Annotated in this window: 49 protein-coding genes and 1 riboswitch (1 of these 50 running past the window's edge); of the genes, 29 read left to right on the forward strand and 20 right to left on the reverse strand. The window is 45.9% G+C overall.

Annotated features, from left to right (window positions below; translation table 11 throughout):
* Positions 1-164 precede the first annotated feature (164 nt).
* Positions 165-299, reverse strand: a complete 135-nt coding sequence (locus Y697_RS14935; protein ID WP_259462338.1) for a hypothetical protein — start codon at positions 297-299, stop codon at positions 165-167.
* An 811-nt stretch (positions 300-1,110) separates the two neighbouring features.
* Between Y697_RS14935 and Y697_RS05935 the strand changes: the two genes are divergently transcribed.
* The 12 genes from Y697_RS05935 to Y697_RS05990 are packed head-to-tail and all read left to right on the forward strand — an operon-like array spanning position 1,111 to position 15,821.
* Positions 1,111-1,932, forward strand: a complete 822-nt coding sequence (locus tag Y697_RS05935; RefSeq protein ID WP_121550737.1) for a hypothetical protein — start codon at positions 1,111-1,113, stop codon at positions 1,930-1,932.
* Positions 1,933-1,974: 42 nt separating this feature from the next.
* Positions 1,975-3,153, forward strand: a complete 1,179-nt coding sequence (locus tag Y697_RS05940; protein ID WP_183083731.1) for an ROK family transcriptional regulator — start codon at positions 1,975-1,977, stop codon at positions 3,151-3,153.
* A gap of 12 nt (positions 3,154-3,165) precedes the next feature.
* Positions 3,166-4,410, forward strand: a complete 1,245-nt coding sequence (locus tag Y697_RS05945; protein ID WP_121550739.1) for an ABC transporter substrate-binding protein — start codon at positions 3,166-3,168, stop codon at positions 4,408-4,410.
* Positions 4,411-4,455: 45 nt separating this feature from the next.
* Complete coding sequence (locus tag Y697_RS05950; protein WP_121550740.1) at positions 4,456-5,706, forward strand: carbohydrate ABC transporter permease; 1,251 nt, start codon at positions 4,456-4,458, stop codon at positions 5,704-5,706.
* 2 nt (positions 5,707-5,708) lie between these two features.
* Positions 5,709-6,545: a carbohydrate ABC transporter permease gene (locus Y697_RS05955; RefSeq protein WP_183083732.1), complete on the forward strand. Its 837-nt coding sequence runs from the start codon at positions 5,709-5,711 to the stop codon at positions 6,543-6,545.
* Between the two features lie 14 nt (positions 6,546-6,559).
* Positions 6,560-7,660, forward strand: coding sequence for an alkaline phosphatase (locus Y697_RS05960; RefSeq protein WP_121550742.1), 1,101 nt, complete (start codon positions 6,560-6,562; stop codon positions 7,658-7,660).
* The gene (locus tag Y697_RS05965; RefSeq protein WP_121550743.1) at positions 7,648-8,415 is read left to right on the forward strand and encodes an endonuclease/exonuclease/phosphatase family protein; all 768 of its coding nucleotides are present in this window, start codon (positions 7,648-7,650) and stop codon (positions 8,413-8,415) included. The genes Y697_RS05960 and Y697_RS05965 overlap by 13 nt, the downstream gene beginning before the upstream one ends.
* Positions 8,412-9,521 (forward strand): alkaline phosphatase family protein, encoded by a 1,110-nt coding sequence (locus tag Y697_RS05970; RefSeq protein WP_121550744.1) that lies wholly within the window; start codon positions 8,412-8,414, stop codon positions 9,519-9,521. Before Y697_RS05965 ends, Y697_RS05970 begins: the two co-directional genes overlap by 4 nt.
* 10 nt (positions 9,522-9,531) lie before the next feature.
* Positions 9,532-10,296, forward strand: a complete 765-nt coding sequence (locus Y697_RS05975) for a PHP domain-containing protein (RefSeq protein WP_121550745.1) — start codon at positions 9,532-9,534, stop codon at positions 10,294-10,296.
* 21 nt (positions 10,297-10,317) lie between these two features.
* A complete protein-coding gene (locus Y697_RS05980; RefSeq protein ID WP_121550746.1) occupies positions 10,318-11,328 on the forward strand; it encodes a Gfo/Idh/MocA family protein in 1,011 nt (336 codons plus the stop codon).
* Entirely contained in the window at positions 11,329-12,306 is a 978-nt protein-coding gene (locus Y697_RS05985) for a Gfo/Idh/MocA family protein (RefSeq protein ID WP_121550747.1), read from the forward strand. It begins immediately after the preceding gene.
* 41 nt (positions 12,307-12,347) lie between these two features.
* Complete coding sequence (locus Y697_RS05990; RefSeq protein ID WP_121550748.1) at positions 12,348-15,821, forward strand: metallophosphoesterase; 3,474 nt, start codon at positions 12,348-12,350, stop codon at positions 15,819-15,821.
* 277 nt (positions 15,822-16,098) lie between these two features.
* Here the strand turns inward: Y697_RS05990 and Y697_RS14940 are convergent, their stop codons facing one another.
* Positions 16,099-16,233 (reverse strand): hypothetical protein, encoded by a 135-nt coding sequence (locus tag Y697_RS14940; protein WP_259462339.1) that lies wholly within the window; start codon positions 16,231-16,233, stop codon positions 16,099-16,101.
* 75 nt (positions 16,234-16,308) lie between these two features.
* On the opposite strand from Y697_RS14940, the gene Y697_RS14600 reads away from it, so the two are divergent.
* Positions 16,309-16,605: a hypothetical protein gene (locus tag Y697_RS14600; RefSeq protein WP_183083733.1), complete on the forward strand. Its 297-nt coding sequence runs from the start codon at positions 16,309-16,311 to the stop codon at positions 16,603-16,605.
* 790 nt (positions 16,606-17,395) lie between these two features.
* Here the strand turns inward: Y697_RS14600 and Y697_RS06000 are convergent.
* The 3 genes from Y697_RS06000 to Y697_RS06010 all read right to left on the reverse strand — a co-directional run bounded on the left by Y697_RS06000 (position 17,396) and on the right by Y697_RS06010 (position 20,680).
* A complete protein-coding gene (locus Y697_RS06000) occupies positions 17,396-18,685 on the reverse strand; it encodes a metallophosphoesterase (RefSeq protein WP_183083734.1) in 1,290 nt (429 codons plus the stop codon).
* A gap of 496 nt (positions 18,686-19,181) precedes the next feature.
* Positions 19,182-20,198, reverse strand: a complete 1,017-nt coding sequence (locus tag Y697_RS06005; RefSeq protein ID WP_121550751.1) for an NAD-dependent epimerase/dehydratase family protein — start codon at positions 20,196-20,198, stop codon at positions 19,182-19,184.
* 11 nt (positions 20,199-20,209) lie between these two features.
* Positions 20,210-20,680: a MarR family winged helix-turn-helix transcriptional regulator gene (locus tag Y697_RS06010; RefSeq protein WP_121550752.1), complete on the reverse strand. Its 471-nt coding sequence runs from the start codon at positions 20,678-20,680 to the stop codon at positions 20,210-20,212.
* Between the two features lie 121 nt (positions 20,681-20,801).
* Between Y697_RS06010 and Y697_RS06015 the strand changes: the two genes are divergently transcribed.
* Positions 20,802-22,889 (forward strand): RND family transporter, encoded by a 2,088-nt coding sequence (locus Y697_RS06015; protein ID WP_121550753.1) that lies wholly within the window; start codon positions 20,802-20,804, stop codon positions 22,887-22,889.
* A 1,052-nt stretch (positions 22,890-23,941) separates the two neighbouring features.
* Here Y697_RS06015 and Y697_RS14605 read toward each other — a convergent pair.
* The gene (locus Y697_RS14605; RefSeq protein WP_183083735.1) at positions 23,942-24,187 is read right to left on the reverse strand and encodes a hypothetical protein; all 246 of its coding nucleotides are present in this window, start codon (positions 24,185-24,187) and stop codon (positions 23,942-23,944) included.
* A gap of 761 nt (positions 24,188-24,948) precedes the next feature.
* On the reverse strand, positions 24,949-25,254 hold the full coding sequence (locus Y697_RS06025; RefSeq protein ID WP_183083736.1) for an endonuclease domain-containing protein: 306 nt from the start codon (positions 25,252-25,254) through the stop codon (positions 24,949-24,951).
* A 374-nt stretch (positions 25,255-25,628) separates the two neighbouring features.
* Here Y697_RS06025 and Y697_RS06030 point away from each other — a divergent pair, with 374 nt between their 5' ends.
* The 6 genes from Y697_RS06030 to Y697_RS06055 all read left to right on the forward strand — a co-directional run bounded on the left by Y697_RS06030 (position 25,629) and on the right by Y697_RS06055 (position 30,428).
* Entirely contained in the window at positions 25,629-25,931 is a 303-nt protein-coding gene (locus tag Y697_RS06030; RefSeq protein WP_121550755.1) for an AbrB/MazE/SpoVT family DNA-binding domain-containing protein, read from the forward strand.
* The gene (locus Y697_RS06035) at positions 25,928-26,668 is read left to right on the forward strand and encodes an ABC transporter ATP-binding protein (protein ID WP_121550756.1); all 741 of its coding nucleotides are present in this window, start codon (positions 25,928-25,930) and stop codon (positions 26,666-26,668) included. The genes Y697_RS06030 and Y697_RS06035 overlap by 4 nt, the downstream gene beginning before the upstream one ends.
* Entirely contained in the window at positions 26,655-27,392 is a 738-nt protein-coding gene (locus Y697_RS06040) for an ABC transporter permease (RefSeq protein WP_121550757.1), read from the forward strand. Before Y697_RS06035 ends, Y697_RS06040 begins: the two co-directional genes overlap by 14 nt.
* A 655-nt stretch (positions 27,393-28,047) precedes the next feature.
* Positions 28,048-28,644, forward strand: a complete 597-nt coding sequence (locus Y697_RS06045) for a cysteine hydrolase family protein (protein ID WP_220665732.1) — start codon at positions 28,048-28,050, stop codon at positions 28,642-28,644.
* On the forward strand, positions 28,641-29,435 hold the full coding sequence (locus Y697_RS06050; protein ID WP_121550758.1) for an NAD(P)/FAD-dependent oxidoreductase: 795 nt from the start codon (positions 28,641-28,643) through the stop codon (positions 29,433-29,435). The genes Y697_RS06045 and Y697_RS06050 overlap by 4 nt, the downstream gene beginning before the upstream one ends.
* A 3-nt stretch (positions 29,436-29,438) precedes the next feature.
* Entirely contained in the window at positions 29,439-30,428 is a 990-nt protein-coding gene (locus Y697_RS06055; protein WP_121550759.1) for a radical SAM protein, read from the forward strand.
* A 444-nt stretch (positions 30,429-30,872) separates the two neighbouring features.
* Here Y697_RS06055 and Y697_RS06060 read toward each other — a convergent pair whose 3' ends face one another.
* The 3 genes from Y697_RS06060 to Y697_RS06070 all read right to left on the reverse strand — a co-directional run bounded on the left by Y697_RS06060 (position 30,873) and on the right by Y697_RS06070 (position 34,498).
* Entirely contained in the window at positions 30,873-31,121 is a 249-nt protein-coding gene (locus Y697_RS06060; RefSeq protein ID WP_121550760.1) for a hypothetical protein, read from the reverse strand.
* Positions 31,122-31,614: 493 nt separating this feature from the next.
* Positions 31,615-32,718, reverse strand: coding sequence for an iron-containing alcohol dehydrogenase family protein (locus Y697_RS06065; protein ID WP_121550761.1), 1,104 nt, complete (start codon positions 32,716-32,718; stop codon positions 31,615-31,617).
* A 646-nt stretch (positions 32,719-33,364) separates the two neighbouring features.
* Positions 33,365-34,498: an MrcB family domain-containing protein gene (locus tag Y697_RS06070; RefSeq protein WP_121550762.1), complete on the reverse strand. Its 1,134-nt coding sequence runs from the start codon at positions 34,496-34,498 to the stop codon at positions 33,365-33,367.
* Positions 34,499-34,778: 280 nt separating this feature from the next.
* On the opposite strand from Y697_RS06070, the gene Y697_RS14945 reads away from it, so the two are divergent.
* Together Y697_RS14945 and Y697_RS06080 are read left to right on the forward strand one after the other, a co-directional pair.
* Positions 34,779-35,693, forward strand: coding sequence for a transposase (locus Y697_RS14945; protein WP_259462340.1), 915 nt, complete (start codon positions 34,779-34,781; stop codon positions 35,691-35,693).
* A 207-nt stretch (positions 35,694-35,900) separates the two neighbouring features.
* Complete coding sequence (locus tag Y697_RS06080; RefSeq protein ID WP_121550763.1) at positions 35,901-36,578, forward strand: molybdopterin-dependent oxidoreductase; 678 nt, start codon at positions 35,901-35,903, stop codon at positions 36,576-36,578.
* A gap of 242 nt (positions 36,579-36,820) precedes the next feature.
* Here the strand turns inward: Y697_RS06080 and Y697_RS06085 are convergent, their stop codons facing one another.
* Entirely contained in the window at positions 36,821-37,189 is a 369-nt protein-coding gene (locus tag Y697_RS06085) for a DUF4180 domain-containing protein (protein ID WP_121550764.1), read from the reverse strand.
* A gap of 252 nt (positions 37,190-37,441) precedes the next feature.
* Here Y697_RS06085 and Y697_RS06090 point away from each other — a divergent pair, with 252 nt between their 5' ends.
* The 6 genes from Y697_RS06090 to Y697_RS14610 all read left to right on the forward strand — a co-directional run bounded on the left by Y697_RS06090 (position 37,442) and on the right by Y697_RS14610 (position 47,444).
* A complete protein-coding gene (locus Y697_RS06090; RefSeq protein ID WP_121550843.1) occupies positions 37,442-37,993 on the forward strand; it encodes a hypothetical protein in 552 nt (183 codons plus the stop codon).
* A gap of 542 nt (positions 37,994-38,535) precedes the next feature.
* Positions 38,536-39,099, forward strand: a complete 564-nt coding sequence (locus Y697_RS06095) for a hypothetical protein (RefSeq protein ID WP_121550765.1) — start codon at positions 38,536-38,538, stop codon at positions 39,097-39,099.
* A gap of 59 nt (positions 39,100-39,158) precedes the next feature.
* Positions 39,159-39,512: a VOC family protein gene (locus tag Y697_RS06100; RefSeq protein WP_121550766.1), complete on the forward strand. Its 354-nt coding sequence runs from the start codon at positions 39,159-39,161 to the stop codon at positions 39,510-39,512.
* A gap of 2,191 nt (positions 39,513-41,703) precedes the next feature.
* Complete coding sequence (locus Y697_RS06115; protein ID WP_121550769.1) at positions 41,704-45,618, forward strand: hypothetical protein; 3,915 nt, start codon at positions 41,704-41,706, stop codon at positions 45,616-45,618.
* Positions 45,619-45,993: 375 nt separating this feature from the next.
* The gene (locus Y697_RS06120) at positions 45,994-46,989 is read left to right on the forward strand and encodes an alpha/beta fold hydrolase (protein WP_259462345.1); all 996 of its coding nucleotides are present in this window, start codon (positions 45,994-45,996) and stop codon (positions 46,987-46,989) included.
* Positions 46,990-47,267: 278 nt separating this feature from the next.
* Positions 47,268-47,444: a hypothetical protein gene (locus Y697_RS14610; protein ID WP_183083737.1), complete on the forward strand. Its 177-nt coding sequence runs from the start codon at positions 47,268-47,270 to the stop codon at positions 47,442-47,444.
* Between the two features lie 215 nt (positions 47,445-47,659).
* Here Y697_RS14610 and lysA read toward each other — a convergent pair whose 3' ends face one another.
* The 9 genes from lysA to Y697_RS06165 form a co-directional block, all read right to left on the reverse strand.
* On the reverse strand, positions 47,660-48,787 hold the full coding sequence (lysA, locus tag Y697_RS06125) for a diaminopimelate decarboxylase (RefSeq protein ID WP_121550771.1): 1,128 nt from the start codon (positions 48,785-48,787) through the stop codon (positions 47,660-47,662).
* Position 48,788: 1 nt separating this feature from the next.
* Entirely contained in the window at positions 48,789-49,886 is a 1,098-nt protein-coding gene (locus tag Y697_RS06130) for an aspartate aminotransferase family protein (protein ID WP_121550844.1), read from the reverse strand.
* Positions 49,887-49,896: 10 nt separating this feature from the next.
* Positions 49,897-51,096 carry an aspartate kinase gene (locus Y697_RS06135; RefSeq protein WP_121550772.1) on the reverse strand — a complete coding sequence of 400 codons (1,200 nt, stop codon included), beginning with the start codon at positions 51,094-51,096 and terminating at the stop codon, positions 49,897-49,899.
* The gene (gene dapD, locus Y697_RS06140) at positions 51,097-51,804 is read right to left on the reverse strand and encodes a 2,3,4,5-tetrahydropyridine-2,6-dicarboxylate N-acetyltransferase (protein WP_121550773.1); all 708 of its coding nucleotides are present in this window, start codon (positions 51,802-51,804) and stop codon (positions 51,097-51,099) included.
* Positions 51,789-52,436, reverse strand: a complete 648-nt coding sequence (locus Y697_RS06145; RefSeq protein ID WP_121550774.1) for a 4-hydroxy-tetrahydrodipicolinate reductase — start codon at positions 52,434-52,436, stop codon at positions 51,789-51,791. The genes dapD and Y697_RS06145 overlap by 16 nt, the downstream gene beginning before the upstream one ends.
* A complete protein-coding gene (dapA, locus tag Y697_RS06150; RefSeq protein ID WP_121550775.1) occupies positions 52,433-53,314 on the reverse strand; it encodes a 4-hydroxy-tetrahydrodipicolinate synthase in 882 nt (293 codons plus the stop codon). The genes Y697_RS06145 and dapA overlap by 4 nt, the downstream gene beginning before the upstream one ends.
* Positions 53,284-53,997 carry a diaminopimelate epimerase gene (dapF, locus tag Y697_RS06155; protein ID WP_121550776.1) on the reverse strand — a complete coding sequence of 238 codons (714 nt, stop codon included), beginning with the start codon at positions 53,995-53,997 and terminating at the stop codon, positions 53,284-53,286. The genes dapA and dapF overlap by 31 nt, the downstream gene beginning before the upstream one ends.
* 1 nt (position 53,998) lies before the next feature.
* Complete coding sequence (locus tag Y697_RS06160; protein ID WP_121550777.1) at positions 53,999-54,964, reverse strand: aspartate-semialdehyde dehydrogenase; 966 nt, start codon at positions 54,962-54,964, stop codon at positions 53,999-54,001.
* Positions 54,965-55,045: 81 nt separating this feature from the next.
* Positions 55,046-55,212, reverse strand: a riboswitch (Lysine riboswitch).
* 144 nt (positions 55,213-55,356) lie between these two features.
* Entirely contained in the window at positions 55,357-57,162 is a 1,806-nt protein-coding gene (locus Y697_RS06165; RefSeq protein WP_121550778.1) for a DUF2207 domain-containing protein, read from the reverse strand.
* A gap of 180 nt (positions 57,163-57,342) precedes the next feature.
* Between Y697_RS06165 and Y697_RS06170 the strand changes: the two genes are divergently transcribed.
* Positions 57,343-57,671, forward strand: partial view of a radical SAM protein gene (locus tag Y697_RS06170; RefSeq protein ID WP_121550779.1) — the start only. Its footprint extends 1,117 nt past the window's final position; 329 of the gene's 1,446 nt are visible here — the first part of the coding sequence; it begins with the start codon at positions 57,343-57,345; its stop codon lies beyond the right edge, outside the window.

Raw genomic sequence — 57,671 nt, forward strand, 5'->3', positions numbered from 1 at the left:
CCCGAAAAAGGTCCTGGTTGTACGCGAAAAATGGGACAGACCTCAGGAGAAATCGCAAGGCGCCGAAGATCGTCGGCGGACGCAAGGCCGGGAAGTACATCCCGGGACGCAGGGCTGGCAAAAATCATGCCAGGACGCAAGGCCCGCTTCGCGGGGAAAGATCCTCACTGCCAGTCTGCTAACGCAGGCCAGTCAGGCTCCGCCTGGCCAGTCTCGCCTTCGGCGAGGCCAGTTCCGACTTCGTCGGGCAAACAAAGACCATTGAGAAAGAGCGTTGTGGAGAGGTTCGCTGCGCTCACGAGAGAATTGAGAGAGAAGAAACCAGATTGGCGATGAAACTTACCCCGTCACATGCATCTCTTTCATCTCACCTTGTGACCAACGAAGAACAGATCCTTCCTCTGGAACAAATAGCAATTTTTTTCCTCATTGACGTCTGCTCTTTTCGGAGAACGGTGGACCGTTGACGGATAACGTTGTCTTCACAGCGATCAGCGAAAAGCGGTTCTTAGGTGTGAGATCCCGTGTAGGCCCATCACGGGATGACAGAAGAGGCGTTGAGCAAGTCAGCCTCTACGGTATGACAATTTCAGACGATTATGCAATTCTTTTGTAGGGGCGAATGGCCGTTCGCCCGAAAAAGGTCCTGGTTGGAATCTCTGCCTTTTACGCGAAAAAGGGACATACTATAGGAGCCGGTCGGTCCCTATTTTCGCTCTCGTCCTCTCGTGAGCGCAACGAACGTCTCGATACGCTTTTTCTAGGCTGTTCAAAGAGTGCAGGCGATCTTTCACTTGTGAAAGGAGCTCATCAGTTCTTCTTACATTAAGCCAAAATGCACCCTTCTGAACAATCAGCGATATTAAGTTTCATAATGGAACAAAATATAGTCGTTTCTTTACTGCAAACCAGTCGCTTATTCATGGATATTTGGACTTCCGGTTTATTCTCTACGGCTTATTCGTTTGCCACAGGTTTGGTTTTTCTTTTTTTCTTGTATAAAGTGGAGTTGTGCTAGTTTCATACTGAAACAAAATACTTCTACTCACTTTTCTGATGAAGCCCGCGGATTCTCGACTGAATAATATGAGTTTTAGGGAGGTGCTTTCAATGGCAAGAACTATGTTAGTTTTGCTGGCTGTCTTGATGCTTTGCACATCGGCTTTTGCTTTGATAGAAGCAGAGCCGCTGTCGATTAACACTTCTGGTGTAGACAGAATGCCATGGGTCTTTGAAGACACTATCTATTTTGTTACCCAGAGCTACAACATCTATCAGGCAACCTGGAATGATGGAGACTGTGGTGAACCTGAACCGGTGAAGGGAGCTGTGAACTCCTCAGAGAATGAGATCAGCCCATGTGTTTTGAGAAACAACATCGGCGAACTTGTGATGTATTTTGGTAGATATACCGGTTCAGATAGGGATTACGACTTCTTCAGATCGGTTTTCGATGAAGGTAAGGGCGAATGGGGAGAACCCGAGGTTGTCCTGGAACTGAGTACAGAGATTCAAGACTGGAAAATTTGGGTAAACGGCGATGAAACAAAGGCCTACGTCACTACAAAGGGTGCCTTTGGTGGACTAGAACCAACAGGTGTGAGAGATATCTGGGTTTCCGAGAAGGAAAACGGCAAGTGGTCGACCCCTACAAAAGTAGATGAAGTGAACTCGAGTGGCAATGAATGGTCTGTCTTCGTCGACCCTGATGGAAAGATCTGGTTTGATTCATCGAGGGATGATTCCATAGGGGGTTACGATATCTATTTCTATGACCCCTCTACAGGAGAAATCGGACATCCCGAGATGATGATTAACTCTTTCTACGATGAAAGAAGTCTGTGGACAGATGGCAAAATTATCGTATTCTCCACTGTTGACAGACCTAATGGTGTGGGTGGTTACGACATTTTCATGGCTGAACTGGAATAGAAACTTTCTCTTCTTTGTTGAGCCCGTTCATTGTCCTGGATGGTGGGCGGGCTCTCATTCAGATTTCGAGAGGTGATGGCTTTGCGTTGTTTATCCAAGGCAGAAAAGGAAGTCTTCTTCGAGCTCTGGCGAAATAAAAATGGGTTGTCAAGAAAATCTATAGCCAAGGCCACGAATCTGAGCAAAGCCACTGTTTCCAGACTCTCTCAACAGCTTATAGAAAAGGGCTTTGTTCTTGACAGCACGCCGGTGCCCTCTGCTCACAAAGGCAGACCGTATTCGGTACTGAATGTGAACAACGGAGAGCTGCTTGTCGGCGGAGTTCACATACATTCGAAGACGATGAATATAGTTCTGGGAGACTTGTCAGGCAGAGTCAAGCATGTACGATCTCTGAATCATTCGAGAAGTGACGTTCTGGATAAGCTGTACGAAATACCGAAGATCATACGGAATGGTTTTGACGAAAATATCTCGTCAATACTTGTTTTCAGCATTGTGACACCGGGAATAGTTGACGAATCGACAGGGACTGTTGTTAAGAGCTTCTATACGCAGAGTGAAACGGTCAATCTTAAAAGGCTCGGCGACGAATGGGACACAACAATCGAAATAGAGAATGACGCTAACGCTTTGCTGGTTTCAGAAATGCTTCTCGGCTCTATTCCCTTAAGAGATGCTTTGTACATAGATAGAGAGTTTGGAGCTTCTCTAGTGCTTGATGGAAGGATTTTCAGAGGGCCGCATGGAGGTGCCGGAGAATTTGGTCACCTTCAGATCGATCCTTCCGGTCCTGAATGCTGGTGCGGCAAAAGGGGCTGTGTGGCTGCCTTTTTCGATCCCAAAAACCTGCACGACACGTTTTCCGGATTGGTACCGAACAGCAGTTTGAAATTGAACGATCCTTCCTTTCTGAAGTTCCTGAATGAACTGTATTCAAGAAACGACACAGAAGATTATGTGAGAGCTTTTCAGCAACTACTGGATAAACTCGCAGCAGCTGTTGCAAATGTTGTTGACTTGCTGGGGCTGGAAACAATAGTGCTTAACAGCCGCAATCCTTTCTTCTCAGACAAAGCAGTTGATTACCTTAGAAAGAGGGTTTTTGATATGTCCTTGGGCCATACTGAGCTCAAGATGATGATTCTTAAGGTTACTGAACAGAAGCTCCTTAGAACACCCCTTGCGGTTTCAATAGGGAGAATACTGGGAGTCTTTTAGGAGGTGTGTTTTATGAGAAAGCGAGTTCTTATACTTTTTATTGCCTCATTGCTCTTGATCACTTCTGTAATTGCGAAAACAACTATCGTTCACTGGATGCACCATTCGCCAAGCAGAGCAATGATCATCATGGAAATGGCTTCTGAATTCATGAAAGAAAACCCCGATGTAGAAATCAAGGTTCAGACAATACCGTATTCGGAGTATAAGACTAAGCTACTGGCTGCTCTGGCTGCTGGAAGTGGGCCAGATGTCGCCCAGATTCCGGCCACGGCGATGGAGGAGTTCTTCGGTTATGGATTGGTACAACCAATAACCGCCAGTGTTGCAACAGCCGAAGAGATGAGAGAGAAATGTATTGACGCGGCCATTGACAAGCTGATTATCGATGGTCAGCTGTACGGCTTTCCAACTGATGTTCAGACAATTGTTCTATTCTACAATCCATATCTTTTCGAACAGGCAGGTCTCGATCCCGACAGCCCGCCTCAAACCTGGACCGAACTTTTGGAGTACGCGAAGAAGCTGACGGTTTGGGAAGGGAACAAAATGATTCAGTCCGGACTGGGAATCGAAGGCTATGAGCCCGTTATTGAGAGTTTCATGAGACAGGCGGGTGCAACGTTCTTGGTAAGCGATGAAGAAATGAAAGTCGTTTATGAAGATGCTCAGCTCGAGGGCCTGAAATTCCTGACAGATGCAGTACTGGAACATAAAGTATATGTACCGGAATTTGGTTCGAGATGGACGGGATTCAGACAGATAAAGGAAGCGATGGTATTCGGACATGGAGCAATGGTCGGTTCTTTCCAAGTCGGCGGGCATCCTGATCTTGTATTTAGAACTGCACTCCCTCCGGCACACCCCGAGACAGGAAATCGAAGCTCGGTTTTGACCAGCTGGGCACTCGTTCTCATGAGCGATTGCAGAACCCCTGAAATTGCTTCGGAATGGCTAGCGTTTATTAGCTCGCCCGAAGCCCAGAAACTGTGGTTCAAGGACACAGGAGAACTTCCTTCTTATTATAGTGTGATCAATGATCCTGAGTTTTCGGATGATCCTTTGTTGAGCCCGATTCTGGATTCACTGAATTACGCTGTTCCAACGTTCTCTGCGGGCTGGGGAAATCCGGCCGCTCTTCTCAGGGAGACGGCGTACAACAACGTGATCAACAAAGGCGCAGATCCTGAAGAAGCGCTCAAGAAGGCCTTAGACGAAATCAACCAGTACCTAGAAGAGACTTTTGGAATATTCTGATCCTGGACCAGGGGCTGACGACAGGCCCGATGCGGAGGTCTTTCGATGTTCGAGCTATCCAAGAATGTGTTGAGTAAAATCTTAATAGTTGTAGGCCTGTTCCTGATAATTATCTCTTTCTTCCTGCCCTATGCATCGGGAGAAGTTCAGCTCGGAGTTTTTGACTTCTCTTTTTGGGGAACAGTTAATCTCTTGTTCGTCTATATTGTTTTGGTCTGCCTTTTTGTGTTGTTCTTCGCGACTAGAAAGATCTCATTTCTACTGGGAACAGCTGTTTCTTTGTTAGTACTGAACATAACTGTCATTTTCATGAGAACCGAATGGCAGGAGGTTCTTAGATCTAAGTTCTTTCTCGATTTTTTGGGTGCTGCCGGTTACGGATGGTGGATTTCTTTGATCGGCAGCGCTGTGCTTCTCGTTGCCGTCGTGAGACTAATTCCGGACAAGAAGAGGGCTCCGTATCTCTTCATTCTGCCATCAATATTTGGAGTCTTCTTTCTCACTTTCTTCCCGGCAATGTTTGCTTTCTATATCTCGTTTCATAGGTGGAATATCCTCGTGCCGAACAAGCCATTTGTGGGGCTTGCAAATTTCAGGAAAGCCTTTACCGACGAGTATTTTCTGAGATCACTCTGGATAAGTTTCAAATACGCTCTTGGCGTTATACCGACGAAAATCGTGATTTCCTTTTTCTTTGCCCTCCTCATATACTCTATCCCGAAATTCAAGAGCGTATTCAGGGTGATATATTTCCTCCCGGCTGTGACTTCTGTCGTTGCTATAAGCGTTATTTGGACCTGGATATATCATCCGTATTACGGACTTGCGAATTATCTCATTAGCCTATTTGGAGCTGAACCGATAAACTGGTTGGGTAACCCGGAAATTGCCATCTGGTCCGTGGTTCTCGTTTCAGTTTGGAGATCCGTTGGATACAGCATAATAATCTTTCTGGCCGGATTGAACAACATACCGAGAATTATTCTGGAAGCCTCGGACATCGACGGAGCAACGCGCTGGCAAAAGGTCAAGAACATCATAATCCCGCTAATGAAGCCTTCACTGGTTTTTGTGTTCATAACTTCGACGATCGGCGCGATTCAGGTTTTCACAGAGATATACATGATGACGGGAGGAAACGCCGATACGAAAACGGCCGTCTTCTACATCTGGCAGACTGGTTTCAATAAATTGCAGATGGGGTACGCGAGTTCAATGTCGATCGTTCTGTTTGCAATAATCTTAGTGATTACTCTTATTCAGATGAGGGTCACAAAGATTTTCAAGGAGGAATGACCTTGAGATCTAAGAGGAAGACCGACCTTATTGTCCATTCTATTTCATACACGCTGTTAATAGCGTTCTCCATAATAATGATCATGCCTTTTGTATGGATGATCTTGTCTACATTCAAAGACCAGAGTGAGCTGATGAGATTTCCCCCAAAATTCCTGCCTGACAAGTTCTCGCTGAAGAACTACGTTGAAGTATTCAGTTCAGTTCCCTTCTTGAGGTATTATCTGAACAGTATACTTATAACTACCGTGGCTGTCACTCTCACATTGCTCACATCCAGTCTTGCCGGCTTTGCCTTTGCAAAATACAAGTTCAAAGGCAGAAACACTATTTTCAAGACTCTGCTCGGCGCGATGATGATTCCTTTTCCCGTCACCATAATCCCGCTGTATATAATGATCTACAATCTGGGCCTTGTAGACACCTACTTGGCTCTGATCGTCACGGGTTCGGTAAGCATATTCGGGATCTTTCTGATGAGGCAATTCATTGTCACTATCCCCGACGACCTGATAGATGCTGCCAGGATAGATGGGTGCTCCGAATTCCAGATTTTCAGAATCATTGTTATTCCAAACATAAGAGCGCCGCTCTCTGCTCTTGCAATCTTTTCCTTCATGGCGACCTGGAACGCTTTCTTGTGGCCTCTTCTGGTTGTTAACAATGACGAGCACAGGACTGTCCAGCTCGGAGTACAGTATTTTACCCAGCGTTACGGCGATTTGATGCATCTTCAGATTACGGCAGCCGCAATGGCCGTTATACCGATAGTGGTGTTGTATCTCTTGTTGCAGAAGCAATTCATCGAGGGCATTACGATGACCGGTTTGAAGGGCTAGTAAGGAGTGATAATATGAAGAAGATCTTGACGTCTTTTTTCTTTATCCTATTCTTATCTTCCGTCTTTCTTTCAATGGAAGCCAGTGGACCTGAGAATATCGTGATCTTGATTTGTGACGGGATGGGTTTTAACCATCTATATATATCGGAACTCGTAACGGGAGAAGCCATGGGAAGCCACAGTCCCGTAGTCAGTATCGGCAGAAACGAGGCTTTAGATAATCTTGTCACCGATTCCGCAGCAGCCGCAACCGCTATCTTTTCCGGTGTTAAGACAATTACTGGATATCTGGGAGTGAATGCATTAGGCGAAGAAGTGAATACTCTTGCAGATATCCTGAAGGAGCAGGGTTGGTGGCTCGGCTTGATCACGAATACACGTTACTACGACGCGACTCCGGCAGCCCTTTACGCTCACGCTCAAAGGAGGGAGACGGAAGTAATCACGGACTTTCTCATGGAAAGTCCTCTCGACTTGTTCTATGCCGGTGGTCTTGAGCAGCTGGGGATCAATCCCTTCACTCAGAAGCCGACTCCAAGAAGCAGAATACACGAACTGATTGCTAGCGGCTACAGGGTCCTCGGGCTGAATTTCGAAGAGCTCGGATCGCCGGAATTTGAAGAGCTGAAGGGGACCGTTGCATTTGTAACCATGGGAGACAAGAGCTTTGAGAACGAACTGCTTCCAGGTGAACCCACTCTCCTCGAAATGGTCGATAGAGCTTTCGAAGTGTTCATGGCTGAAGAGAGAAGCAAGTTTCTGGTTATTGAAGCCGGCAGAATAGACGATGCTTCTCATGTAAACGATTCAGAGGCTGTGCTGGCAGAACTGAGCGCTTTCAGAGACGTGCTGTCTTATCTGCTTACCCGGTTGTCTCTGGACAGGGATCTATTGATCGTGCTTTCTGATCACGAGACGGGAGCGGTAGCGGTACCTTATGGCAAACCAGATGGCGACTTTTCTTTGAGCTGGTCCAGTAACGACCACACGGCCGCCTATGTACCCATAATCGCCTATGGGAAAGGATCGCAGGCCTTCTCAGGATTCTACCATTTAGAGGAAATTCCTCGAAAGATCTGCGGACTATTGGATGTGATTGTATGCGGAGAGTAGTGTTTTTCTTTTTGTTTCTGATATTGCTTGGAGGAACGCTGATGGGAACATCTTTGACTGTAATGACATACAACATAAGGCACGGATTGGGAATCGATGATGTCTTAGATTTCTCAAGAGTTCTCGAGACAATAAGGGGTGTGGATCCGGATATTCTCATCCTCAATGAAGTAGATCAGGAAAACCCAAGGAGTGCAGGACTGAGACAGGCAGAGATTGTTGCGGAAGAGCTCAACATGAGTTACTTCTTCAGTCTGGCAGAGGGCAAGAGCAACTACGGGAACGCTGTTCTCAGCAAATTCCCGATAAAGGCCGAATTTGGCTTCGTGCTTCCGAGACCTGAATGGATGCTTGCCGTGGATAGAGGATGTGCCGCAATAGTCACTGAGGTTGAGGGTCGGGATATCCTGGTTATGGGGACTCATCTCGGTCTTGGTGGAATCATGGAAGTCCAGACAGAGCTCAGGAAGATCCTTGAGGTGTATCTTGAGTACGAAGAGATTCCGGCTATTATCGCCGGAGATCTTAACGCCGAATGGTATGATCTCCAGTATGGTGTTCCTGAGTTTTTCGATCACTTTGGATCGGTGAACAATGAGCTCGGCAAGAGCCTTCACACAATCCCGGCAGATAGACCGGGCAAGCAGATTGATTATATCTTCGTGAATGACTATTTCGATATCATCGACGCATTTACCGTCGATTCGTACGCGTCAGATCATCTGCCCGTCGTTTCGAGGCTCGTCCTTAAATGAAGAATATACCTCTTCTTTTCGTTACTATCGACTCACTCGGTCCTGAGGTTTTGAAGAGGGCCAGGACTCCTTTTTTGGATAGTGTTGCCGAGACCGGTTCAACGGTTAAGGATATGAGATCGTGTTTTCCCACGCTGACAACACCCATGATGAGCACCATTTTGACGGGCGTGTATCCCGAGAAACACGGCATATTCTCTAACACTATCTTGAACAGAGAGGAGAAGAAAGTTGAGGGTAGACTCCGGGATCTCAGAAGACCTCCAGTGACAGATTGTCTGTACGAGAACAACTATAGTATTCTCTCGATACAGCATTTCATGCTTCAGGGAAGAAATGGGGTAAAGCACGTTCAGGTTGACGGAAATAGAAGCGGTGCCATCCGCAAGGCACTGAGAAGAGAGTTGAAGGAGGAGAAATATGACGCCATCTTTTGCCTTTATCAGTCTCTGGACAGTGCAGGGCACAAATACGGACCATTGCACGCTAAGACGATAAGAGAACTAGAAGAGATAGACGACGAACTGGAGCTAGTAGTCGATTTTTTGGAAGAAACTATTGGAGAGTTTGCCATCGTCATCACTTCTGATCATTCAATGTCATTGGCTGACACTCCCACTGAGTTTGACCTGGGTGAAGTCATCACAAGCATCGGTCTCAAGGCAGAATTGGGTAAGGAGGGAAAGAGCGTTTCAAAAGAGACAGACGTTCTGATCCTAAAATACCCCACCGTAAACATCTACACTCTGACAGAAAAAGCAATAGACAGGACAGCTCTGCTCGTGGACGCTCTGAGGAAAATCAGTATAGTTGACAGAATCTATACAAAAGAAGAAATGAAGAAGCTGCATAACCCGGAATACGCCGACATAGCTTTTTGCTTGAAAAGAGGCTATTCAAACTCATTGAAGTCTAGAAGGCCCGGGTCCTTTTTTGGATATCACGGAACCTACCACGAGGAGCCCTCCGTGTTCATGTTTAGAGATATTCACAAGACAAAGAACTGTATTGAGAGGGGTACATTAGTCGATATTGCACCAACAACTCTGGATTTACTGGGCATACAATCATCTGTCGATTTCGATGGAATATCACTGAAGAAATGAGGTTTGAAAATTGATTCTGACAAAACTTGATTATCATCTGCACACAAGCTATTCAGACGGAGAGATGAGCTTCCCCCAGCTTCTTGAAGCTTTGGAAGGAAATGTGAATGTCTGTGGTGTGACCGATCACTTTGAGCTAAACCATCCATGCAGCATAGAATTCACAAAAGACTATCTAGAGGCCTTCGGGGCTTTCAAAGATAAGGCCCTAAGACTTGGCATCTCCGCTCATCTCGGCGTGGAGACCGGACTCGGAAAGAACGGCATACTATTACCCCATATGATGAGTGAAATTGAGTACGTCATTGCGAGCCTTCATAGAGTTCCTCTACAGGGAGCAAGCAGTGAAGAATACTGGGAAGCTTACAAGAGCATTATTTCTGATAATGCGCGAAGAGGAGGCTTTCAGATTCTGGGACACGTCGAGGGCTATCTGCCGATTCTACCTTTTCTTGATCGCGATCCGGGATTCGACAAAAAAAGAGAGATTGAGCGGCAGATCATTGAAGAGTACTTCACGCTTGACTGGTACTCGCGATTGGCAAAGGATCTAGAGGTAAACGATATTGCACTTGAAATACACGAGCCATCAAAAACACCACGATTGGAAGTTCTGGATATTATGAAACGCTTCGGAGTTGCTTTCTCTTACGGAACCGATTCCCACATGCCTGAGCAAGTGTCGAAGAGAAGTTATCTGAAGAGAGTCATCCAGGAACTCGATCTGAAGGAAAGTGATTTTCTCGACATCGAGACGATTAGATCGAAAACATAGAGTATTTCAGGAGGAACCAGTATGACAAACGTAGGTATTATCGGTTGTGGAATGATGGGTAGAGTCCATTCTATTGCATACACCGGTCTGGAGAACGTCAATGTGAAAGCCGTAGCGAGTCTCTCAAGAGAACAGACACTTGAATGTGCAAGACTCGCCTCTTCAAGAACATCTACAGTAGATGAGATACTTAACGATGAAGAAATAGAGATAGTCAGCATCTGTACACCCACGGATACTCACAGAGACCTTGTGGTAGAAGCTGCAAGAAGCAAGAAGCACATCTTCTGCGAGAAACCAATAGCCCGCACTCTAGAAGACGCTCTGGAAATGGTTGAGGTTTGCAGGCAAAACGGTGTTTCGCTGGGTGTGGATCATGTAGTGAGATTCTTTGACTCTTACTCTAGGGCGAAGAGCCTTATTGAAGAGGGCACAATCGGAAAGGTAGTAATGGCAAGGCTTTATCGCGGAGGAGTCTTTCCAAAGCACGGCTGGAACAACTGGTTCGACGAACTCGGTAGAAGCGGTGGAGTTCTTCTTGATCTTTCCATTCACGACTTCGACTTCTTGAGAACGGTCCTGGGTGAAGTAGAGTCCATAACCGCAAGAAGCGTGAAAAACACTCCTTCCCATCCAGGCAGAAACAGAGACCATGCCTTAGCGATTCTTAAATTCGCGAACGGTTCGCTGGCTCACGTTGAGGGCAGCTGGGCAGAACCGGATAACGCACCTTCAAAATTCGCAACTTCTTTCGAATTCGTTGGTAGAGATGGAATGATAACCTACGATAGCGATGAGGATTTCACTATGAGAGTCCAGACAGCCTCCAACGATTACCCGTCTTTCTCAAAGAGCACCCCCGCAGCCAATGATCCTTATGGATTACATATACAGAAGTTCATAGAAGCGGTGAGAGAAGAAAGAAAGGTCCCAGTCGATGGTACTGAGGCCATCGAGGCGCTAAAAATCTCCCTTGCAGCCAACAGATCTGCAGAAAGCGGAAGACCTGTGAAGCTTCTGGAGGTGGTATAGGTGTTTAGGATAGGATTTCTCGGAATCGCACACACGCATGGATACAGTTACATAAGACAAATTCAATCTTTCTCAAATATGAGCGTCACAGGAGTATTCGATCGTGATGCAGACAAATCAAAAAAGGCCTCAGAACTATTCGGAACAAGAGCTTTTGAAGATCCTCTAGAGCTAATCGAAAACTCCGATGGGGTAGTAGTTACTTCCGAGAACTCATTCCATAAGAAATATGCGGAACTTGCCATGAACAAAGGCAGACACGTTCTGTGCGAAAAACCCATCGCCACAACCGAAGAAGACGCGAGATCGATGCTGCAAACGGCCAGAGAAAACAACGTTGTTTTTCAGATGGCCTTTCCCGTAAGATACGCTCCTTCTATTCAGCAAGCAAGAAAGGAAATTGAGACGGGCAAGCTTGGTAGAATTCTCTCGGTTTCGGCGACAAATCATGGAAGAATGCCAGGCGGATGGTTCGTAGATGAGAAGCTTTCCGGCGGAGGGGCGGTTATGGATCACACAGTTCACGTCGTGGATATTATCCGGTGGCTTCTAGATGTTGAGATTATCGAGGTATCGGCCGAATATGGAAGACTCATTTACGACATCCCAGTTGAAGACTGTGGCCTTCTCCTGCTAAGTCTTTCCGACGATTCCTTCATGAGTCTCGATTGCAGCTGGTCAAGACCTGAAGCCTATCCTTACTGGGGAGATGTAACTCTCAATGTTGTCGGCACAGAGGGTACGCTGAGGATAAACGCCTTTGATGCGAAGCTGAAAGTCTTCTCAAACAAGAGAGGAGTCTTCTGGGAGAATTATGGAGACAGTTTCGACAGGGCACTAATTAAGGAATTCGCTGATTCTGTAATCGAGGAAAGAAAACCTTTGACCTCAGGAGAAGATGGACTTGAAGCTCTAAGAGTTGCTCTTGCAGCATATGAAAGCGGAAAGATAGGTCGTCCGGTTCAACTGAATCATTAGCAGCTCGCTGTTTTGAAAGACAATTAAAGGTGGTGGAAACTATGAAAGGGAAAAGAATATTGATCATTTTGGCAATTGCGCTCGTGAGTATCATGACTTTCGGTCAGATAGAAGTGGAGATGCTGCCATTTTGCTCGAGTGGAATAGAGAGGATGCCGTGGCTTCACGACGGCATTCTGTATTTCGTAGGGACAAACTACGATATTTACTACACAACACTTGAAAACGGAGAATGGGCAGAACCACAGTGGCTTCCAGGAGAAATCAACACGTCTGAGTACGAGATCAATCCCTGTGTGATAGAAAATGATGGAGTGTTGGTTATGTATTTTGGTAGATACTCGGCTGACACCGACTATGATTTCTACAGAGCGGTATTCGATGAAGAGAAGGGTGGCTGGACAGAAGGTACTCTAATAACTGAACTCAGCACGGACGTAAAAGAGTGGGATATCTGGGTGAATTCGGAAGAGACCGTAGTATATTTCACTTCGGAAGGCACTTTTGACGGAAAGGAACCTATCGGAGGAAGAGATATCTGGAGATCTGAATCAATCGACGGGAAATGGTCGTCGCCGGAGAATCCCAGCTTCCTTAACACCGGCGGCGATGAATGGTCGGTATTCGTTGCTCCTGATGGCTCCATATGGTTTGATTCGGCAAGGGATGACTCTATTGGAGGATATGACATTTATCGCTGGGATCCTTACACCAGGAGTATCGAGCACACCGGAGAACATATCAACACATTTCTCGACGAAAGAAGTCTTTGGACCGACGGACAGATAATGTACTTCTCGGCATTGAACAGACCCGATGGAGCAGGAAGCTACGACATCTTCACATTGTCATCTCCTCAGGAACCGGTAGCTGAGAAAGAACCAGTGGTCGAACTCGTAGACCCAATAGCCATGTCTATCAATGATATTCGACAGAAATCCGAAGGCAGGTACTTGCTTCTAAACACCATCGTTGAGGTTGAAGGAATAGCGGTTGTAAGCTCAGGCCTCTGGCACGACTCGGCGAATTACTTCGCCCTAACAGACAAGAGCGCAGGCATTCTCATCTATGCTCAAGGTTTCAAGGAGCCGCTCGTAGAGAAAGGCGATCTTGTACGGGTGAAAGGTACTCTCTCCACGGTTGGATATACAACAGATGTAAACAGCCTTGTCATAAGACCGGCCTCTCCCGATGACATTGAGATAATCAGGAAGGGAGAGACATTGCCCGATCCTGTGATCATCTTTACAGATTCTGCAAAGAGCCAGCTCATAAACCTTGAAGGTTCTTCGGTAATGATTTTCGGGAAGATAAGCGCTTACGACAACGAAACAATTTCCAGGGGTTTCTGGCTGACTGGACCTTCAGACCGTGATTTTGACAACGTATCGGCTGGAATGAAAGTGAAGTTCTATGACTATGCCGGCATAGACATATCTGCTCTAGGCGATGGAAGCTTCGTTGCAGTACAGGGAGTCCTGATCCAGGATAATGAAGGGGAGTTCTATGTCAGACCCACCATCGACGAAGACATTCGAGAGCACACAGAAAACAGGATCTTGTTCTTAACTACAATTGCAAGAAAGGACCTGCTCACTCCGACAGAGGAAGAACCTGAAACCACAAAGAAAGAAGAGTCGAGAGATCTCGTACTCCCTGAGAATGTGGAAGCCGTCACTTGGCAGCTATCGTCCGACAACGATTTCTTTTCTTCGAGCATTGCTGGAACGTCAAATGGAAAAGAAGTCTATGCCAGTCTTTACAAGGAAAAGGGAACAAGAACCAAAAACCATCCACCTGCAATCTATGAGCACATTCAGGGAAACATGTCAAGCAAGATACCCTTTCCGGGGGAAGCCGAATTTCCCTACCTCAAGGACAATACGCTGCTCTTTGCAGGAAGAATTCTGCCTGATGATCAAGACAGTGACTGGGATATATTTTCGTATGACACGTCAACAAAAGAGATAAAGACTCTGACATCGGAATCATATGACCAGATTGAACCCGTAATCTCTCCCAAGAAGGACTTCTTGCTTTACTCGGAAAGAAGAGAAGGCAAATGGTTTGTTGTGAAACAGGATTTGTCGTCCGGTGAGAGGACGACTGTCGCTGAGAATGCGAGGTCACCTACATTATCCCCTACAGGAAACGATCTTGCTTTCCAGCAATGGAACGGAAAAGACTGGGACATAGTGACCCTGAACATGAAAACCGGCAAGAAGACTGGGATTCTAAGCAGCTCATTCAATGAGTTTTCTCCCTTTTGGTCGCCTCACGGCACAAAGCTTGCATTTATTGCCGATTACAGAGGAGAAGTAGAAGTGTTTATCATGGATCTCTTCGACTACACGATTACTGCAGCAACGATGGATATCTTCTTAACCACAAATCCATTCTGGCTCGATGAAAGCACATTGGGTTTCACAATGAAGACAAATCTTGGATGGAATATCGTTAAGACAAGCACCTCGCTGAAGGAAAAGCCTTCGTCTGAGAGTTCAGTTGAGGAATACCAATTCATTGTCTCTCCGAGATTTGCTTTCCCCTATCTAAGTGACAATCGCATCCTTGAAATACTAACAGAAGAAAGCTATTCACAAGAAAGAGCAAGACTGCTTAGCAAAGCCGGAAGCGCATATGAGTTGTCACAAATCGGTGAAAACACCTACATTATCCCGGATCGCATTCCCGAAGGCCTTTATTCGCTTGAGGTTTTCGCAGAGAACAACGGTCGTCTATACCATCAGCTGGAAGAACACTCCGTTCGAATCGGACACACGGATGACTCCTTCACAGTCATTCAGATTACTGACCTCCATCTCGATCTGCCGGGTAAACCCGAGAATATGCTCCTGTTCGAAAGACTTCTTAGTGAGATTCGTGAAGAAAGCCCCGATCTGATGCTAATAACAGGCGATCTTTCTAGCTCTGCCCTTGCATATACAACTGACTGGGAATTCATAAAGAAGAAGGTTCTTGAATACTGTGACTTTCCCGTATTTGCTGTGCCAGGGAATCACGATACTCAAAGATCCGGGAAGACTAGCGGGATCGAACTGTGGAAAGAGGTCTTTGGTCCTTGTTACTACAGCTTTCAATGGGGTTCCTGGCACTTCATGGGTCTAAATACGGCCGATTCAGATTACGGATTTGTGAGCGGCGTAGTTTCCGAAGAACAGATGAAATGGATAGCCGAAGAACTGACCAGAATTGGCTCTGGAAAGATCCTTCTTTTCGCCCATCACAACTTCTACGATGATCGATGGATCTTCTTCGAAGAAACTGCCCTGCGAAGAGAGATGCTAGAACTTTTCAGCACTAGCAGCGTCGCGCTGGCTCTTTTTGGTCATAGACATAGCGATGCGATAGACTATTCACTTAATACACTTGCCGTTACGACGAAGAGGGCAGTGGAAACTGACGGCACACTTGCGTACAGAAGAATAGTGGTGAAGGAAGGCCAAATCGTAGAACTGGTTGAAGTTGAGCCGAAGAGCTCGGTATTTTTCTAGAAGCTGCAAGTACCAAGATACAACTTGAATAATAAACGGTTATCCGTTATCGGTTACCCGTTCTCCGACAAGAGCACATCTTAGTCGAAAAACGGAAGGAGCCGAAAAGCATCGGCGGACGCAAGACCGGTGAAGAACCTTTGTGGAAGTGAGGCCGCTTCGCAGGAGGCCTTTCAGGTCAGCCGTCACCGGTCCTCCGTCCTCCGACAAGAGCTGTAAGACGCAGTACTCCGAAGATTATCGGCGGACGCAAGGCCCTCTTCGCGGGGAAAGATCTTTAGAGCCAGTCTGCTAACGCAGGCCAGTCAGGCTCCGCCTGGCCAGTCTCGCCTTCGGCGAGGCCAGTTCCGACTGCGTCGGTCAAGCAAAGACCATTGAGAAAGAGCATTGTGGAGAGGTTCGCTGCGCTCACGAGAGAATTGAGAGAGAAGAAACCAGATTGGCGATGAAACTTACCCCGTCACATGCATCTCTTTCATCTCACCTTGTGACCAACGAAGAACAGATCCTTCCTCTGGAACAAATAGCGATTTTTTCCTCATTGACGTCTGCTCTTCTCGGAGAACGGTGGACCGTTGACGGACAACGTTCTCTTCACCAGCGTGCAGCGGATCTTACGGCGAGATTCCGTGCAGGCCCATCACTGGATAACAGAAGAGGCGTTGAGCAAGTTAGGCTTTACGGGATGACAATGTCAGACAATTATGCGATTCTTTTGTGGGGGCGAACGGCCGTTCGCCCGAAGGAGGTCTTGGTTGGAATCTCTGCCTTTTACGCGAATTAAGGACTTTAGGAACATTTGGGAGCCAGTCTGCTAACGCAGGCCAGTCGCACTTCTAGCGGCTAGTCTTTGCTTCGCAAAGGACGGTTCCGCTTCGCGTGCAGAAAAGGCGCTAAGCGCTTAAAAGAGTCGCCTTTCGACCTTCGTCCAAGATCACGGACCCGTCCTTCGAAAAGATCAACCGAGAAGGATCATTTCGAGATGTTCACTGAGTTCACGAGAAGAATGAGATTCTGAGCAAGATCATTTCAGAATGACATGACCATGTGAACAACATGAACCAATGGAAGACTTTTGTCCCAGCGATTTGTACTCTGACGGGGTGCTGGAGCTGTCTCGTTTTTCCTTGTCATCAAGTGAAGACTGCTTTGATGTGCTCCTGTTCATGGCATTTACGCGGGATTTCACACTTAGGAACCGCTTTGCTCCGAGTGCTTTTGAGAGTCGTATAGCGGTTTCTTGATGCTAGACGCTGTGAAAAGCCCTGAACAGGACTCTCAAGGACTGAAAAGCACATGAAACTGCCTAATCGGTGATGGCAAAGAGTAGTCTATAATGTTGTCTGGCAGAGAGATTAGAGAAATGATCGCAGACATAATAAATTCAATCGAAAGGATTGTGCCCTACGCAGTTGAGATTTCATACGATGAACTCATGATTGGCCGAAACAGATTGAGATTGGCTATTAGGAGCCAGTCTGGATACCTTTTGCGCTGTGAAGAAGGCAAAATGAAACCGGCTCCCGCTACTGTTTCAGTTACTGGGAGCCGGTTTTATAATCAAGCTGGAGTCTTTATTTCTCTTCGGTATTGCTTATGGTTCCATCTGCATGGTACTCCATCAGGCGAACCTCTGTGAGCTGCTCGCCAGATTCGATAACCACAAAGCACCTTTCTAGACCAATCAGATTTTCGTCAATCCAGGTACCGCTGTTGGCGTATACTTTTTCTTTGTCATAACCTTCTACATATCGATCTATGACAGGTACGTGCGAATGCCCGAAAACAACCACATCAACGGTCGGATCCAGATCAAAATACTGCTTAACAGCCTGTTTATCAAAGAAAGTATGGTCAACTGCACCCACAGTTGCTTCGGAATAAGGGTTCTTACTGGCCACTCTATTGTTCTGCTGAACTTCGTCCCAACGTCTTTGAGCGTTAGCGTATAACACGGCGCTTATCGAACCATCGTCCTGGACTGTAGGCATCAAATCGCTCAGAGAAAAATTGTTGTCGTATCCATTTACACCGACGTAAATGGCTTTTTCATCGAATTCAGCTTTGATGGGGAAGGTTGTCATTGCCCACAGCCATACACTGTAATACGTGTAGGCATTAACCTGATCCACATCTTCTTTTGAGGGAGCTTCAATCTTAGGGAACTCCTTCTGAGGTGCTGATTTGCCTTCCGCAACGGATGTAGATGCAATTCGTGTGAAGAAATAACCAGGAGGCAAAAACGAGGGATAATCGCCGGTTATTTCTTTGTTGGACAATGTATCGGGTGCGCAGAAAGAGTCATAACGATGGCCGTGCTCAATGACAATCTCGGAGCGCACACCCGTGCGATAAGTTCCCAGACCGTCAACATCGCGAGCCTGGACAATCCCTGGGATCAAATTGGTAAGTGTTTCTTCGTCCAAGAGAAGGTCGTGATTGCCCGGAACATACGCAACAACAATGCCGCTTTGAATAATCTTTTTGAATGCTGCAACAATCAAAGCGTTGTTTTCCGCAACCTGTTCGAAGAAAGCTCCCAAATCGTTATGGGGCTCATACGATATCGGAACGAACCACTCGTCTAACATGTCTCCTGCAACAACAAGCTCGTCTATGTCGCTTATCACTAGTCGTTCGAGGAACTCAGCGATAAGGTCTTTGTTTTTCACAGTTTCGGAAAAACTGTCATCGACTCCTAGATGAAGATCACTGATAACAACTATCCTGTAGGCTTCATGAGTGGATTCCTTTTCCCATAAAGGCAGCGGTTCGATTTCTCTTACAAGACTTGCAGATCCCACCACAGACAAAGCAATCATTAGAACTAGTGTCAAAACGAATCTCACTCTAAATCCATGCATAGTATTCCTCCCATTTGGACGCGTCTGCTGAATATTAATCAAGCTCCTCATTATACGGCAAAAAGAGGGTGCATTTGTATCTAATCCAATTTATTATTCTTACGAATGAAGCATTCGTATACTTTTGTCGTACTTGTCCTTAGGCCCTTGGTGACAGACTCGATTTTTAACATTTTAGTAATGTACTTCTTTATTGAAGAGTAAGAAAATGTAAGTTACTGGATCCAAGGATGTCTTCGTCAGAATCTAGGCCGGGAAGACCATCCATGTAATTGAGAATCGCACCGCGAGAAAATATCGGTTTGCTGTAGCCAAAGGAGGTGAAGAGTCAATTTAATCGAAAAGCTATCGGAATTGCCTAAACGGCAAGTACTGGATGAAAGAAGCGAGAAACAGAAAGAGAAACATATTTTTAGCAGCACAGTCACTCTAGTGCATTCAACGCCGTAATTGCTTTCTTAGCGCCTACATGATTCTCTTCCTAGCAGTAAAGTGTCTACAACGGTCCTGCAGAGTTCAGCTTTGACTGCAGTCTGATGATCCCATATCCTGATAACCACTCGACAGCGTCCTTCAAAGACTCTGATACTTTTCGCGGACAGTGACCTAGAATTCTTGAAGCCTTCTCATGAGAGTACCTGTAATTTCTGGTGAGCGTGTGAACTGTGTAGGGAGTGAAAGCAGCTTTCGTCTTCGAGATCATATAGTATAGTGTCGACATGGCCGAAAGTACGTAAGCTGTGGTGCTCTTCAGGAAAGCATCTACTTTCTTTCGACCGGTTAACTGATGAAGTATGTCGGTCAGCTCACGGATAGAGATCACTTCGCCGCCGAGAATGTAGACCTCTCCGGCCTTGGCCTTTATCGAGGCTTCTATCTCCGATCTCACTACATCTCGCACATCTACGAAATCGAAAGACCCCTCGATTCCTACTCTCAACTTGCCTGTTGCGAAGAGCCTTATCATGTTTCCCATTTCGGAAAGTTTGTAATCGAAAGGACCAATGATGCCAGTCGGGCAAAGTACGACGGCGTTCAGCCCTTCTCTTGCTGCCGTGAGGACGTTTAGCACAGCTTCCGCCTTGGATTTCCCGTAGACACCGCTTGTTCGAGCCGGGTTGAACGAGACGTTCTCATCTATCACGCTTCCCGGTTCTAGCTCGGTAAAGGCGTGGATGGAGCTCGTGTAGATTAACTTTCCCACATGCTTAACCTTGCAGGCATGGATAACGTTCTCCGTACCGCCTACGTTGACACTCCTCACTTGCTTTTTCATGGTTGGCATTATGGAAATTAATGCTGCCAGATGATAGACGGTCTCTATTCCTTCACAGGCTTTGATCACGAAATCCCTGTCCCTAATATCGCCGCGAAGTATCTCTACTCTATCTAGTTTGAACATAGAGACATCTTCTCCGGGCAGGACAATTGCCCTTATTTTCTCGCCCCTATTAACTAACTCTCTGACTAGGACGTTACCGACGTGACCGCTCGCACCAGTTACAAGAATCATGCCTTATCACCTCAGTTCTTGCCACCGGAGTCGATGAATTTCTCATCGACAACTATGCTAGTAATTCTCTCGAAACCATCGGTGATGATCGCGAGATCTTCGCTTCCAACGTTTCTAATGAACGTTGAGATCAACTTCGAGAAGTTGCCCAAAAAACTCTCGAAAAAGCTCTTGCCGCTATCTGTAAGGGTTATCATGATTACTCTTCTATCTTCTTCTGAACGAATGCGGGCAAGCAACCCCTTTCTCTCCATGTCGTCCACAAGAACGGTGATATTGCTCTTCGTCATTGAGTATTCCTTTGCCAGCGAGGACATGCTCTCTGGACCTTTGAGTGCAACATATAACAAGATGTAAAGCTCTATTGTCTTCATCTCTTCGGCTTCTATGCTGAATGAGAAGAACTTGGTGAAGTTCCGGATCAGATCGAATACCGTTTCCAGAATCTTTTCCGGACTGATTTCATTGCCTTCCATAGTCATGTTGCACCTCCCATTTGACTATTATAACAGTTAAAGTATTGAACGATCAACAAATTTTACTGTACATAAACATAACTTTTTCCGAGATAGTAGTAGAATTCTATCAAAGGGGGAGTTCAAAATGATCAACCGTAAGATCTCCATATCTATAATCGCCCTGTTCACAATCATCACTGTAGTAATGGGGCTCTTTATCTTAAAAATGGAGATCAGCGTCTCCAGCGAATTCCTTCTGCCAGAGAAATCTCCTTCGAGAGAAAACATGAGAATGATGGAGAATCTTTTCGGAAGTGAGAAGCAGATTATCATTGTAGTCAAGACGGACGGTCTTTTCAAGGAAGAGAACTCACTCAAGATCCATAACTTCCTCCAGAAACTCTCCTCGATCGAGGGAGTCGTTAGTTACAACTCCTATCAGGATGCAGCGAAGGTTAGTCTGATTGGCGGCACTAACGTTGAGCCGTACTTCGTGGAAGGACTTCCTAATGACAATGTCGGCGAGATACTTAATAATCCACTCTATCTGGACAACCTTCTGAACGAGAAAGGCGAAGTTGCACTAATTCCGATAAATGTGACCGATGGTGCCGATGTGAAAAGGATTCTTGAAGTGGCCAACGATTCGCTCGTAGGTATGGAGTTCTACGCCAGCGGTGAGCCAATAGTCGATCAAGAGCTTAACAGCTCCATACTGGCGCTTCTGGTGGTATATCCCCCCATCCTCTTCGGACTAATCTGCTTCATATACTTTCTGAGGCTTGGAAGCGTCAGGGCGGCTGTCATTCCTTCGATTCTTTCAATCATTGCCGCTGTCTGGACTTACGGTTTTAGCGTAATGATCGGTTTGGATATAAACATTCTCACATCTACGGTCGGGCTCTTTATAGTTATAATCTCGTCGTCCTATGGACTCCATTTTGTAGACCGGTACATTACAAACAGGAGATTTCTTGAAAGAAGTATTGCGCTGAAACGCACAATACGCGAAGAGCTCATACCGGTATTTCTCTCGGCGCTTACTACGGCGGTCGGTTTTCTGACATTCTTGGTGAGTAGCCTTGAGGCCTTCAGGCAACTGGGTATAATGGTCTCACTTGGGATCATGATGAGCTCGGCGCTTGTCTTGCTTATGCTTCCCGCTGCTCTCTATTTCATGGATCTCCCGGCAGTGAAGAGAAAGCTCAGGTTCAAAGGGCCAACACGAGAAAGAGCAATTAAGATCGACAAGGTAGTACTTCTAGTGATAATAGTCTTTGCAGTCGTCTCACCCTTTCTCATTTCTAGAATAGAAAGGAACTTCGACCAGTTCGATTATTTCAGAAAGAGCTCCGAGATCGTGAAATCGGCCGAGACTATCAGAGAAGAGTTTGGATGGAACATGCCTTTTTACGTTATCCTTGACAAGAACAGCATCTACACCGGCGCCGATGCACAAATCATTTCGAACCTAATTTCCGACATAAACCAGCTAGAAGAGGTCAAGGGCGTTTCCTCTATAATGGATGTTTCCAGCGCGTTCAACATTCCGCTGCCGATCCTACAGCTAGCGGCGCGCAGCGGAGATCTGCCTATTCAGCAGTACATGGTTGGAAACTCATTACGGCTACTGGTGAAGACACCTAATACCGATGCAGTAAGCTCGCAGCGTCTCGAAGATGATTTGAAGGAAATACTCGAGAAGTATCCCCAGTATTCTCCTTACGTAGCTTCTCCGTTGTTGATAATATCCGGTGTAAACAACGAGATACTCGGTAGTCAGGTCAGTACAATACTGTGGGCCTTAGTAGTCATAACATTGCTCCTGATAATCGTTTTCAGGTCTTTCAAGCTGGCTTTGGTTTCTGTTCTGCCAATTGCCCTGTCTGTATTCTTCAATTTCTCTTACATGGCGATACTGGGTATTAGGCTGGAAATCTCGACGGCAATAGTCGCTGGAATTCTTCTGGGAATGACAATAGATTATGCAATTCATCTGATCAATAGATTCATAGAGACTAAAGACATCTATAAGGCAAGAGAGGAAGTCAGACCAGCGGTACTCTCGAATACCATTGCACTTGCGGCGGGTTTCGCCACGCTTGTCTTTGCGCCCTTGAAACTCTTCTCAGGACTCGGACTGCTTCTTGCCATAGGAATGGTTACCGGCGCCATAGTCACTCTCACCCTCATTCCAACAATCATCAGCAAATGGAAGATGTCTAAGCATTGATTCTTCTTACTAAGAAAGCGAGATGAGAATCAGTTTGAAGACGGACGGCTGTAGAGACTTTTTTGCAGGTCCGGGGTTCCGGGTTGGATAAGAAACTTTAGAACCAAAACCCTTCACTTTTTTTGCGGAAATGGACGAAGTAATATCACTGTTGCAGAAACTGTAGGCAGAATTAGTCACTTTCTGAGTAGAAATGCTAACATTGACTTGGTTGTTATTTTGTTTTTTTGAGAGCGGGTCTCTGGCAGGAGATCCGTTCTCGTTTTTTTCTGCCCGATCCATGGCGAATCTCCTTCCTTTCTTAAGTGCAGTTCCAAGTTCCAGTTGTTAGTTGCAGGCAAAAGAGCCGACTGCATAATAAACGCTGACCGCTTTACGATGTAGAAAACGAAGGATCGGGTTAGAAGAGCGGGTTAGGAAATACGGGTAACTATGAGCGGGTCATAAGAAGCAGGTTTTGAAGTGGGAGATCCCGTGCAGAACCATCACGGGATGACAATTTCAGATGATTGTGCAGTTCTCTTGTAGGGGCGAACGGCCGTTCGCCCGAAAAAGGTCCTGGTTGGATTCTCTGCCTTTTACGCGAAAAATGGGACAGACCGTAGGAGCGTTTGGGAGCCAGTCTGCTAACAAAGGCCAGTCAGGCTCCGCCTGGCCAGTCTCGCCTACAGCGAGGCCAGTTCCGGCCATGCCGGTTTTTTTGTGACAGACTCCATTATTTACATCTAGTTAACGTTTGCATGCTCATTCCAACATCTTCGTACCAGGCCAGTCATGCTTCTCGGAGAAATTAAACTCCGTTTTGATGTAAGGAACCGTCCTTGGTCCTTCGTCCCAGATCATGAACCCGTCCCTCGAAAGAGCAGTTCTTTGTTCCGGCACTTCGGGCCCAGGTTCTTGGTTAAGGAGCGTGAGAGAATAATAGAGATGGAGAGACGTATGAGAAGAACGAGATCCCGTGCAAACCCGCCAAACAGGATCCCGGAACAGGAGACCCAAACAGGAGCATTTTGGGGCAGGCTTATTGGGGCAGGTTCTACGGGATGACAATTTCAGATGATTGTGCAGTTCTCTTGTAGGGGCGAACGGCCGTTCGCCCGAAAAAGGTCCTGGTTGGATTCTCTGCCTTTTACGCGAAAAATGGGACAGACCGTAGGAACGTTTGGGAGCCAGTCTGCTAACAAAGGCCAGTCAGGCTCCGCCTGGCCAGTCTCGCCTACAGCGAGGCCAGTTCCGACTTCGTCGGGCAAGCAAAGACCATTGAGAAAGAGCGTTGTGGAGAGGTTCGCTGCGCTCACGAGAGAATTGAGAGAGAAGAGACCAGTAAGATTGGCGATTAAACTTACACCGTCACGTGCATCTCTTTGATCTCACTTTGACTAACCAAGAACAGATCCTTCCTCTGGAACAAAGAGCAATTTTTTCCTCATTGACGTCTGCTCTTCTCGGAGAACAGTGGACCGCCGACGGACAATGTTGTCTTCGCAGCGGTCAGCGCGTTTTCGTTCTTAAGCGTGCAGCGCATCTTACGGTGAGATCCCGTACAGACCCCCCAAACTGAACCTCCAATCACGATCCCTGAACAGGACCTTTTCAGGGCAGGCTCATTAAGGCAGCTCATTGGGGCAGGCTTTACGGGATAACAAACTGAGTGGTACTAGGGGAAGCTATATGGGATGCTGATGCAGGAGAATGATGAGACAATTGGCGTTTCCGTGAAGCTGAGATTGTTCACCGCTCTTAAATGGGTTTCGAATCCTCCCTTGAGGTAGCTCATCATTACCCATAAGTTAGGGAGTAATCGAGAGATATCATATGATGTCTCTTCTACCTTGACTGTATATGCTGTGTTAGGCTCTCAATGATTTTGATCTTAAATCCTCCCTTGAGGGAGGAGGGCCACAAAGTGCGGAGGGTGTACACTAATTCGCAACATCGAAATGTAAGATATCACAAGTGAGAAGAATCAAGTGGAACACAAATGCCCATTTCCCGATCAGAAGGAAAAGGCTTCATTCGTTAATGCAACATGGTTAGGAGTTTCGCCATTCTCTATTAGCTATGTTCTCTGTTCTTGTGCAATTTGCAGAAGCTTTTGTCTAATTTCCTCTACGACGCCTTCAATGTTGTAACAAAAATCTCTTTCAGGCACGCGGATAACAATTGAGCTCAAGTTCTCAAGCTCTTTTCGTCTCTTTCTAACTTCATCGCCCCGTATGTAATGGGAGCTAGTGTCTACTTCAATTACAAGGCTCAATTCCTTGCAGAAGAAATCAACAATGTATCTTCCAATGCGCTTTTGTCTTATTAATCTGTAGCCCGCGATCTGTTTTTTTGAGTCGTTGCCAGAAAAGCACTTCCGCAAGCGTTCCCACCCGCTCAAGCGGGGATATAAGATCAAGAGCAAGGAAGAGCAGGGTCTAGGGTTGTCGGGTCTGGGGTGTGGCAATAGCGAAAGAGTGGTTCAGGCCCAAGCGGGGACTTAAGATCAATAATGTAGACATGCATAAGAAATCACGTCGATTTGATAGTGATAACCGATTATGGAACTAAGGAATAAGATGACGTAGGTAATGATAAGGTTCTCAAACGGGGATTTTGATTAAGAAGGGGTCACAAGTGACTCATAACAAGGATATTGACAAAGTGAAGACTCGGAAGTATGATTAGTTGGAATAGTTATACTAGTAATACACATGGAACAACTCCGAATCTGTTATCAGAAGGAGCGAATGTGTTATGAAGGCAAAAAGTGAAACCAACGGAAAGTATATGGGTTCGGTTAAGGTCGGTCAGAAGGGACAGATTGTGATCCCAAAAGATGTCAGAGATATGTTTGGGATTTCTCCTGGAGACACGCTGATACTTCTTGCGGATTCAGAGAAAGGCATTGCCATAGAAAGGTATGGCGTTTTCGACAGGATCGCTGACGCGATTTTATCAGGAAGAGCTAAAGAGGTTTATCCTGATTACAGCGAAGAGGACTCGATTAGATTCGCGAAAGCCGTGAAATCGATCGATGATGAGGATGAAGAGAAATGACAGCGATCGAGACAAAGAGCTTGTCAAAGACATACAAAGTAACAAGAGCAGTGGAAGATCTCAATCTTACGATTGAAAAAGGTGAGTTATTCGCCTTGCTAGGTGTCAACGGCGCGGGAAAGACTACTGCAATCAAAATGCTTTCCTGTCTCATAAAACCAACAAGTGGTGATGCTTTATTAATGGGAAATAGCGTTGTGACCTCTCCGCTTAAAGTCAAGGAAATCATAAACGTTTCGCCGCAAGAAACCGCCGTGGCCCCTAATCTTTCCGTGCGTGAGAACCTCGAACTGATGTGCGGGATCTATGGTTACGACTCGAAAAGGACACAACAGATGACAGACAAGGTAATTTCAGATTTCTCTCTTTCGGAAATTGAAAAGAGCAGAGCTCGAATTCTCTCGGGAGGTTGGCAGCGTAGGCTTTCCATAGCCATGGCTCTAATTACGGAACCGGAGATCCTCTTTCTTGATGAGCCAACTCTGGGTCTGGATGTGCTTGCACGCCGCGGACTATGGCGAATCATACAAGAGATGAAAGGGAGAATCACGATTCTCCTTACTACACATTACCTTGAAGAAGCAGAGGCGCTGGCAGATAGAATAGCAATAATGTCTCGTGGAAGGCTGGTTGCCGTTGGAACTGCCGCTGAGCTTAAGGAACTGGCAAATGCCAGTAGCTTTGAAGATGCATTCGTTGCGCTGTGCGAGGGAGAAAAGACCTATGAAAATGAGTAGTTTTGCGATTAGGAATGCAAAGGAGCTACTTAGAGATAAACTGAATCTGGCTTTCGGGATAGGTTTCCCAGTAATCGTTCTACTGATGCTTAGCTTGATTCAGTCTAATGTACCAGTAGAACTCTTCTCAATCAAAAATCTAACTCCGGGTATAGCGGTCTTTGGCCTTTCTTTCATATCTTTGTTCTCGGGAATGATCATTGCGAAGGATCGTACAAGTTCCTTTATGTTGAGGCTTTTCACTTCCCCAATGAAAGCCAGAGACTATATACTTGGATATACTTTGCCATTAATCCCCATGTCGGCGCTGCAAATACTGGCTTGTTTCCTAGTAGCTGTACTACTGGGACTAGATGTCAGTATAAATATTCTTCTGACAGTCGTTGTGTTGATGCCGGCCGCACTAGTGAATATCGCGCTAGGATTGCTTTGTGGGAGCATTTTCACCGAGAAACAGGTCGGAGGGCTTTGCGGCGCGCTCCTTACCAATGGCTCTGCATGGCTTTCCGGCGCGTGGTTCCCTGTGGAGTTAGTCGGAGGAGCTTTCAAGGCCGTCGCAGAGGCTCTGCCTTTCATGCATGCTGTCAATGCCGGTAGACACGCTTTGAATGGTGAATACAACAGAATAATGCCGGAACTGGCATGGGTTATAGGCTATGCGTTTGTACTGATGGTTCTGGCAATCATCGCCTTCACTAAGAAGATGGAAAGCGATAACCCATGAACACGTATCTTTGTGAGCACTTTTTCTCTTTAGCAACGCTTACCGTAGAGTAGCTTGACGCCGCTTAAGACAACTTTGATCGTCTATGGTCCTCCGAAAAGACTGACATCTACCCGGGAAGACGTTCTAAGTAGCACTGAACTGGTGAATTGGTCAATCGCTTCTATTCACCACGCTCCGGACTCCAGAACCAAAACCCGTTCTTAATCAGCCGCTGTTTGAACTTGGTACAGCATCTCATGCTTGGCTTCCGCTTCCATTAGCTTGAACCGCAAACCTGCGGCTTCAAACGATGTCGACAGTTCAATTCTTGATAAATGGACACGGGATGACAGTGTTTTGCAAATCTGTTATCACAACTCTGCTGACGCAGTCGTCAACTGCTTTCCTTTTCTTGCGCAAACATAATTCTCGGCGCGAAGATTATTCTTAATATTGAAGCGGACAACGGATCGTGCCATCTCATCTGACTAATGAGAAAGACTCGCCAATATAAAGCTCCTCTGCAACAGTTTTCCTCTGAATTAGTCTCAGACTATAGCTATCTAGTGCTCATGACGTCTGTGTGTTAACATTACATGAAGGTCCCCAAAGACGCTGGAACTGGTCAGTGATAGAATTGTTCAATTCGGAGTATCCGGGGAGGAAATCAATCTTGCTTTCAGAGAGTCAGTTTGAAGAAACCTTTGGCGGTGAACGCCGGAAGCACAGCCCAATGCTTCTTTCTCCTGCTTTGCTCGTGGTAGATCTTCAGAACTACTTCACAGATAGAGAATCTCGAGCCTATTTGCAGGGAATCGAAGTAGTGGTATCAAATTCCGCCAGACTCATTGAAGGGTTCACGACCTTCGGCTTTCCGGTTGCTCTGACCGTTCACAGAGGTGGCTCGGAAATGATGATGCAGTGGTGGAGAAACACCGTTGAAGACAGCTGGGCGGTACCTCAATTTACAGGTCTCCCAATCTTCTATAAAGACACATACGATGCTTTTCATGAAACTGCTCTCGACTCCTTTCTGAAAAGCTGGGGCGTGAATCAGCTCGCTATCTGTGGCGCTAGGACGCATCTGTGCTGCGAAACGACTGCGAGGTCAGCCTTCACGAACGGCTACGCGACAATGATGATAGAGGATGCATTATGTGACAAAGGGATAGACCGGCACATCTGTTCTCTCAAGAATCTTGCGAATGGCTTTTCTATGATATCTAGGACGGCTGAAATTCTGAACTTGCTCAAGGGACATCCCAAATGAAAAAGATGGTTGGAGTTATCGGGGCCGGACCGGCCGGTGTCGCATCATCAATAATGTTGAAGAGATATGGAATTGATGTGCTTCTCTTCGAGCGAAGGAACGTGGGCGGGCTTCTCAATAACGCCTGGCGTGTGGAGAATATTCCTTTTCTTCAACCTTCTGCGGGAGAGGATCTCTGTCACAAGCTAAAAGATCATCTTAGCCGAAATGGAATAGAGCTCATTCGTGAAGACGCAACGGCCATTCACGACAGAACCATCTTGACGACTAAGGCAAGCTATGTAGTCGACTATTCAGTCGTTGCTACGGGCACGATGCCAAAAAGGCTTCCCGCCTTAGAGACGGATGCGAAAGTCGTATACGAATTTAGAGATATTCCGGACGGAACGTGTGCAGTTGCAGTCTACGGCGCAGGGGATATGGCCTTTGACGGAGCAATCAGGGCGAAGCTTACTGGAAGGAAAACGATGCTCTTTGCCAGAAGTAAATCTGTGAGAGCGATTGACGCACTAAGAGTGTCGGCCGAGAAGACCGGGGTCGAGTTGCACATGGCGGAACCTATATTGCGAGTCGATGCGATAGACTCCCTCCTGATGATTACCACGCCGCAGGACGTCTACTACGCCGAGGTTCTGCTTGTCTGTATAGGAAGGGAGCCGGCGCTTCCCACAATCGATTCTCAGAGATATGAGATAATAGGCGATGCGAGGGGTGAAATATATAGACAGGCCTCAATTGCCGTTGGTGACGGAATTAGGACTGCTATGAGAATTGCTTCTCAGAGGTGGTGAGTCTTGAAGATAATTCAGAGTTTCGGCAAAGAAGAACTGGCGATCGTTCACACCGGAGAGACTTCGCAAGGTTCATGGGTTGAGTTCGTAGAGTCACTTCAACCGCCGCTTCCCAGAGAAGAGAAGTGGGTTTTGATCGTATCAACGATGGATGGTTGCCCGGTTAAATGCGCTTTCTGCGATGCAGGTGGAGTTTATAGGAGAAACCTGGGCAGTGAGGAGATGCTTGAACAGATAGACTATATGGTAAATAGAAGGTATAACTCAAGCATTGATGTGAAGAAATTCAAAGTCCAGTTTGCCAGGATAGGGGAGCCCTCTTTAAATCCTTCCGTTCTAGAGACACTTGAAGCGCTTCCGCTGAGGTATGACGCACCGGGACTTTTGCCTTCGATAAGCACAATCGCCCCTGCTGGTTCAAAGACTTTTTTCGAAAAGCTTTATTCTATTAAGGAAAGGCTTTACATAGGGAGGTTTCAACTTCAGTTCTCGATTCACTCCACAGACAAAGTCCAGCGAGATTTGCTGATTCCCTTCAGAAAATGGAGCCTTGAGCAGATAGCAGAATACGGATCGGGATTCTGTGGTACGAAGGATAGGAAGATCACTCTCAACTTCGCCCTCTCTACAGAATCCGTTGTTGATCATAATGTGATCTCTGCCACCTTTGACCCGGAGAAGTTCCTGATTAAGATAACTCCGGTCAATCCGACGTACAGATCTCATGAAAAGGGATTGAAGTCTGCAGTCGAGGACAATGGCACTCTAACCAATCATTCAAGCTTACTCGAAGTCCTTCGAGAAAAGGGTTTCGATGTCATTGTGAGCGTGGGCGAACCTGAGGAGAACAAGATCGGCAGCAACTGCGGACTCTTCATTCGTAGACATCTTAACGGCTCTAAGGAAAACCCTGAGATGTATTCCTTAGTTAAACCGAATAACGATCCCAAATACCTTGACGAGACTCAAAACAGTGACCAGACTCCATTTTAAACATACTAGCAACATTTCTTTCAGTCTGGTGAGAATGTATTCAGGTTCTTTTTAGTTAGTCGAAAGTCGGAAACCGCTTATCGCTGAAAAAGACCACTCTCGGCTTTGCTTTGAACGCTTTAGTTCAGAATCAGAAGATATCTTATTCTTCTCCTGCAAAGACCCCAATCTCTCATATATTTACTGCTCGCCCTAAGTCTAGGATTTAGACCTTGGTAGAATAGCTCTACAGCTGAAATGTGTTCACGTGTTATCATCATGCCGACGCATGGGTAGGCACAGAGATATCAGCCAAGTTTCGCCAGTGATGTTTTCTGTTACAGAAAAGGCCTACCCAGACGGACATGTCATCTCTTTTTGGATGGTTTTGTAAGCTCACAAAAAGGTATATTTCAACTCAAAAACAGCGCGTTCGAACTGATGTCTCTTGCTTCTCTCTAGTTTTCACCATTCAGTTCTCTTTCGTTTCCTGTATGCTACACTGAGCATTGCATAATAAGTTGTACAGAAGAGCGTAAAAATATAGACTCCAATGACGGCTAACCAGAGTTTCGGGTTGGATTGAAGGACTTCGCCTCTTGTTAACACACAATATGCAGTGTAAATGCTTGCGATTATCATACCAATCGTCAGGACAAGAAAAGAAATCTTCAAGTTCTTCAGTTGCCAAGTTCTTTTTGGAATGAACTTCATAACCTGTTACCCCCAAGGAATGTTTTGAATGAGAATCATCATACGTTCGATATCTTGCTGGGAGTATTATATCAATAATGATGTAATCAGCAAACTACAGTAACTCTTAGCAAAGTTATATCAACCAGCTCCTATCATTCTGCGTTCTACAAACACAATAAAGCACTGCGAAAGTGTTGTGTTGAATCTCTGCGATTCGCTCAAGTCCAAAAAAAGATATGAGGCTTAGTTCTATCGACTCTTCGTTTAGTCTGCCATCTGAATGAAGAAACGATTACAGCAAATTAATTGTGAGGGTACATTCTGCAGCAAACATTGTAAGGGTTCAAGACTCATAGTTAATCGTTTGCTTAGTGTAAGAAACGCAGCGAGAAACCGGAAGGCAAACTAATTTCCTGCGTTTGGTTTAGAATTCGGTTTTCGGCGACTTACTCTTTGCGTGTTGAAGACTGAACCTTTTATAAGCCAGTCTGCCAATAGAAAAGCAGATGAGTTATCGGCAAGATTTACTTTTCGAGTCACTGTGAGACAATGCGTAGCGAATTTCCGAGACTGTGTCTTCGAATGTTTTCAGCAGCTGGTTGTCATCAAGAGTGTTTAAAATCGTGTATCGATCTCTTATAGACCTCGCCAGTCTTAGGATCTCTGCGAATCTGTTACTGTCAAAGAGTTCTTCAGGCAAGAATGAAAAAAAGCCGATATCACAGAGAAGTTGAAGCGTTCTTTCGTATAGTTCGTCACCATATGCCTTCAGTATCACGCATGTGTAAAATCCAGTTTGATGGCCGTGAAGAAATGGCGCGCCAAAGACTACATCTGCCGCATGCGATAGCATGTGTTCTGAGCCGCTTGCGGACCGAGAATTGCCAGCATACTCCATGGATATTCCGCTGGTAATGAGTGCATCAACCAGGGTCTCTACGAAATTCTCATTATCTATGCTTGCATCTTTGAAGTTTAGAAGACTCTTGTAGCTCATTACGGACAGTATTCTTGAGAAGTAGTCGATTTGCTCTCCCGTTTGCTGTGTGGAAAGCTCCCAGTCGAGAATCGCGGTTATGTTTGAGATGACGTCGCCCAGGCCCGCGAAGAGATACTTCTTCGGGGCATCTGAGATAATCTTAGTATCCGCAAAGAGCGCAAATGGCATCCTGGCTCTCAAGCTGTCACTCCTGCCATTGTCAAGTCTCACAGAGACAACAGGAGAACAGATTCCATCGTTTGAGGCGAGCGTAGGGAGCAGAATTATCGGGATATTGAGAATGTGACCGATAAATTTAACCGTATCTAGTACCGAACCTCCTCCTACACCAACGAGTGCATCCGGTTTTTCAGTGTGAATGATCTCAACAGTGGTCATTAGACGATTCAGATACGGCCTCTCTTGAACTAGAAAGAGAAAGTTGTTCTTTCGATGAGCTACTTCTTCTAACTCAGGAATGATATCAAGGATGTTCTCCTGGGTTGCAAAACACACTCTACCGAATCTCATCATCTCGAGAAAAGCTATCATTGCTTCCACGGCTTGGGGCTTTACAATTATGTATTTAGGTATGTATTTAGGGATTTCTATCGATCTTGTGGAGTGATCAGTCATTATTCACCTTCAATGTCTCAGGATCTGTGATTAGTTCTTAAGCCAACAGTCAAGATTATTCTAACAGGAGGATAATTTAAGTTCATTTCGCAAATGATTATTTTTCACGATACTCTTTGTTTCGGTGACCGTCTTCGCTATCTTCATGATTTTCACACCAAAACGTGCAGACTGAGTAGACTGATTGGATCATCAAGAATACCTTGTAATTGCTTTGCAGCGGTAAGTCCATGAACTTCTCTGAGTCGAATATCCATAGACATAATGGAAAGCAGAAAATGAGGTTTCTCACAACTTAAGACCGACGCTTTTCTTCGAGTGAACGAGAGTGAAACTTTCCGAGGTGGTCTTTTCTGACCCCCTCTAAATATTGCAGAAAGAGACACCGCTTCCCGAGCTATTGATTCACTATCATTTGGAAGGCCCTAGCAGATATTTATAAGCGGTTCCTAAAAGTTTCATTTGCTTCAGTCTCACCAACTGCCCTTAGCTTAGAACATGCAAGAAGGAAATTAAACTTCAGATGCCTCATTCACCAGTCACCGCTACTGCCAGAATTTATAGCGCTAGGGCGTAATCATTTTTCCGCGAAGTGTTAACGACATGTTAAAAATGGAGTCTGTCCCCCGAAAACATCGTCAACGGGTTAGGCTTTCTTTTTCCCTATGCTTCTGAAGGCTTCCTTGAAGTGATAACAGAAGCCTTTCTTTTCAGTGGCAGAGTGATATTTTGCCACGTGAGAGCTAAACTTTGCGGAAAGCGAGTCTATACTCTTTGAGAGTTTGTCGACCTTCTCATCTAGGTCTTTGAGCTTTTTCGCATCCAATTCGTCACCCTCTTTGATTGATTCAACTGAATCTCCAAGTGATTGGCCCTCCGCAGAAAGAGCAGCAGCTCGCGAGACTAACTCGGGACTATCGAGCGGGAAGAATCTCTTTCCTTCGACTATCTTGGATGAACAGATACCGGCTTTCTCAAGTTCATCCAGGAACCCCTCCGTTTCATCGACTGGAAGGGCGCATCTTTCACTCACCTCTTGCAAGCTCAACGCGTAAAGGTCAACTGAGTGGTCATCAGTCGCTACTTTTTTTGAAATGCTTTCATCTTCGTTTTTTTCTACTTCATCCATGAATTTGGCATTTGAGACTTGCGGAGCCGTCTCGTGTTCGGAGATGATATTCTTTATCTTTTCCTCCGGAGCCTCTGTCCCGATAATTACCTTCAACCTTTCATAAAGAGCGATTATTTGGAGCAAATCTCGCTTTAGAGTCTCGTTTCCGGGAATCATTCCCTTCTCATACTTCTTTCCATATATATGGCCCAGTTCATAAGCTACCCCTAATTCTCTGTCCGTTTTAAGAGATATCCTGTCATAGTCGAAACGCTCTTCCTGGCCGAGTATTCTCCTGTAAGCTTCTGCTGCAGTGGCGATCTTTTCCTTTGCCTGTGCGCCATATGTGTCTTTGAAGAATAACCAGCCTTGATTAAGAGAGAGATAGACAGCCGACATGTCTGAAGTGAAGACGTACATTACAAAATAGCCGTGTGTAGGGGATTCCGTAATTTCCCTATCGAAGACACCGATCCATGGAATCTCTGCCCACTGGCCTTGTCCGGCAGAGGCAGATACCTTGAACTGATCAGGGTGTTCTGAGTCTACAATTCCCTGAATTCTGCTGCTTACTTCGCCCCTCAAAAAATGCGCCAGTTTGTTCTTTGCAAACTCCTTTCTCTTCTCAATGAGATACCTGTCAAGAATCCTGGTGATAGCTTCCTGCATAAGTCCTCCTTGATAATAATCGCCCGCAGATGGAGCAATGATTTTTTTGAGAGACTATTCAACCAAACTAAGCCTATCACTGAAATTATTCCAATTCCAAATAAAAGTGTGACTCTTACCACACGATGTTTTTCATTCATGACAAGGCCAGAGTATTTTTTCGGCAGAGCTTTGGTGACTCCTTTTTGAAGATTTGGGTGATGACTATTGCACTTTTCTTTGCTATTATTTTCTCAGGCGGAGTGCTCCGCCTCTTCAATTTTCCACTCGAGGTGAGATGATGCCTAGACATGCGAGGGTTGTTTTTGAGGGCGTGGCCCATCATATTACTCAGAGAGGGAACTACAGACAGAATATTTTCGAAGACGACTCAGACAGAAAGAGATATCTTCAACTCGTAGGTGAATACTCAGAGAAGTACAAGACAAAGATCTTCGCTTACTGCCTAATGACTAATCACGTTCACTTCATTGCGGCTCCTATGACGCCCGACTCACTGGCACTGACATTTAAGTATGCGAACATGAGGTATTCAAAGTACTTCAACTTCAAGAACAAAATGTTGGGTCACTTATGGCAGGCAAGATTCTATTCCTGTCCTCTTTTTGGGAATCACGCAATTGAAGCGGTCAGATACGTTGAAAGAAACCCGGTGCGGGCCAACTTAGTAGGCATTCCATGGGAATATGAATGGTCGAGTGCTGCCGAACATGTCGGCCTCTCAGTTCTACAGTCTTCATCATCTGGTCCAAATTGTGGCTTGGTTCACAGCCGTCTTGAGAACGGATCGAAGAATCAAAACCTGAAAAATGGTGTTGTTCAAGATACAAGAAGGACGATATCCAGAGCTAGTGATTCTTCCAACAACAGCGATCTCTCAAAGCAAGAAACGATTTCGACCGAGCAGGACATCCGAAAAGCATCAGTCGATTCGAATTCGGAGATTGCTAAACACACTGGATATGGAATTACTCTTTCCTCTCTCGAAGAACTCGGCCTGAACTGGAATTCAGAAGGATGGAAAGAGTTTTTGGGTTATCCTGATGATGAAAGCTTTATCAAAGAAATGCGCAGCAGCACAATCTCGGGGAAGCCGTTCTTCTCTGAGGGGTTCGAACTTGAACTTGGAGAAAACACTGCCGCTTCAACAGCCAGAAAGAAGAGAGGAAGACCTCGCAAAGCCCCTCGGAATTGAATGCAACTAAACTCGATAAATGAAAGGCTACTTGCAGGAAAGCAACATTTTTGAGTTGCTGTTCTGAAGGAATGAGATGCTAGCCATGACCTCAAAGATTGCGATGATGTTGATGATGGAGTCCCGAAAAGAAATGGGTGACAAGAAAAACGGAAACCATTGAACCAGAAGAGTCCCCTTTCCATCTAATTTAGAACAATACTAAATATGAAGGAGAGACTTTTCTTGAAGACTACAATAATGATTGCGGTGGGTATCATCGCGTTAGTGATAATAGTGTTCGGAGTAACCGGCACTCCAGACGATCCTTCTGCACCCGAAGTAATAGTAAAAGAATATGAGGGCATGAAGCTTGACGATCTCGACGCATTCAGGGAGAACTCTATCAAAGGTGTGCAGTATGTGAATGTTGATGAGTATTCTCTGAAAATCGGCGGTCTTGTTGAGGCACCTTATTTTATGACTTATCCCCAGCTGCAGGAGCTACACCACATTCAGAAGCTAGTCACGCTTCATTGTGTAGAAGGTTGGACGGCGAAGATGCTGTGGGAAGGAATTTCACTCGTCGACTTGATTGAGAAGGCGAGTCCACTGGGGCAGGTCACGAACGTAATCTTTAAATCTACAGACGGATACACAACGAGCCTGACTCTGGAATACGTGCGCGAAAGAAACATAATAATCGCTGATAGACTTAATGGAATCGAGCTTCCTCCTGCCCAGGGGTTTCCTTTCATTGTAGTTGCGGAGGACAAATGGGGATATAAGTGGGCCCGATGGGTCGAAGAAATCGAGTTATCCGACGACGACAAATACAGAGGCTATTGGGAAGAATACGGCTACAGCAAGGACGGAAGTCTAGACAAGCCCATGTTTGACAGATAACTCACTTCTACTTCCGGGGACAGACTCCATTTTTTACATCTAGTTAACATCCACAAAATGCACTTATTGTCTCTTTAATAGGCCGTTTTAAGCTCTCTCCTATTTAGGGACAGACTCTAATATTTACCTGTAGTTCACACTATCTACTTACATGAGAGCTATTACTCATTGAAAGCAGAAGATGTTCTCAGTGTTAAGTTTAACACAGTGTAAAAAAGGGAGTCTGTCCCGGAAGGAAGTATTTATCTTTGAATGCTCTGACCGCTTAGTTTCTGGATGGCCTCCTCTTCTGTTGAAACGAAGAAGTTCTGGCTTCCCCGATTGGACTCAAGAATAAAGGCATTCAGACTTCTGCTCTGGATACCGCTGAAATCGCCAACTATAGCGATCCTTAGTCTGTAGTTAGTCATCTTCTGAAGGATTTCCCCGGCAAGACCCGTTTTGAGATTATAGAACTCTTCGGGAAAATGTTCTTTATTGAATACGAAGTTTGTGCAACCTTCGTAGACGTAGTCGGATATTCCGTCCAGCAAAGACTGCGCGTCTGCAAACGGCGCTTCGATTTCGTCAAATACACATATCTTACCTGTTTCCGAATCTATGATTCTCATTTGCTCACCAACCTTTGTTGTATCTCGGTATATCTTATCAAAGAGTTAAAGACGAATCAAAATTCTCAACGAGTTTTTGATCCAGCATTGCATTTTGCAACTTCCGGAGAGGATCCAACCGAGGAAAGTCCACTTCAAAGGCGACCAAAGTTGGACGAGCATAAGATCACGATATTTGTGGTCACTTGAGTGCTCGTGGGGTATACAATATGATTCGAGAAGCGAAGACTAATTCATGGAGGATGAGTCGTGATGAGAAAATTACTTACAGCATGTTTCTTGGCACTGGCAATTGGATTGTTCGCAAGACTTGAGATTCAATTACCGATTTTTTCTATGCCCCAAAGCGATTCGAAGAACGGAATCGCCGAAGTTTTTACGGATTTCTCTGAAGAGGATTTGACACTCCAGGTAACTGTTGTTTTCACCGATGAGGATTACCCGTGTCCAGTCATCGATTTCCTATATGATGTCTATCGGTACCTTAGATATGGCCGTATAGAAGACATAGAGACTTTCTACATAAGATTCGATTCAGGAGGGAAGATAATCGCTCTCGATTTCCCGGGCGTCTTTGCGGGCAACCACGCCTTTGAAGACACGAAGAATCTTCACGGGTCGGCAGTCCTGATGCCTAACGTAATAACATTTGTGGATGAAAGGCCCTTGATCTTCGTCAATACATGGAATCACATGTTCGGAGTAGTCCCGTCTTTTGACAGAGCAAATGAGATATTGCTATTGGACTATCTCGTCACTGAAGGCACCAGAAAGGACGCGGAACATAAATATTCATGGCACTAATAGAGGACTAAACTCAGGCTAAGCGCATCATTATTTTCCGGTGAATAGAATGTAGAGCTGGACAACACCATCGTGACCTGTGAAGAACTACTAGTTGTATATGAGTCCTTCATAAGATCGCGATGGAGTTGAGTCTTTAGCTTCCAGCGAGAACGAGTGACCTGCAAAGAGCTACAGAATAACGATATATCTACTTTGAACGTAGATTCTTTGGCAGCACTCTAGGTAATTCACCCAGGAACAGCTGAGGAGCCTAAGAATGTCTCAAGTCAAGTAAGTCACGTTTGACTTGAAATAAGAACTCGGCGGGATTGTACCAAAGGCTTCACAGGTTTAATCCACAATCAGGTCCTTCATTTCTCAAAAGAGCAAACAGGGCAAACTAGAATCAAATCAATAATGCGTGGAATACTTTTTCTCGATAGTCTTGCGAATACTCCTTCGTTATCTTCTTTTTGCCACCCAGGTAGATTTATAATCATTCATTCGGAAGAAATCGAACGCCCAAATGAATAAAAAAGAATCCAGTTCAAGGGATGGAGATGAGAAAATTGGAAACGGACGCCTTTAAGAAGAAAAGGAATGAGATTAATGAACTCAACAATCTTGTAAAAACCTATTCAGAGAGAATAGAGGAAGATATAGTGCATCTAAAGCTTACCGGACCGACTATTACTAGACATGACGCGGAAAGAGCAATAGACACCCTTGAAGAGAAAACAAAATATCTGCCTCTAAAGAGAGACCTAGCTGTAGTTGTAGATTCCGAAAATGCCGACTTGCTGGATTTCCCGAAAAGGGTTAAGGAGTCAGTTAGGAAACAACTGATTCCCCTGCTTTGCTACGTTGATCTAGATCTGAGGCGGCTCTTTAGAGTCAGCGTTGCCCTAATGGTATTCGGTGTTATAGCGATGGGGACAGCTTCACTGCTCACCGAGCTTTCTTTCAATCCCTATGCGCTTCACGAGATCCTTGTTATTGCAAGCTGGGTTTTCATATGGGCAGGCGTTGAGACTTTCTTCTTCGACAGGAGGAAACTGAAGAACAGGAAACACCATCTTCATCGAATCTACTTTGCAGAATTCATGAGTACAAATAACAAATGAGACAATCAGGATTACGCTGTGACATGTGGCGTTTCTTCTAAATATGGAGGCGAATAATAATGTCCAAGAAAATGCCGGTTGTGTACTGGGAAATCAATGCATTGGATGGAGAATCACTTTCCGAGTTCTACGAGGAAGTCTTTGAGTGGGAGAACGAAGTTAGCGATACGGGATTTCATTCTTTCAAGAGCGGAGATCCAAAAGGTATAAACGGCGGCATATTCACCGGGAAAGGGGTGCTTCCGACTCATAGGGCACTGTACATTGAAGTCGAAGACATGAATGAGATTTTGCAGCGGGTTCAGGACCACGGTCAGGAAATACTTCAAGGCCCTTTCGAATCTGGTAATAATATTCTTGCCTTTTTCACTGATCCCGAAGGACACATGATTGGATTGATTCAGAGAAAGTGAGGCTCGCTGCGCAGGAAGCCCTCAGGTCAACTGTAAAAGGTCCGCCGTCCTCCGACAAGAGAGAGAGTTGCACGACGCAAGGCGCCGAAGATCATCGGCGGACACAAGGCCCGCTGCGCGGGGAAAGACCTTCATTGCCAGTGTGCTACGCACGCCAGTCAGGCTCCGCCTGGCCAGTCTCGCCTTCGGCGAGGCCAGTTCCGACTGCGTCGGTCAAGCAAAGACCATTGAGAAAGAGCATTGTGGAGAGGTTCGCTGCGCTCACGAGAGAATTGAGAGAGAAGAAACCAGTAAGATTGGCGATGAAACTTACCCCGTCACATGCATCTCTTTGATCTACTTTGACTAACCAAGAACAGATCCTTCCTCTGGAACAAATAGCGATTTTTTCCTCATTGACGTCTGCTCTTTTCGGAGAACGGTGGACCGCCGACGGACAACGTTGTCTTCACTGCGACCAGCGGGTCTTAGCGCTAAGCCTGACTAGTTTCTACTGTAATAGATGGGGAAGTCAGGAACCCGTCAGTCCCCTATTCGAAATGCTACGGGATGATAATGTCAGACGATTATGCGATTCTTTTGTAGGGGCGAACGGCTGTTCGCCCGAAAAGGGTGTTGATTGGAATATCTGCCTTTTACGCGAAAAATGTGACAGACCGTAGGAGCATTTGGGAGCCAGTCTGCTAACGCAGGCCAGTCACCTTCAGTACCGCTTTGCAGGCAAAGAACTGCTATTCACTCTAAAAAACACATTGACCGTCAACGGTAAACCGTTCTCTGAATTGAGGTAAATACCAATTCAAGTTTCATAAAGGGCGCACGGTTTGAGGCGTGCTTCAGAGCGCACACTCCCCACCGCAAGCGGTCCCCCCCGCTCAAGCGGGGATTTAAGATCAAGAGCATTAAGAGCGGTTATTCTTTATCCGTCAACGGTCATTCGTGAAAAACGGGACAGACCTTAGGAGCCGGTCAGTATTTTTCGGGACAGACTCGATTATTTACATTTCGTAAACACACTTATAGCCCCACAATTCTAAGCGGAAGTGGACGGCTCCAGACTTCCGAGGGACTCTATTATTCGAATAGACGTGGACAGGCGTCAGGAGCTCGTCAGTCCCCTATTCGGTTCCCTTATCAGTACTCTTTTGGGCGAACGGCCGTTCGCCCCTACAAGAAGTGTATGATTCTGAATTGGACCACTGATCAAGAGGATCGTCTACTGGCTCTTCACGTTCTTCCCGTGCAGCGTATCTTTTGCTCTTCTCGCTCGGAGTTTGGAGAATCGTTTACAGTGAACCTGCAAACGTCTCCCGCCGGAGGCGAAACGGACGGGGACAGATGTCAGGAGTTCGTTAGTCTTCTATTCGAAATGCTACGGGATGACAATGTCAGACGATTATGCGATTCTTTTGTAGGGGCGAACGGCTGTTCGCCCGTGAGTGGATTTCAGTGCAGGCTCTACGAGATGACAGTAACGCTCAATTAGTGGATGATACCGCTTCACGTCATCCTGACAATGGTTTTGGTCAGGATCTGCTCTTTTGGGTTTCACGAAGCATGCACGCGAAAAATGGGACAGACGCTAAGGGCACGTCAGTCACTATTTTCGCTTACAGCGCTCAGCGGTTTTTGGTACGAGATCCCGCACAGGAGCACTGCGGGATGACAGTCCTTCGCGTCATCCTGGCATGCTTCTGGCCAGGATCTCGGGTTCCCGCCAAAAATGGATCAAGCCATAGGAACAGAGCAGTCCCAATTTTCGCTCAGTCTCGGCTAGTGATAACTCTTCAAAGCGTTCAGCGGGACTCTGATCTTAAGGTTACAGCGGTTCTTACGATCGAGATGGTGAAACAAGTTCATGAGGAATTTATGAGCTCATTCGGAGGGCAAGGACCTAACCAGGAATAAAGAACCTGGACGAGTAGCGTCAAAGAACAATAGCCTTAGCGGAGGCGGGGGACCATCGACGCACTCTTCATTTTCAGACAGTGATAAAAGCGTTTCGCAGTTACGAGACTATAATAATTCTTCGTAGAGTTCTCTTCATGAACATCCTTTCAGGAAGAAAGGAACGGGCTTTCATCGGGTCACATTGAATTGCAAAGCTGGATGTGTCTCCTTGAGGCAAAAGATAAGGAGTCTGAGATGCTAGAATAAAACGAGCCTCTGGAGCTTGATTGGGGGAAAAGCTGTGAAAATGATCTTTGTCTTTATTCTTATTCTGTGTGTATATCTTATTGCATTTTCAGGTGCGATCAACCTTACTGTCGAAGAGACTATGTCGCTTACTGAGCTTAATAAATCATACAACGCAGCAATAGAGACTTTTGCAAAGAAAGCTGGTCTCTTGAGCTCGGGGGCAGATCACTTTGTGAATGCGCTCTATTCAAAGGATCCACTGCTGATTCGGTTTAGAGAAGATGTTAGAGAATCGATTGAGAGTATTGAAGAGGCTCGAATAAACGCTGTCGGTGAAGAGGAGATGTCAAAGCTTTTGCTGGCTTACCAGAGGGCGAAGCTTAGAGAAAATAAGCAACTGATGGCAATTGCCGAATCTTCGCTGTACAGTTCCATGGACTATGCTGTTGCAGAAGGATTGAAAAGTTCCCTGGCAACCGCAAAAAAAGTGATATCGGACTTTCTTTCTAACTGGAAAAGTATCCTTGAGCCGATTCTGAAGGGTGATTTCAAGGGAGTTCTTAAAAACGCAATTTTGCAGGTTATTGACTCCACATACAAGATAACTTTCATAGATCATGTCAAGACAAATTATGGAGCGACCGAACGTATTGCAAACTACTGGTGGAAGTCTTACTTCGTAGATCCTTTCACACTCTCCGATGAGAAGAAGATGGTGGATGAGGTTCTGACAAGTGCTTCCGATGAGTTGAAAGAGAAGTTGAAAGAGAAACTGACAGAGAGGGTCAAGATCGAGATAATCTCGAAAGGAGAAGAATTGTCACATGAGGCTCTGGAGAAGACTGTGAAGGAGAAGGCAGAAGGCATATTGAAAAATCTCATCGAAACCCCCTCGTTGCTGATAGAGCTTTTCGCGAAGTACTATAACGTAGCAGAGTTTCAAATTATGTTCAATAATTTGGCCGTAAACGAAATAGGTTTCCTGAAAGAGATCAGGAGGGTTGTGGGCGAGGATATTGCGGAAATCGATAGATGCTATTTCGACAAAGCCTATTTTCTTCGAAGGCGGCGGCAATCTGATGACGGAGAGAATAAAGCCACAAAAGAGATCAGCGTAAACAGCGTGATAGTTGGGACAGAGAAAATAGTGCCGGAAGTAGTATCACAGAACGTTGAAGAAGCATTTGAGAACAAAGATCCTCTTACTTCTGTTGTGACTGTGGAGACCATTGAAGATGAAATTAAGGTTGTTGCTTCTCACTACGAATCAGAGGGAATTCCTTCATCACAGAAATCGATTGATCTCATCGAAGAGCTTTTCGTAAGACTTGAACTGGACGAGATTACATCTGGAGTCTTCTATGAGGAGACACAAAGGATTCAGGACAATTATAATTCGGCCTTGAAGGCTTCAGTGTCGCAAATCTTCACAGAACTTGATCATCTAAGGGAAAGGGGAGAAATCTCGGTTCAAGAATACAACGATCGAAAGAGATCTGTGCAGGAAGAATCTGCAAATGAATGGGGCAATCTTGAATCATCTGTTGCAGAACTGCTCCGTACTATCGAAAACAACAAGGATGCTTTCGCTGAGAGTTTCAGACACATTTATGAAAAGATAGACGTGAAAGAAGAAATCGAAGCTATGAACTCAGAGATTAGTGAACAGATTTCTGCTTATGTCGAACTTTACTCTCTTAGGACAGGAATAGCCACCGAAGGTTCTTGGTTTGCAGGCAGCAGTGATCTGATCCAAAGTTTCTGTGATAACAAGTCCGGTTTCGGAAGGGATTTCATGAAGAGGCTTTACTCCGATTCTCCTGAAGTGAAACTAATAGAGAGCGGTTGGATTATTGAAGGTCTAGACTCTCTTCTGGGAAAAGAGATGGAAGCGACTTACAAGATCATTGATAGGACGACGGCAATCCAGGAGGAATTTGCCGATTTGTTTGGCGGAGTTCCCGCTTACTGCTATTCAGATAGTTTCGGAAACAATGAGTTCTCAGTGGAACTAAGTGTCTTTGAGTCGTCTGTTACCTCCTTACGTAACAGGGCCCAAGCTCTTCTCGAGAAAAGAAATACTGTAGATGATTTGAAATATTTGCTTGAAGAGAAGACAACCATGACAGTCGCTTATCTGCAAGCCAGTCTTGTTCTTCAAAACGGAAAGCTTGACATTTTCACAACCTTTCTAGATGTCTTGATTCGCGACTTCGGCAATCTTGAGAAGGAATACCTTTCAAAATGGACCGAAAAGATAGCAACCATGGTTGAAACTGTCGCTGATCTGTGGAAGCAAAGAATATCAGTTGAACAAGCCGAAGAGAGTTTAAGAATCGTTGCCGTATCGACTGATTCAGTTGAAGAGCGGTACTCTTCGTGGAATGAGCTTAGAAATGAGCTGTATGTTCTGAAGAGAGAGATAGACTACCTCGAAAATCACGGAGTTGCACAGCTGGATATCTCTGAAAAGGCTGTATCAAGTGAACTGCTCAGAAGTCTTATCTCTGAGAATGAGTCTCTCAAAGAGAGGGCAGAAGCTGTCAGCGCAGAATTTGAATTTTCAGTTATAAACGACGAGAGCTACGATTTGAAGTCTAGAATGGATGAGTTTACGGAAAGGATTACAGACTATGAGAAATACCCCGACGATACAATATCCGGAAGTCTTGAACATTACATCCGCTACATGATACAAAATGCCTTGATTCAGAAATATGGAATGGCTCTTTCTCTCTCTCTCGATGGCCAACTTGTAAAGGGTCTGACTGCCGGCAATCTGGAGAAGTCTCTGAACCTGTGCAGTGAGTTCAGAGGCTTCTTAGAGAAGGTTACGAAGCGTGAAGAAGCTTCTGCTGCGGCGAATAGCAGTCTGAACAAGTCTTTGGACTCTCTTGAAGTTTGGTTAAGTGAAATTGAAGACAGCGGTGGTTCTACGACAGGCGAAAGAAAAGCTGAGCTTTTAACATTTCTTGACAGCTCAGTAGAAGAGGCAACGGAGATATTCAGGAGCTATGGTTTCATCTATTCGAGGTGGACGAATGAAAGAGAGGCAGAAATTCGAGAAAGAATTGAGAACCTAACAGTTCTAGAAAGCAATAATGCTTCCTGGGGGCAGGATGTAACAACGACTGATCTTGGAGTAATCGAAAGACCTTCGAACTTGATTCAGGGAGAGTTGATCTGGCTGGATGTCGCTGAAAGAGGTTACCCGTCGCAAAGGTTCTCAGTATCTTCGGATGGAAAGTATTTGCTGATTGAAATGTCTAGGGGAAGTAATTATTCGACGAGATTCAGGATACTTGATCTTTCGACAGGTGAATTCGATATCTTTCCTCTTCCAGAAGAGGCTTTAAAGATTATTTCAACTGAACAGTATAGCTTCGACTGGGAAAGAGATGAAAGACTCTTGATATTCTCTTTTGCGGGAACTGTGATCGCCGTTGAAGTTTCAGGAGACTTTCAGGAGTTTTCTTACAACGTGATCGAAGGAATGGAATTCTTCGGTCACGATTTCACCGGAAAATATGGCCTGTTCCGCGAACCGAGAGGCGAACTGTATTTGCTGGACAATGAGACTTCATCAATGATCCAAATCGGAATAACATACTCGACCAATACACTCCAATGGCTTCAAGGTCAAGAGACTCTTTTCTTCGTAAATGGAAACGAGGAGATCGAATTATTCAGCACATCGAATGAAACTGCCTCTAAGCCGGGAACTTTCTTTGCTGCTTCTTCCTGTGCGGTCCTCCCAGGTGGCAAATGGCTTCTTTATGGCGATGCCTTCGAACTTAAGGCGCTTAGAGTAGAGAATGGCGAGATAATAAGCATGATGAAAATCCCAGAGTCGAACGAAGAGTTGATCGCCGGAGTATTCCCACTCAAGGGTAACAAAGCAGTATTGTTGTGGATGAAACATGACGAGAAATTTGACTATGGAGTTCAAGTATGCACTGTCGAATAAACGACTCGAAGTGATTAAGACCACATTCATCTGGGTGAAGGATCAGTTCCAAGTAGTAAGTTTAGCTTCAGAGGAGCATTGATAGCTGCGACTGTGAGTCGACTCAACTTTCACTGGAAAGTTGAGAGATGGGATGCTGAATCAAGTTCAGATGGCGAAAATGTTAGCGAATTTGGAGTACCATAGACGGTCGAGAAACATCGTGAGGTTCCACGCTTTCTTGGTTTACAAACGTTCATCTCCAGGCCCCTGACGTCATAAGTGACTTTTCATAATCCTTTATCTTCAAGAGACTCTTCTTCTTAGTCTGGCAACAAAGCGGGTGTATACTGAAAATGAAACCAAATCTTTATATAAGGGGTGAGAGCGTTGAAAGTGACGAGGAGAGTTTCTCTAGCCGTTCTTTTGGTTGTGCTTCTTGGTGGGATGCTTTTCGCAACGGGAAGCGAGTACACTGTTGTAAAGGGAGATACTCTATGGGAAATCGGAAAGGCCTATGGTGTCGACTGGAAGGAAATTGCCGAACTTAATGGAATCACTGATGAATTTGCGCTTCAGGTGGGAACTGTCTTGAAAATCCCCGCAGCATATACAGAAATATCCGTCATGATTCCCAATATCGATCATGAGATTCCCGCTGTTATCTGCATACCCAACGGTGACGGCCCATTTCCGTTAGTTGTTATGCTTCACGGAACAGGTTCTGATAAGAGTGAAGCCGGTGGAGGTTACCTGCTGGCGGCTCCAGCGCTCGCAGAGGCCGGTATTGCCAGCGTTCGCTTTGACTTCATAGGCAACGGCGAAAGTACTGCCGACTACATAAACTATAATTTCACCTCAGCCATAGACGACACGAATATCGCCTTTGCTTATGCGGCGAGTCTTCCAAGAGTGAATGGTCATCGGGCAGGGATAATGGGCTGGAGCCAGGGTGGAACAATCGCTTTGCTCGCGGCAGGTCAGAATCCCGCTTACAAGTCCGTTCTCTGCTGGGCCGGCGCTCCGGACCTGTCAGGAGTTGGAAGCTTAGAGGCGTACGAAATTGCAAAGCAGAATGGTTACTATGAGCTGACCTTTGACTGGAGAACACCTCTTAAGCTGGGGCTTCAGTGGTTTGATGAAGCCTATGGTACGGACGTTCTTCAGGTCTTCTCTAACTCAAGCGCACCAGTGCTTGCTATCAATGGTGCGGAGGACACAACAGTCGATCCCGTCAATGCCAGGAGAATCGTCGATGCTTCTAGAAATTCTGAATCAAAGGTTCTTCTAATTGAGGGCGCAGATCATACATTCAACATATTCACAGGCGATATGACTGCCTTCAATCAGCTCATTGAAGCTACAGTCGACTGGTTCGATAAAACACTCTAGGAATTTCACCGAACTAAAAAGCTTCTATATAGCGCAAAAAAGAGGAAGCCCATCGGGGCTTCCTTTTGCCTGGGGACAGACTCCATTATTTACATTTCCGCAACATTATTGCTCAAGGGAACAAGCGATTCACAGTTGATCATAAACCGAAAACGTTTTAATGCAAGAGTCACCCAAATGCTTCCCCCAAAAAGAGGAAGACTCCCTCAATTCTCTGAAGACGGTGAAAAGCAATCTCAAAGAAGAATAACTGTACTTACAGATGAGGGGTGATTCTCATGGCAAAAGGATACCCTCAACATGGGAATGGCTTCATCAAGAAGGTCTATGCATCTAATGAATTTGCTCTTACACCACTGTGGCAGCTACTTTCAGAACTTATTTTAAACAAAGAAGGGAAAAACTGTCTAGTCATGACAAGAGAAAAGCTCTTAGCAAATGTTAACTATATGTAAAAAATGGAGTCTGTCCCCAAAGAAGGGATAGCTTGAAATGCGCTATTACAGCGACAATAAGCGCATTGTTTTAATGTTAACTAGATGTAATAAATGGAGTCTGTCCCCAAAGAAGGGATAGCTTGAAATGCGCTATTACAGCGACAATAATCGCATTGTTTTAATGTTAACTAGATGTAATAAATGGAGTCTGTCCCCAAAGGAGGGGGATTGGGTTACATTTTGACATTTGTGAAGAGCTCTTCGATGCTTTGTCTTCGGCGGATGAGTTTTTCAGAGTCTCCGTCGACGAGCACTTCCGCGGGCAAGGGCATTCCATTGTAGTTGTTTGCCATGGAAAAACCGTAGGCGCCAGCGTTTTCGAAAACGATTGCTGTTCCCGGTATGGGCACCTCTATCTTTCTGCTTCTTGCGAGGATGTCTCCGCTTTCGCAGAGAGGGCCAACAACATCCGCTGTAACGCTCTTGCTTGTTCCTGAAAGCACCTGTATTCTGTGATGGGCATCATAAAGTACCGGCCTTATCAAAGCGTTCATACCGGCATCGGTCACGACGAAAATCTTCTCAGAAGGTTTCACACTTACCACGGTGGTCACCAGATATCCAGCAGGACCAATTATGTATCTTCCGAGCTCGGAAATTAGCTTTCCTTCAAAATCGGAAAACAGTTTCGCAATGCCTTTCTGAAGCTTTTCTATATCAAGTTCTTCACCTTCGTAGTCGATACCCCAGCCACCGCCAAGGTCAATGTACTTGAAACCGAATTCCTTGGCACACTCAAGTGCCTTTGAATATGCGTCTAAAAAGGGTTCAACATCAGTTATCTGCGATCCAATATGGAGATGCAGGCCGTCAATTCTATCGGCCACGCCCTCAACCTTCTCTATAGGAACACCGAATTTATGAGCCCTCAGCCCTGTAGATATATGTGGATGGGTTCTCGCATCGACATCGGGATTGACTCTCAGGAGCTTTTTCACGTCAACACCATCCCATAGAGGGAGTTCCTGCAACGAGTCAACACAGACAATGTCCAGTCCCTGGTTGGTGAAATGAACAATATCCTCATGAGTCTTGCCGTTACCGTTCCAGAGGATTCGCTTCATACCGGCCATTTTGGACGCTAGTAGCTCTCCCCTGGATACAACGTCTGCGCCTATTTCCTGTTCCGCCATGATCTTTAGAAGTGAAGGATTGTTGTTGGCCTTTAAGGCAAAGACAATCTCGGCATCGAGACCCTCGAAGACCTTCTTGGCTTTGGCAATTCTCTTTCTAATCTTTTGAGCATCATATACATAAAGGGGAGTACCGAATTCATTTGCGAGTTTCTGAAAATCAATCATCTCAACCTCCAAAATCGAGCCTTTCCGTGATCTCGTTTATCTCTTCGATCGTAATATTTAGGGCCGGCAAGAACCTTATTCGCCCACCTGTGACATTGAGAAGCACCCTTCTTTCAAAGGCCAGGGATTTCACCTTGTCCGGATCTTCTGTTGATACTCCTATCATCAGACCCATCCCGCTCACTTCTTTTACCCAGGGAAGCCTCTTCAGGTTCTCCATCAGCTGTGCCCCACATATTCTAACACTTTCTAGAAGGTCGTAATTCATTCTTGACACAACGGAGAGTCCTGCAGCAAGACTGATGGGATTTGGAGCAAACGTCGACCCGTGATCTCCCAGGGCAAATGGCGATAATCCTCTAAAAACAACCGCTCCCAGCGGCAGGCCCCCGCCAACCGCTTTCCCCAGTATAACCATGTCAGGTTCAATTTCGTAATTGTGATAACCGAAGTATTCACCGGTCCTGCACAGACCGCTCTGAATCTCATCGGCAACTACGAGAAAGCCCTTGTCTCTTCTGAGCCCTTCTATAGTTCGAACAAGATCGGCAGGATAAGGCAAGACTCCGCTGTTGCCCTGTATCGTCTCTACGAAAACGGCAGCGATTTCTTCTTCTCTCACTGCCCTTTCGAAATCTTCCACTCGTTTGGGCAGAAAGAGGACATCTTGAAGGAGGGGTTCGAAGGGTTTGCGGAGTTTCTCACTGTGTGTAAGAGAAAGAGCACCCATGGTTCTGCCGTGGAAATTGCCTTCGAATGAGACAAGTTTCCCACTCCTGAGTTTTCTCACGGCCTTGATTGCAGCTTCTGTAGCCTCCGTACCGGAGTTTGAGAAGTAAACTTCACCTTTAGAGCATGAGAAATGAAGGAGTTTTTCACTTAGAGAAATGGCATCCTCATCGATAAAGTAGTTCGAAGTGTGGGAGAAGCGCTTGATCTTCGAGGTAACAGCTTCTACTGTTGCAACATCTGAGTGGCCAAAAGCAAGGACCCCAATTCCGGCGAATGTATCCAGGAACTCTCCCTGCTCTGTTTTTATGTTTATTCCATGTGCACTGACAATTCTAAGAGGAAAAGGTGAATAAACTCTCGAAATCATGCTCATCAACTCACAATTCGAACTCATCGAGCAGAGCCTTCAAGGCTGTGCTTGCCTGAGATTTGGGAACGAGAACGGAAATCTTGATCTCTGAAGTAGTCGTGGCAATGATTTTTACTCCTGCTTTCCCCAGTGCAAGGAAAAAACGGGCAGCCACACCGGAGCTAGACCTCATCCCGACGCCCACTGTCGATATCTTCGCTACATCTTCATCTATTGCAAGTTCCCAGTTATCCACATCGACCAGCACATTCTCGATAGTCCTCTTTATTGCGGCTGGACTGGCTGAGATAACCGTAAATGCTAGATGAATGTAGCCGTTGTCGTTGACTATGGATATCATATCCACGTTGAAACTCGATCCGGCTACCGCCTGGAAGATCTTGCTGATTATCTCGGTGTTGCCGGGGAGTTTGTTAATCGCAATCTTTAGCTGGTTCGTGTCTATTGTCGCCCCGGTCACTACAGGCTGTTCAAGCCATTCGGGAAGCCTGTTCACTACTCTCGTACCCCCTTCTTCGCTGAAAGAAGACAAACAGAGGATCTCTACGTTGTACTTCTTCGCTATTTCAACGGATCTCGAATGGAGGACTTTTGCCCCCAAAGCGGCCATTTCAAGCATCTCGTCGTAAGTAATGTACTCCAGCTTTCGAGCATCTTTGTGAAGCTTGGGATCGCAGGTATAAACGCCTGCCACATCGCTGAATATCTCACATGGGACCCCTGCCTTGGCCGCAATGGCGACTGCAGATGTGTCCGAGCCCCCCCGGCCTAAAGTAGTGAGATTTCCCTCGGTATCGACGCCTTGAAAGCCGGTGACAACTATTGCGTCATGATCCTCAAGCTCGCTGTAGATCTTGTCGAGATTCAGGTCTGCAATTCTTGCATTGCCGAAATCCCCTACCGTCGTTATATCAAGCTGTAAAGCGTTGTGAGAGATAGATTTCACGCCCATTCGTATGAGAACTATCGAAAGAAGAGCTGCAGACATCTGTTCGCCTGTCGAAAGCAGCATCGCTAGTTCTCTGGGATCAGGTTCCTCAGAGAGGTTTTCGGCGAGAGATATCAGGTCGTTCGTGGTCTTTCCCATTGCAGAGACTACCACGATCACCTTCTCGCCAGAATCGACACGTCCCTTGATTCTCTCTGCAACGTTCCGAATTCTTTCGGAATTCGCGACCGATGACCCTCCGTACTTTTGAACGAGCATCTAGTTCTCCCTTATCTCACGAAGTTCTTTAACGAGATTCGTCTTGCTTGCAGTCTTCTCGTCGAACTGCTTTATGACCTTCGCGGGCATTCCTGCAGCAACCGAAAAAGGCGGAACATCCTTAGTTACCACCGCTCCGGCCCCTATGACCGAATTCGTACCAATCCTCACTCCTTCGAGGATAACGGCATTGGCTCCCACAAGCACATTGTCTTCTATAATCACCGGTGTCGCGCTAGGGGGCTCCACAACGCCAGCGACAACGGCTCCAGCTCCTATGTGACAATCGGCTCCAATTATTGCCCTGCCCCCGACTACTACGTTCATATCTATCATGGTTCCTTTGCCAATCACTGCACCGACATTGAGAACAGCTCCCATCATTATGACCGCGTTGTCTCCAATTTCAACCAGATCGCGAATAATCGCTCCCGGTTCGATTCGCGCCCTATACTTCGTTAGATCCGCGAGGGGAAGGGCTGAGTTTCGTGCCCTGATTTCAATGCGGTAGCCAATAATCTTGTCTCTGTTTGCCTCGATTACTCCGTTGATATCTTTCAGATCGCCAAAGAGAATCCCAAAGTCTTTGCCTCCGACGAACTCTACACCCTCAGTTGAAAGGTCGTCCAGCTCCCCGGAGATGTAGCATTTCGCAGGGGTCTTCTTCTTCGAGTCTCTTATCATCTTTATTATCATTTCTGCGTCCATTTAATGACCTCCTCAAAGGAGTAAAACCCCTTTTCTTTATTGGTACAGAACTGAGCTGCCGTTAGCGCCCCGATCGCGAATACTTTGCGGGAGATCGCTCTGTGAGTTATCTCGATAACTTCTCCATCATTAGCAAAGAAGAGAGTATGATCTCCTGGAACTCCCCCGGCCCTCACAGAGTGAATTGGCAAGTCTCTTCCGGTAGATTCCTTCAGCATTAAAGCGGTACCTGAAGGCGCGTCTTTCTTCGCACTGTGGTGTACTTCAATTATCTCGCCTTCGAAGCCTTCAAATAGAGTCGAAAACTCCTTGAGGATCATTCTCAGCAGGTTTATGCCTATAGAGAAATTGAAGCTTTGAACTACAGGGACCTTTTCGGCAAGCTTCTCCAGATCTGAAATGTCAGATTGACGAAGAGCAGTCGTCCCAATGACCAGACCTGCGCCAAATTGATCTGTCAGATCGATTGTGGTTTTCAAAACTTCACGATTCGAGAAATCAATGATAACCTCTGGTTCGCCATGTCTAAAGATACCTTCATCATTAACTTCTAGAACGAGTTCGTGGTCTCTAAATACTTCAATAACTTCTTCTCCCATCCGCCCCGAAGAGCCAACAACTCCATACTTCACAGCACACCACTCTCTTTCATAGCCCTTTCGACAACCGTTCGATTCGCATCGGAGAGGTCGTAAAGAGGCAAGCGAAGTTCATTCCGACAATATCCCATTAAGCTCAGGGCATACTTAACGGGTATGGGATTCGATTCGACAAAGAATGCTTTCATAATCGGGAGAAGCTCTAGATGCAAGTCCCTGGCACTCTCGAGGTCGCCGCCGAGAATAGACCGGATCATCGAAGAAGTCTTCAAAGGGGCAGCGTTAGAAATAACAGAGATTACACCGTCGCCGCCACTACTGCAGAGATGAAAGGCCTGATCGTCGTTTCCCGACCAAACCTTGAGATCAGAATGATTTGCCTTCAACCTGGAAAGAAGGTAGTCAACATTATACTGGTCTCCACTTGCCTCTTTCACTCCGACAATGTTATCGAAATCCAGACACCTGATAATCGTATCAGGAAGCATGTTGGTTCCCGTTCTTCCCGGAACGTTGTAAATTATCACAGGTCCTTGTACACGTGTCGCTATCTCTCCAAAGTGCCTGTAAAGACCTTCCTGGGTTGGTTTGTTGTAATAGGGGACCACTACCAGTACGCCATCGGCACCCTCATCGAACGCTTTTGTTGACATCTCGACGGTCTTTTCCGTCGAATTGGTGCCCGTCCCCACAATCACCGGCACAGTCCCATTTGCCTCATTAACGGTTATCTTTATCAGTTGAGTACGTTCAAAATCACTTATCGTTGGGGATTCCCCGGTCGTCCCAAGGACTATAAGCGCCTCAATTCTGTTCTCAAGCTGGAATCTAATGAACCTCCCGAATGCATCGAAATCTACATCGCCGTCCTTGAAAGGTGTTATAACCGCAGTTCCAGTTCCTCTGAACATTTCTCTACACCTCCTCCTAGAAAGGCAGCCCCATCTCTGAAGATGACAGTAAGAACGCCTCCATTGGCCTGCAATACTATCTTCTCACTGCCCGTCCTTCTGCTTTGAATCCATGCAACTGCTGTCGCACCGCTGCCACAGGCGCCCGTCTCTGCTTCGACTCCTCTTTCAAAGGTTCTTATTCTAAGCGTACCGTCTTCCAGGACGTTGAAGACGTCTATATTTGTGTCGTACAGGTGCCTGAGAGGAAGAAGTGCGTTCCAGTCGATATCCTGCGTGTCCCCCTCTATCACAAGATGAGGCACGCCGACAACTACAATCTCTCCGCGAAATTCTTCCTCCTCGAAACTTCCAAGGAATTTAGGCGATGGCATCCTCACGCTGACATCATCATCCACAACGCCCAATAGACTTCCCGAATAAGAGGAAAACTCGACCTTATCTCGGGCTTCTTTTTCGTGAATAAAGTGTACGAAAGTCCTGGCTCCGTTTCCGCAAAAGGCAGCCCTATGACCATCACGATTGAAGTAATCCATGAAGTCTCTTTCCACAAAGATCGCACCATCTCTGTCGTTAACGTACTTGAGAACGAGATCGCGCTTCCCTTCATCGCTCAGCTTCGTATCTCTCGAATCGACTACAAGAAACGTGTTTCCAGTCGCAGAGTAAAATGCACCTTTCATCTCAAGTACCTCCCAAATGAGTTTTCATGATTCTTATTGCATTTGTTGCCGCTCCCACCCGAATGTTGTCGGCTATGTTCCAGAAAAGGAAACGGTTGTCGTCAAAGCCTCTCAGACGCGACACGAACACTAGATCTGAACCGGCTACTTCGATTGGGGTCAGTCTTTCTTCGCTGTAAACTACGTCTTCTGAAGACTCTATCTCTCTTATAAGATCCTCCAGTGAAAAGGGGCGGACCGTCTCACAGAAGACGGATTCAGAATGGCCGTAAGCAACAGGGACCCTAACAGTCGTAGGCCAGACAGATATCGAATCGTCTCTGAAGATCTTTCGAGTTTCGTGAACCATCTTCATCTCTTCGGTAGAAAAGTTTGAATACAGCAAATCCCCGATTACGGGAACGACATTTCTGTGTATCTGTCTCACAAAGACCGAAGGCCGAATGTCGCCCCTCTCCTGCTCTTCAAGCTCTGCTATTCCCTTGTTGCCCGCCCCTGAAACAGCCTGATATGTAGAGACTACAATTGTCTTTATCCCGTAGCTCTTGTGTATTCCGCTGAGGGAAAGAACCATCTGTATGGTCGAACAGTTTGGGTTCGCAACAATACCGCAGTATCCCTTCAGAAGATCCCCGTTGATCTCGGGTACTACAAGCGGAATCTCTGCGTCACTTCTGAAAGCAGATGAGTTGTCTATAACGACGGCTCCTCTTTCCGCGGCTATTGGCGCATATTGCTTCGAAACGGAAGCTCCGGCCGAGAACAGAACATAATCGTAGCCTTTATCGAAGGAAGCCTCGCGAAGCTCCTTGACTTCCAGATCCCTGGACTCAAACTTGAAATGCTTTCCTTCACTGCGCTTCGAGGCAAGTAAATCAATCACTTTCGGTGAGATCTTCTCCTCTTCCAGCTTCCTTAACATCATTCGGCCTACTTCCCCGGTAGCGCCAACTATTGCAAGTCGCACTTAACCACCTCCTGAAAAAAAGAAAAAGTGTTCCCGAAGAAAACGGGAACACTTCAATGGTTTGAAATAATGTCCTATTCCAAACCCACCGGCTCTCCACGCATTCTTCGTGACAGTCATACAGGTCTTTCCTGTATGCCCAGAAGTCGGTCGCTGGGGCTTCCGCCTTCTTCGGCACCCTCGCCTTTCGATCCGTTCCAATCCCCTGATGAACGTCTACTGATCTCGGGTGCTCCTCCGTTGGGTAACTTTCGATTGATTATATCACGCTGCTATTCTGATCAAGGCCCACTATGAAAACAACACGTAAATTGATCATCTCATTTGCGGTTATCGTTCTATCTTCTTCTCTCACCTGAAGAAGAAATGAGGGCTCGGCAATCTAAGACGCTCTAGAAGCCTCCCGTTCCTCCCCCGCCTCCTCCTCCGCCGGAGCCTCCGCCGCTAAAACCTCCCCCACCAGAACCACTGCTGGATGCAGACGAGGCGGCTCTTGTAAGACCGGTAAAGGAACTGACGGCGTATGCCGTGACAGGATAGTAGATATACGGATGCCTGCTCTGTTCTCTCCAGACATCTTCCGGGACTATCTTGTTTAGGTTCTTCCTCACGGTATCGGCAATTCCGAGGGCCGTTGCAAATACGAGATACTCTTCCCACAGGATAATAGATTCAGGGGGCTTCTCATTTAGCAAGGAGTAATCCTCCAGGTACTTCTTCAAGCCAAGCCACCGTAGATAGAAAAGCCTCCCGTCTTTCGTCCATCTTCCGAATACATCCTTCGGCATGAAAATCACAACCCAGCTAACTATCCAGATCCCTCCAAAGAATGCGTAGGAGAAGAGTCGCATTGGTGAAAGATCAGATTTTGAATAGAAGAAAAGTAGGATGATGCAGACAACGAGCATCAGGAAGGAGTAGCCCTTGGCAATCGCATTGCCTTTGAGGTCAATCAAGTGCATTCTTCTGACAGTATCGTTGACCTTATTCTTGTATTTTGAGAATTCGCTGGTAAAGAGACGGGCCTTTGATTGCTTCTTCGTAACCTGCTTCTTCACGGCAGTAAAATCAAACACATCTCCTTCGTCGTATTTGTCAAGAAAAGAGAGGAAGGCAGCTTCGGTAGGGCGTAGCTTTGAGTTGTCTCGATTCTTTATAATTATTCCTTCGACTTTTTCGCCCTTTCCTTTCTGAAAATCGATAAGTTCCTTTCTATACAACTCCATAATTGTTGAGCCTATTCCGTCGTTGTCTACCATTCCAGCCATGTTCCTTACTGCCGCGTTTATTACGTCGGGAGCATCGCCTGTTGGTAAGTCTCTCTCATACTCTGCATAATAGCCAATATCTATCTCTCGCCCGAATTTCCTGTGCGCAACTATCAACACAAATGGTGTCAAGAAACCTACCACTATTGGAATTATCCACTTTCCAAAGAGAACCGTTGTCTCTGCCTTTCTTTCGGCTCCTTCTATGAAGTTCTGATCGAAGGCTCCACCTAGAGCGATGTTTCTCATGTTCATCGCATTTGCTTGTTCCTTTGGAATGACTGCCCTGAACTCGACGTATGTCCAAGGTGGAATGTTCGTTGCTCTCAAATCAAACACGTTTCCACTACGATCTAACTCAACAGGGGGATGTGTATAGAACTCCAGTATATCTAACTCTTGAGGGAATATTACTCTCGCAGTAATTTCGCCGACCCAACTGCTCGTGTCCTCACCCCAGATTTTTCTGAAGATCTGAGCGATGTCTGTTCCCGCTTCGACAGCTCTACGAACGGTGTACTTGTAAGTAACGCTTACTCTTTCCTCTCCTTTGACCGGAGTAACACTAGAAGAGTTATACGGAACAAACCAGATCCTAACCGATCTGGCATTTTCATCACCCATGGATTCTATGTATTTGATCTCCTTGCCCACAGCAGTAACTTCAATAGAGCTGTACTGACTTCCTGCCCTGTCGGCAGGCAGCTCTCTGTAAATTCCTCTGTAAGCTTTGTTGAATTTGTAATCGATAGTCTCGGTAACTGTCAGGAGACCGTTCTGGTCTATCTCCATCAAGACATTCGCCTTCTCGATCGATGTTATGGACGAAAAAGAATCAGCAATTCCGTCACTGAAGATCAGTATCGCCACTGCCCACGTAATTACACCAACTATGATACCCGCGATGACCCTAAAGACGATCTTCTTCACTCAGCGCCACCTCCCTTTATTGCATTTTACACTATCGTACCTAGATTAATTGGAATGAGCTGGCCTGCGTCAGCAGACTGTGCACGTTACAGAATATTGGTACAAAAGACAATGAAGTGTAGCATTGAAGGTTTAGTATTTTACCGACCGGTAAGTAAAAATCTATTGGGGGTGTTATTCATGGGTATTGTAGAAAGCATGAAGGCTTCAATGCTGAGACAGGCAGGGAAGTATGTGGGTTCACTCGTCAGAAATTCTTCAACTGAAAACATCGGAAGGCTCTTTGGCACAGTTGCGGCTCTGACGAAGGAGCCGACAAAGAGTGGATTGAAAAAACTGACTCAGATGGCAAAGGAAGAGCATCCAATGATCGTTTCCTGGCAGAATGTCTTTAAGAGATCCAGTCCAAAGGCAGTTGAAAAGGCTATGACAAATCTCGTTGTCAATGAGTTCGCCCTTGGCGAGAAGATTCGTCAGGAGAAGATGCTCGAGCACGAAGTTGTAATTCC

It is taken from the genome of Mesotoga sp. BH458_6_3_2_1 (assembly GCF_003664995.1).
In the GTDB taxonomy this organism is placed as follows: Bacteria; Thermotogota; Thermotogae; order Petrotogales; family Kosmotogaceae; genus Mesotoga.

Coding starts and splice junctions, on each gene's coding strand:
- Y697_RS05935 (WP_121550737.1), top strand. CDS start 1,111: ATGGCAAGAACTATGTTAGTTTTGCTGGCTGTCTTGATGCTTTGCACA.
- Y697_RS05945 (WP_121550739.1), top strand. CDS start 3,166: ATGAGAAAGCGAGTTCTTATACTTTTTATTGCCTCATTGCTCTTGATC.
- Y697_RS05950 (WP_121550740.1), top strand. CDS start 4,456: ATGTTCGAGCTATCCAAGAATGTGTTGAGTAAAATCTTAATAGTTGTA.
- Y697_RS05960 (WP_121550742.1), top strand. CDS start 6,560: ATGAAGAAGATCTTGACGTCTTTTTTCTTTATCCTATTCTTATCTTCC.
- Y697_RS05965 (WP_121550743.1), top strand. CDS start 7,648: ATGCGGAGAGTAGTGTTTTTCTTTTTGTTTCTGATATTGCTTGGAGGA.
- Y697_RS05970 (WP_121550744.1), top strand. CDS start 8,412: ATGAAGAATATACCTCTTCTTTTCGTTACTATCGACTCACTCGGTCCT.
- Y697_RS05980 (WP_121550746.1), top strand. CDS start 10,318: ATGACAAACGTAGGTATTATCGGTTGTGGAATGATGGGTAGAGTCCAT.
- Y697_RS05990 (WP_121550748.1), top strand. CDS start 12,348: ATGAAAGGGAAAAGAATATTGATCATTTTGGCAATTGCGCTCGTGAGT.
- Y697_RS06000 (WP_183083734.1), bottom strand. CDS start 18,685: ATGCATGGATTTAGAGTGAGATTCGTTTTGACACTAGTTCTAATGATT.
- Y697_RS06005 (WP_121550751.1), bottom strand. CDS start 20,198: ATGATTCTTGTAACTGGTGCGAGCGGTCACGTCGGTAACGTCCTAGTC.
- Y697_RS06010 (WP_121550752.1), bottom strand. CDS start 20,680: ATGACTATGGAAGGCAATGAAATCAGTCCGGAAAAGATTCTGGAAACG.
- Y697_RS06015 (WP_121550753.1), top strand. CDS start 20,802: ATGATCAACCGTAAGATCTCCATATCTATAATCGCCCTGTTCACAATC.
- Y697_RS06030 (WP_121550755.1), top strand. CDS start 25,629: ATGAAGGCAAAAAGTGAAACCAACGGAAAGTATATGGGTTCGGTTAAG.
- Y697_RS06035 (WP_121550756.1), top strand. CDS start 25,928: ATGACAGCGATCGAGACAAAGAGCTTGTCAAAGACATACAAAGTAACA.
- Y697_RS06040 (WP_121550757.1), top strand. CDS start 26,655: ATGAAAATGAGTAGTTTTGCGATTAGGAATGCAAAGGAGCTACTTAGA.
- Y697_RS06050 (WP_121550758.1), top strand. CDS start 28,641: ATGAAAAAGATGGTTGGAGTTATCGGGGCCGGACCGGCCGGTGTCGCA.
- Y697_RS06060 (WP_121550760.1), bottom strand. CDS start 31,121: ATGAAGTTCATTCCAAAAAGAACTTGGCAACTGAAGAACTTGAAGATT.
- Y697_RS06065 (WP_121550761.1), bottom strand. CDS start 32,718: ATGACTGATCACTCCACAAGATCGATAGAAATCCCTAAATACATACCT.
- Y697_RS06070 (WP_121550762.1), bottom strand. CDS start 34,498: ATGCAGGAAGCTATCACCAGGATTCTTGACAGGTATCTCATTGAGAAG.
- Y697_RS14945 (WP_259462340.1), top strand. CDS start 34,779: ATGCCTAGACATGCGAGGGTTGTTTTTGAGGGCGTGGCCCATCATATT.
- Y697_RS06080 (WP_121550763.1), top strand. CDS start 35,901: ATGAAGGAGAGACTTTTCTTGAAGACTACAATAATGATTGCGGTGGGT.
- Y697_RS06085 (WP_121550764.1), bottom strand. CDS start 37,189: ATGAGAATCATAGATTCGGAAACAGGTAAGATATGTGTATTTGACGAA.
- Y697_RS06090 (WP_121550843.1), top strand. CDS start 37,442: ATGAGAAAATTACTTACAGCATGTTTCTTGGCACTGGCAATTGGATTG.
- Y697_RS06095 (WP_121550765.1), top strand. CDS start 38,536: ATGAGAAAATTGGAAACGGACGCCTTTAAGAAGAAAAGGAATGAGATT.
- Y697_RS06100 (WP_121550766.1), top strand. CDS start 39,159: ATGTCCAAGAAAATGCCGGTTGTGTACTGGGAAATCAATGCATTGGAT.
- Y697_RS14610 (WP_183083737.1), top strand. CDS start 47,268: ATGGCAAAAGGATACCCTCAACATGGGAATGGCTTCATCAAGAAGGTC.
- lysA (WP_121550771.1), bottom strand. CDS start 48,787: ATGATTGATTTTCAGAAACTCGCAAATGAATTCGGTACTCCCCTTTAT.
- Y697_RS06130 (WP_121550844.1), bottom strand. CDS start 49,886: ATGATTTCGAGAGTTTATTCACCTTTTCCTCTTAGAATTGTCAGTGCA.
- Y697_RS06135 (WP_121550772.1), bottom strand. CDS start 51,096: ATGCTCGTTCAAAAGTACGGAGGGTCATCGGTCGCGAATTCCGAAAGA.
- dapD (WP_121550773.1), bottom strand. CDS start 51,804: ATGGACGCAGAAATGATAATAAAGATGATAAGAGACTCGAAGAAGAAG.
- dapA (WP_121550775.1), bottom strand. CDS start 53,314: ATGTTCAGAGGAACTGGAACTGCGGTTATAACACCTTTCAAGGACGGC.
- dapF (WP_121550776.1), bottom strand. CDS start 53,997: ATGAAAGGTGCATTTTACTCTGCGACTGGAAACACGTTTCTTGTAGTC.